57 protein-coding genes (1 of these 57 running past the window's edge) are annotated in these 56572 nt (G+C 74.5%); 45 read left to right on the forward strand and 12 right to left on the reverse strand.

Translation table 11 applies throughout. The annotated features are described in order from the left end of the window. Window positions 1-3: 3 nt before the first annotated feature. From ACI793_RS06840 to nusB, 14 genes are all read left to right on the forward strand, one after another. Window positions 4-429, forward strand: a complete 426-nt coding sequence (locus tag ACI793_RS06840; RefSeq protein WP_456605619.1) for a DUF948 domain-containing protein — start codon at window positions 4-6, stop codon at window positions 427-429. Further along, entirely contained in the window at window positions 429-716 is a 288-nt protein-coding gene (locus ACI793_RS06845; protein ID WP_456605620.1) for a hypothetical protein, read from the forward strand. The genes ACI793_RS06840 and ACI793_RS06845 overlap by 1 nt, the downstream gene beginning before the upstream one ends. Window positions 717-777: 61 nt before the next feature. Continuing rightward, complete coding sequence (gene alaS, locus ACI793_RS06850) at window positions 778-3462, forward strand: alanine--tRNA ligase (RefSeq protein WP_456605621.1); 2685 nt, start codon at window positions 778-780, stop codon at window positions 3460-3462. 5 nt (window positions 3463-3467) lie between these two features. Further along, window positions 3468-4154: a Holliday junction resolvase RuvX gene (gene ruvX / locus ACI793_RS06855; RefSeq protein WP_456605622.1), complete on the forward strand. Its 687-nt coding sequence runs from the start codon at window positions 3468-3470 to the stop codon at window positions 4152-4154. 233 nt (window positions 4155-4387) lie between these two features. Further along, window positions 4388-6106 (forward strand): endolytic transglycosylase MltG, encoded by a 1719-nt coding sequence (gene mltG, locus ACI793_RS06860; RefSeq protein WP_456605623.1) that lies wholly within the window; start codon window positions 4388-4390, stop codon window positions 6104-6106. Continuing rightward, window positions 6099-6917 carry a shikimate dehydrogenase gene (locus ACI793_RS06865; RefSeq protein WP_456605624.1) on the forward strand — a complete coding sequence of 273 codons (819 nt, stop codon included), beginning with the start codon at window positions 6099-6101 and terminating at the stop codon, window positions 6915-6917. The genes mltG and ACI793_RS06865 overlap by 8 nt, the downstream gene beginning before the upstream one ends. A 12-nt stretch (window positions 6918-6929) precedes the next feature. Beyond that, window positions 6930-7592, forward strand: a complete 663-nt coding sequence (locus ACI793_RS06870) for a prepilin peptidase (RefSeq protein WP_456605625.1) — start codon at window positions 6930-6932, stop codon at window positions 7590-7592. A gap of 49 nt (window positions 7593-7641) precedes the next feature. After that, window positions 7642-8820 carry a chorismate synthase gene (aroC, locus tag ACI793_RS06875; RefSeq protein WP_456605626.1) on the forward strand — a complete coding sequence of 393 codons (1179 nt, stop codon included), beginning with the start codon at window positions 7642-7644 and terminating at the stop codon, window positions 8818-8820. A gap of 20 nt (window positions 8821-8840) precedes the next feature. Next, window positions 8841-9362, forward strand: coding sequence for a shikimate kinase (locus ACI793_RS06880; protein ID WP_456605627.1), 522 nt, complete (start codon window positions 8841-8843; stop codon window positions 9360-9362). Then, window positions 9359-10447: a 3-dehydroquinate synthase gene (gene aroB, locus ACI793_RS06885; RefSeq protein ID WP_456605628.1), complete on the forward strand. Its 1089-nt coding sequence runs from the start codon at window positions 9359-9361 to the stop codon at window positions 10445-10447. Before ACI793_RS06880 ends, aroB begins: the two co-directional genes overlap by 4 nt. Continuing rightward, window positions 10444-10878 (forward strand): type II 3-dehydroquinate dehydratase, encoded by a 435-nt coding sequence (gene aroQ / locus ACI793_RS06890; protein WP_456605629.1) that lies wholly within the window; start codon window positions 10444-10446, stop codon window positions 10876-10878. Before aroB ends, aroQ begins: the two co-directional genes overlap by 4 nt. Then, a complete protein-coding gene (locus tag ACI793_RS06895; protein ID WP_456605630.1) occupies window positions 10875-11996 on the forward strand; it encodes a M24 family metallopeptidase in 1122 nt (373 codons plus the stop codon). Before aroQ ends, ACI793_RS06895 begins: the two co-directional genes overlap by 4 nt. Continuing rightward, window positions 11997-12557: an elongation factor P gene (gene efp, locus ACI793_RS06900; protein ID WP_456605631.1), complete on the forward strand. Its 561-nt coding sequence runs from the start codon at window positions 11997-11999 to the stop codon at window positions 12555-12557. It begins immediately after the preceding gene. A gap of 28 nt (window positions 12558-12585) precedes the next feature. Then, window positions 12586-12993 carry a transcription antitermination factor NusB gene (gene nusB, locus ACI793_RS06905; protein WP_456605632.1) on the forward strand — a complete coding sequence of 136 codons (408 nt, stop codon included), beginning with the start codon at window positions 12586-12588 and terminating at the stop codon, window positions 12991-12993. Between the two features lie 73 nt (window positions 12994-13066). Here nusB and ACI793_RS06910 read toward each other — a convergent pair whose 3' ends face one another. Continuing rightward, window positions 13067-14113, reverse strand: coding sequence for an ABC transporter permease subunit (locus tag ACI793_RS06910; protein ID WP_456605633.1), 1047 nt, complete (start codon window positions 14111-14113; stop codon window positions 13067-13069). Continuing rightward, window positions 14110-15063, reverse strand: coding sequence for an ABC transporter ATP-binding protein (locus ACI793_RS06915; protein WP_456605634.1), 954 nt, complete (start codon window positions 15061-15063; stop codon window positions 14110-14112). The genes ACI793_RS06910 and ACI793_RS06915 overlap by 4 nt, the downstream gene beginning before the upstream one ends. 166 nt (window positions 15064-15229) lie before the next feature. Here ACI793_RS06915 and ACI793_RS06920 point away from each other — a divergent pair, with 166 nt between their 5' ends. After that, window positions 15230-15751 carry a GNAT family N-acetyltransferase gene (locus ACI793_RS06920; RefSeq protein WP_456605635.1) on the forward strand — a complete coding sequence of 174 codons (522 nt, stop codon included), beginning with the start codon at window positions 15230-15232 and terminating at the stop codon, window positions 15749-15751. 139 nt (window positions 15752-15890) lie between these two features. Here the strand turns inward: ACI793_RS06920 and bldD are convergent, their stop codons facing one another. Further along, window positions 15891-16445 (reverse strand): transcriptional regulator BldD, encoded by a 555-nt coding sequence (gene bldD, locus ACI793_RS06925; protein WP_456605636.1) that lies wholly within the window; start codon window positions 16443-16445, stop codon window positions 15891-15893. 249 nt (window positions 16446-16694) lie between these two features. On the opposite strand from bldD, the gene pyrR reads away from it, so the two are divergent. From pyrR to ACI793_RS07010, 17 genes are all read left to right on the forward strand, one after another. Then, on the forward strand, window positions 16695-17312 hold the full coding sequence (gene pyrR / locus ACI793_RS06930) for a bifunctional pyr operon transcriptional regulator/uracil phosphoribosyltransferase PyrR (RefSeq protein WP_456605637.1): 618 nt from the start codon (window positions 16695-16697) through the stop codon (window positions 17310-17312). Next, window positions 17309-18229: an aspartate carbamoyltransferase catalytic subunit gene (locus ACI793_RS06935; RefSeq protein WP_456605638.1), complete on the forward strand. Its 921-nt coding sequence runs from the start codon at window positions 17309-17311 to the stop codon at window positions 18227-18229. The genes pyrR and ACI793_RS06935 overlap by 4 nt, the downstream gene beginning before the upstream one ends. Next, window positions 18226-19530, forward strand: coding sequence for a dihydroorotase (locus tag ACI793_RS06940; protein ID WP_456605639.1), 1305 nt, complete (start codon window positions 18226-18228; stop codon window positions 19528-19530). The genes ACI793_RS06935 and ACI793_RS06940 overlap by 4 nt, the downstream gene beginning before the upstream one ends. Continuing rightward, window positions 19527-20693 (forward strand): glutamine-hydrolyzing carbamoyl-phosphate synthase small subunit, encoded by a 1167-nt coding sequence (carA, locus tag ACI793_RS06945; protein ID WP_456605640.1) that lies wholly within the window; start codon window positions 19527-19529, stop codon window positions 20691-20693. Before ACI793_RS06940 ends, carA begins: the two co-directional genes overlap by 4 nt. After that, complete coding sequence (gene carB, locus ACI793_RS06950; protein ID WP_456605641.1) at window positions 20693-24022, forward strand: carbamoyl-phosphate synthase large subunit; 3330 nt, start codon at window positions 20693-20695, stop codon at window positions 24020-24022. The genes carA and carB overlap by 1 nt, the downstream gene beginning before the upstream one ends. Beyond that, window positions 24019-25404, forward strand: a complete 1386-nt coding sequence (locus ACI793_RS06955; protein ID WP_456605642.1) for a dihydroorotate oxidase — start codon at window positions 24019-24021, stop codon at window positions 25402-25404. The genes carB and ACI793_RS06955 overlap by 4 nt, the downstream gene beginning before the upstream one ends. Beyond that, window positions 25401-26213, forward strand: a complete 813-nt coding sequence (pyrF, locus tag ACI793_RS06960) for an orotidine-5'-phosphate decarboxylase (protein ID WP_456605643.1) — start codon at window positions 25401-25403, stop codon at window positions 26211-26213. Before ACI793_RS06955 ends, pyrF begins: the two co-directional genes overlap by 4 nt. 427 nt (window positions 26214-26640) lie before the next feature. Then, entirely contained in the window at window positions 26641-26967 is a 327-nt protein-coding gene (mihF, locus tag ACI793_RS06965) for an integration host factor, actinobacterial type (protein WP_456605644.1), read from the forward strand. Between the two features lie 43 nt (window positions 26968-27010). After that, complete coding sequence (gmk, locus tag ACI793_RS06970; RefSeq protein ID WP_456605645.1) at window positions 27011-27598, forward strand: guanylate kinase; 588 nt, start codon at window positions 27011-27013, stop codon at window positions 27596-27598. A gap of 77 nt (window positions 27599-27675) precedes the next feature. Further along, complete coding sequence (gene rpoZ / locus ACI793_RS06975; protein WP_012949163.1) at window positions 27676-27939, forward strand: DNA-directed RNA polymerase subunit omega; 264 nt, start codon at window positions 27676-27678, stop codon at window positions 27937-27939. A gap of 95 nt (window positions 27940-28034) precedes the next feature. Further along, window positions 28035-29252, forward strand: coding sequence for a bifunctional phosphopantothenoylcysteine decarboxylase/phosphopantothenate--cysteine ligase CoaBC (gene coaBC / locus ACI793_RS06980; RefSeq protein WP_456605646.1), 1218 nt, complete (start codon window positions 28035-28037; stop codon window positions 29250-29252). Window positions 29253-29375: 123 nt separating this feature from the next. Further along, a complete protein-coding gene (gene metK, locus ACI793_RS06985) occupies window positions 29376-30587 on the forward strand; it encodes a methionine adenosyltransferase (protein ID WP_456605647.1) in 1212 nt (403 codons plus the stop codon). 47 nt (window positions 30588-30634) lie between these two features. Beyond that, the gene (locus tag ACI793_RS06990) at window positions 30635-32599 is read left to right on the forward strand and encodes a primosomal protein N' (protein WP_456605648.1); all 1965 of its coding nucleotides are present in this window, start codon (window positions 30635-30637) and stop codon (window positions 32597-32599) included. Window positions 32600-32626: 27 nt separating this feature from the next. Then, entirely contained in the window at window positions 32627-33352 is a 726-nt protein-coding gene (locus tag ACI793_RS06995; protein ID WP_456605649.1) for an aspartate/glutamate racemase family protein, read from the forward strand. Then, window positions 33349-33882, forward strand: a complete 534-nt coding sequence (gene def / locus ACI793_RS07000; protein ID WP_456605650.1) for a peptide deformylase — start codon at window positions 33349-33351, stop codon at window positions 33880-33882. The genes ACI793_RS06995 and def overlap by 4 nt, the downstream gene beginning before the upstream one ends. Then, complete coding sequence (fmt, locus tag ACI793_RS07005; protein WP_456605651.1) at window positions 33831-34808, forward strand: methionyl-tRNA formyltransferase; 978 nt, start codon at window positions 33831-33833, stop codon at window positions 34806-34808. The genes def and fmt overlap by 52 nt, the downstream gene beginning before the upstream one ends. Then, the gene (locus tag ACI793_RS07010; protein WP_456605652.1) at window positions 34805-36202 is read left to right on the forward strand and encodes an RsmB/NOP family class I SAM-dependent RNA methyltransferase; all 1398 of its coding nucleotides are present in this window, start codon (window positions 34805-34807) and stop codon (window positions 36200-36202) included. Before fmt ends, ACI793_RS07010 begins: the two co-directional genes overlap by 4 nt. A 12-nt stretch (window positions 36203-36214) precedes the next feature. Here ACI793_RS07010 and ACI793_RS07015 read toward each other — a convergent pair whose 3' ends face one another. From ACI793_RS07015 to ACI793_RS07030, 4 genes are all read right to left on the reverse strand, one after another. Continuing rightward, on the reverse strand, window positions 36215-36871 hold the full coding sequence (locus ACI793_RS07015) for a cyclase family protein (protein WP_456605653.1): 657 nt from the start codon (window positions 36869-36871) through the stop codon (window positions 36215-36217). A gap of 155 nt (window positions 36872-37026) precedes the next feature. Then, complete coding sequence (locus ACI793_RS07020) at window positions 37027-38505, reverse strand: aldehyde dehydrogenase family protein (protein ID WP_456605654.1); 1479 nt, start codon at window positions 38503-38505, stop codon at window positions 37027-37029. A gap of 62 nt (window positions 38506-38567) precedes the next feature. Further along, a complete protein-coding gene (locus ACI793_RS07025; protein ID WP_456605655.1) occupies window positions 38568-39116 on the reverse strand; it encodes a hypothetical protein in 549 nt (182 codons plus the stop codon). A gap of 74 nt (window positions 39117-39190) precedes the next feature. After that, on the reverse strand, window positions 39191-39820 hold the full coding sequence (locus ACI793_RS07030; protein WP_456605656.1) for a universal stress protein: 630 nt from the start codon (window positions 39818-39820) through the stop codon (window positions 39191-39193). A gap of 120 nt (window positions 39821-39940) precedes the next feature. Here ACI793_RS07030 and rpe point away from each other — a divergent pair, with 120 nt between their 5' ends. From rpe to ACI793_RS07070, 8 genes are read left to right on the forward strand one after another with little or no spacing between them, the layout of a single operon-like run. After that, window positions 39941-40612, forward strand: a complete 672-nt coding sequence (rpe, locus tag ACI793_RS07035) for a ribulose-phosphate 3-epimerase (RefSeq protein ID WP_456605657.1) — start codon at window positions 39941-39943, stop codon at window positions 40610-40612. Beyond that, a complete protein-coding gene (gene ribD, locus ACI793_RS07040) occupies window positions 40609-41664 on the forward strand; it encodes a bifunctional diaminohydroxyphosphoribosylaminopyrimidine deaminase/5-amino-6-(5-phosphoribosylamino)uracil reductase RibD (RefSeq protein ID WP_456605658.1) in 1056 nt (351 codons plus the stop codon). The genes rpe and ribD overlap by 4 nt, the downstream gene beginning before the upstream one ends. 1 nt (window position 41665) lies before the next feature. After that, window positions 41666-42274 (forward strand): riboflavin synthase, encoded by a 609-nt coding sequence (locus tag ACI793_RS07045; protein WP_456605659.1) that lies wholly within the window; start codon window positions 41666-41668, stop codon window positions 42272-42274. Next, complete coding sequence (locus ACI793_RS07050; RefSeq protein WP_456605660.1) at window positions 42271-43581, forward strand: bifunctional 3,4-dihydroxy-2-butanone-4-phosphate synthase/GTP cyclohydrolase II; 1311 nt, start codon at window positions 42271-42273, stop codon at window positions 43579-43581. The genes ACI793_RS07045 and ACI793_RS07050 overlap by 4 nt, the downstream gene beginning before the upstream one ends. Further along, window positions 43578-44099 (forward strand): 6,7-dimethyl-8-ribityllumazine synthase, encoded by a 522-nt coding sequence (gene ribH, locus ACI793_RS07055; RefSeq protein WP_456605661.1) that lies wholly within the window; start codon window positions 43578-43580, stop codon window positions 44097-44099. Before ACI793_RS07050 ends, ribH begins: the two co-directional genes overlap by 4 nt. Then, window positions 44096-44359 (forward strand): phosphoribosyl-ATP diphosphatase, encoded by a 264-nt coding sequence (locus ACI793_RS07060; RefSeq protein WP_456555259.1) that lies wholly within the window; start codon window positions 44096-44098, stop codon window positions 44357-44359. The genes ribH and ACI793_RS07060 overlap by 4 nt, the downstream gene beginning before the upstream one ends. A gap of 37 nt (window positions 44360-44396) precedes the next feature. Further along, window positions 44397-45263 (forward strand): ATP phosphoribosyltransferase, encoded by an 867-nt coding sequence (gene hisG / locus ACI793_RS07065; protein WP_456605662.1) that lies wholly within the window; start codon window positions 44397-44399, stop codon window positions 45261-45263. 38 nt (window positions 45264-45301) lie between these two features. Further along, window positions 45302-45793 carry an SSI family serine proteinase inhibitor gene (locus ACI793_RS07070; RefSeq protein WP_456605663.1) on the forward strand — a complete coding sequence of 164 codons (492 nt, stop codon included), beginning with the start codon at window positions 45302-45304 and terminating at the stop codon, window positions 45791-45793. A 6-nt stretch (window positions 45794-45799) separates the two neighbouring features. On the opposite strand, the gene ACI793_RS07075 is transcribed toward ACI793_RS07070, so the two are convergent. Then, window positions 45800-46798: a DUF2877 domain-containing protein gene (locus ACI793_RS07075; protein WP_456605664.1), complete on the reverse strand. Its 999-nt coding sequence runs from the start codon at window positions 46796-46798 to the stop codon at window positions 45800-45802. 401 nt (window positions 46799-47199) lie between these two features. Between ACI793_RS07075 and ACI793_RS07080 the strand changes: the two genes are divergently transcribed. Then, window positions 47200-49014 carry a PucR family transcriptional regulator gene (locus ACI793_RS07080; RefSeq protein ID WP_456605665.1) on the forward strand — a complete coding sequence of 605 codons (1815 nt, stop codon included), beginning with the start codon at window positions 47200-47202 and terminating at the stop codon, window positions 49012-49014. Here ACI793_RS07080 and add read toward each other — a convergent pair. Then, window positions 49011-49994: an adenosine deaminase gene (gene add / locus ACI793_RS07085; protein ID WP_456605666.1), complete on the reverse strand. Its 984-nt coding sequence runs from the start codon at window positions 49992-49994 to the stop codon at window positions 49011-49013. The two genes, ACI793_RS07080 and add, sit on opposite strands and share 4 nt — an antisense overlap. Window positions 49995-50090: 96 nt before the next feature. Here add and ACI793_RS07090 point away from each other — a divergent pair, with 96 nt between their 5' ends. Further along, window positions 50091-50849 carry an SDR family NAD(P)-dependent oxidoreductase gene (locus ACI793_RS07090; RefSeq protein WP_456605667.1) on the forward strand — a complete coding sequence of 253 codons (759 nt, stop codon included), beginning with the start codon at window positions 50091-50093 and terminating at the stop codon, window positions 50847-50849. Window positions 50850-50955: 106 nt separating this feature from the next. On the opposite strand, the gene ACI793_RS07095 is transcribed toward ACI793_RS07090, so the two are convergent. Further along, window positions 50956-52500 (reverse strand): helix-turn-helix domain-containing protein, encoded by a 1545-nt coding sequence (locus tag ACI793_RS07095; protein WP_456605668.1) that lies wholly within the window; start codon window positions 52498-52500, stop codon window positions 50956-50958. Between the two features lie 84 nt (window positions 52501-52584). On the opposite strand from ACI793_RS07095, the gene ACI793_RS07100 reads away from it, so the two are divergent. The 3 genes from ACI793_RS07100 (at window position 52585) to ACI793_RS07110 (ending at window position 55455) form a co-directional block, all read left to right on the forward strand. After that, window positions 52585-53331: an SDR family oxidoreductase gene (locus ACI793_RS07100; RefSeq protein WP_456605669.1), complete on the forward strand. Its 747-nt coding sequence runs from the start codon at window positions 52585-52587 to the stop codon at window positions 53329-53331. A 100-nt stretch (window positions 53332-53431) separates the two neighbouring features. Further along, entirely contained in the window at window positions 53432-54352 is a 921-nt protein-coding gene (locus tag ACI793_RS07105; protein WP_456605670.1) for a DMT family transporter, read from the forward strand. A 95-nt stretch (window positions 54353-54447) separates the two neighbouring features. Continuing rightward, a complete protein-coding gene (locus ACI793_RS07110) occupies window positions 54448-55455 on the forward strand; it encodes an Acg family FMN-binding oxidoreductase (protein ID WP_456605671.1) in 1008 nt (335 codons plus the stop codon). A gap of 12 nt (window positions 55456-55467) precedes the next feature. Here ACI793_RS07110 and ACI793_RS07115 read toward each other — a convergent pair whose 3' ends face one another. Then, the gene (locus tag ACI793_RS07115) at window positions 55468-56256 is read right to left on the reverse strand and encodes a DUF998 domain-containing protein (protein WP_456605672.1); all 789 of its coding nucleotides are present in this window, start codon (window positions 56254-56256) and stop codon (window positions 55468-55470) included. Beyond that, a protein-coding gene (locus tag ACI793_RS07120) for a hypothetical protein (RefSeq protein ID WP_456605673.1) crosses the window boundary here: on the reverse strand, window positions 56244-56572 show its 3' portion. 121 nt of this gene lie beyond the right edge of the window; the window shows 329 of its 450 coding nt (coding positions 122-450); its start codon lies off the right edge, out of view — the gene reads right to left on this strand; its stop codon occupies window positions 56244-56246. The genes ACI793_RS07115 and ACI793_RS07120 overlap by 13 nt, the downstream gene beginning before the upstream one ends.

Genomic DNA, 56572 nt, shown 5'->3' on the forward strand with positions numbered 1-56572 from the left:
CGTGTGTCCGCAGGAGAGATCGCCGGGCTGGTCGCAGCCGGTGCGTTGGTGCTGCTGGTGGTGCTGGTCGCCGTCCCGCTGCTCAAGCTCGGCCGCACGCTCGACGAGACGACGCTGACGATCCGGCAGGTCCGCGAGCAGAGCGCGCCGATCCTGACCCAGGCCAGCACCACGGTGACCCACGTGAACAGCAACCTCGAGCGGGTCGACGACATCACGGGCAACGCCGCCAACGTCTCCAGCAACGTCGCCGCCCTGACCAGCGTCGTCGCCGCCACCCTCGGCAGCCCGCTGATCAAGGTCGCCGCGTTCTCCTACGGCGTCCGCAGCGCCACGCGGAAGAAGCGCGAGGGCGAGGCGATCGCCGACGCCGCGCGCCGTGACAAGGAGGCGCGCCGCGCCCGTCGTGCCGCCCGGCGGGCCCTCTGATGCGCCGGCTGTTCTGGCTCGCCATGGGCATCACCATCGGCGCGCTCGTCGTCCGCAAGCTGAGCCGCGCCGCCGAGAAGCTGACGCCCGCGGGCGTCGGTGCGTCGATCGCCGAGGGGCTGCGCGACCTGGCCGACGCCATCGGCGACTTCGGCGCCGACGTCCGCGAGGCGATGTCCGAGCGCGAGCAGGAGCTGCGCACGGGCACGGGCCTGGACGCCCCGCTGCCGGCCGGCGACCAGGTGCAGCTGCCCGGTCGTGGCGGGTCGCACGCCTCCCGATCCTGAACCGCCCGCCGGGACCCCGTCCCTCCCGCCCGGCCCAGTCCGCCGAGACCGAGAAGAACTGATGCAGACCGCCGAGATCCGCCGCCGCTTCCTGGAGCACTTCGCCACGCGCGGCCACACCGTCGTCCCCAGCGCGTCGCTGGTGTCGCCGGACCCCTCGCTGCTGTTCACCGTGGCCGGCATGGTGCCGTTCATCCCGTACCTGACCGGCCGCGAGCCCGCGCCGTTCCCGCGGGCCACGAGCGTGCAGAAGTGCGTGCGCACCCTCGACATCGAGGAGGTGGGCAAGACCACCCGCCACGGCACGTTCTTCCAGATGAACGGCAACTTCTCCTTCGGCGACTACTTCAAGGAAGGCGCGATCCAGCACGCCTGGGAGCTGCTCACCGGGCCGGTCGCCGACGGCGGCCTGGGCTTCGACCCCGAGCGGCTCTGGGTGACCGTCTACCTGGACGACGACGAGGCCGCCGAGGCCTGGGGGCGCATTGCGGGTCTGCCGGTCGAGCGCATCCAGCGGCTGGGCAAGAAGGACAACTACTGGCACACCGGGGCGGCCGGCCCCGGCGGCCCGTGCTCGGAGATCTACTTCGACCGGGGTCCGCAGTTCGGCCCCGACGGCGGCCCGCTGGTCGACACGGCCGGTGACCGGTTCCTGGAGATCTGGAACCTGGTCTTCATGCAGTACGAGCTCACCGACGTGCGCAGCAAGGAGGAGTTCACGGTCGTCGGCGAGCTCCCCAACAAGAACATCGACACCGGCATGGGCCTGGAGCGGGTGGCCTTCCTGCTCCAGGGCGTCGACAACATGTACGAGATCGACGAGGTCGCCCCGGTCCTGCGCCGCGCCGCCGAGCTGGCCGGCGTCACGTACGGCAAGGACCGGGACGCCGACGTGCGGCTGCGCGTGGTCGCCGACCACGTGCGCAGCGGGCTCATGCTCATCGGCGACGGCGTCACGCCCGGCAACGAGGGGCGCGGCTACATCCTGCGCCGGCTGCTGCGCCGCGCCGTCCGATCGATGAAGCTGCTGGGGGTCGAGGACGCCTCGCTGCCGGAGCTGCTGCCGGTCTCCCGCGACGCCATGAGCGCCAGCTACCCGGAGCTCGCCGCCGACTTCGCCCGCATCTCCTCGGTCGCCTACGCCGAGGAAGAGGCGTTCCGCCGCACGCTGACCTCCGGGACGGCGCTGTTCGACACCGCCGTCGCGAAGGCCAAGGAGGGGGGCGCGCCGAAGCTCTCCGGCGACCAGGCGTTCTCCCTGCACGACACCTACGGCTTCCCGATCGACGTCACCCTCGAGATGGCCGCCGAGCAGGGCGTGACCGTCGACGAGGAGGGCTTCCGCGCGCTCATGACCGAGCAGCGCGACCGCGCCCGCGCCGACGCCCGCGCCAAGCGCACCGGCTCGGTCGACGTCCTGGCCTACCGCCGGCTGCTGGCCGAGCACGGCCCCACCGACTGGCAGGCCTACGAGACGCTGCGCACCGACTCCCGGGTCCTCGGCGTCGTCGCCGAGGGGGACGACGACGTCGCGCCGCGGCCGGTCGGCCCGGGCGAGATCACCCGCGTGGTGCTCGACCGGACGCCCTTCTACGCCGAGTCCGGTGGGCAGGTGGCCGACGCCGGCATCCTGATTTGGGACGGCGGCCGCGCCGAGGTCATCGACGTGCAGCGCCCGGTGAAGGGGCTGGTGGCCCACCAGGTGCGGGTGCTGGAGGGCGAACTGCGCGAGGGTGCCGAGCTCATCGCCGAGGTCGACCGCGAGTGGCGGCTGTCCGCCTGCCAGGCCCACTCGGGCACGCACGTGGTGCACGCCGCCCTGCGGCAGGTGCTCGGCCCGCAGGCGCTGCAGTCGGGGTCGTACAACCGCCCGGGCTACCTGCGGCTGGACTTCGCCTGGCAGGGGGCGCTGACCGCGCAGCAGCGGACCGACATCGAGGACGTCGCCAACGTCGCCGTCCGGGCGGACCACGCCGTGTCGGCCTCGTGGATGACGCTGCCGGAGGCCCGGGCCTTCGGCGCGCTGGCGCTGTTCGGCGAGACCTACGGCGAGCAGGTGCGCGTCGTGGAGATCGGCGGCCCCTGGTCGCGCGAGCTCTGCGGTGGCACGCACGTGCGGGGCAGCGCGCAGATCGGCACGCTGGCCCTGACCGGTGAGTCCTCGGTCGGGTCCGGCTCGCGCCGCGTCGAGGCGGTGGTGGGCCTGGAGGGCTTCCGCTACCTCGCCCGCGAGCGGGACCTGGTCCGCCAGCTGGCCGAGCTGCTCAAGACCCCGCAGGACGGGCTGGTCGAGCGGGTCGGCGGCATGCTCTCGCGCCTGCGCGACGTCGACCGGGAGCTGGCGGAGCTGCGCAGCCAGCAGACACTGGCGGCCGCCGGCCAGCTCGCCGGCGCCGCGCGCGACGTGGGCGGTGTCGCGGTGGTCACCGGCGCGCCTGCGGGGCTCGGCGGGGGCGACCTGCGCACCCTGGCGCTCGACGTCCGCGGCCGGCTGGGCGAGCGCCCCGCGGTCGTGCTGCTGGCCTCGGAGTCAGGTGGCAAGGTGGCCCTCGTGGCGGCGCTCAACCCGGCCGCCCTGGCGCAGGGGCTGTCGGCCAACGACGTGTTGAAGGCCGCGGCGGGTCCCGTCGGCGGTCGAGGTGGCGGAAAGGCCGACGTCGCCCAGGGGGGCGGCACCGACGCGGCGGGCATCCCCGCTGCGCTGCAGGCCGGCGAACAGGCGGTTGCGACCGCCACTGGGAGGTGAGCACCGTGCCCACGACCGAGGACAACGGTTCCGACTACAACCCCGACGACACCGGTCCGGTCGGCAGCCGGCGGCGCGAGCTGCCCGCCGTCCCGCCCGCCCGGCCACGGCAGGCACCGGGTCAGCCGACCCACCACCCGACGACGGAGATCGACCTCAGCCAGGGGTTCCCGCCGGTGTCGAACGAGACCAGCGAGATCGACCTGTCCGGGGGCTGGCCGGCGCACCTCAAGGTGCCGCCGAGGCCGGCTGCCGGCGGCGGCGCCACCGGCCGCGTGCTCGGCGTCGACGTGGGCACCGTGCGGGTGGGGTTGGCGCTGTCCGACCCCACCGGCACGCTGGCCAGCCCGCTGGAGACGCTCCGTCGGGCCAAGGACGGAGCCGACCTGGATCGCCTCGCCGCGCTCGTGGCGGAACACGAGGTGACCGAGGTGGTGGTGGGGGAGCCGAGGCATCTGTCAGGTGCGTCGGGCGCCTCCGCCGACGATGCGTCCGCCTACTCTCAGGCGCTGGCTGACCGGATCTCGGACGTGCCGGTGTACCTGATCGACGAAAGGCTCTCGACCGTGACCGCAGCAGCGCACCTGCGCCAGGGCGGCATCGACAGCCGCAATCAGCGCTCCGTCATCGACCAGGCCGCTGCCGTGGTCATCCTGCAGCAGTACCTGGACAGCCGGCGGGCACGGTCGTGACCGACCCCGGTGGCCCGGGCCGGCGGGGACGACACTCCGCCGGCGACGGCACCGGCGGATTCCCGTCCTCCCCCTGGAACGCCGGCGGTCCGCCGCCCGTCCCGGGTGTTCCCGGCGTGCCACCCGTCGGCTTCGGTCCGGGGCCCGGTGCCGGCGGGCCCGCGCGGCCCCGGTTCGAGCCGTGGGCCGGCACCGGCCCCCCGACCGGCGGGTTCCCTCCCGTGCCGGGTGCGGTGGACCGACGCCACGACCACACCGGGCCGCTGCCCGAGCCCGCGTGGTGGTCCTACGGCCACCCCGACCACCCCGATCACCCGAGCGCCCGGCAGGGGGGCGGCGACGTCCCCGCCGCCTCCGGCGACGCCCAGCGCCCCGACCCCCAGCGCCCCGAGCGCCCCGAGGGGCAGCACCCGTCCGGTCCGCTCCCGCCGATGCCCTCGGGGGTGTGGGACCGGCTCCAGCCGCGCACGGACGGCCCGGCCGACGACGACGCGACGGTCGCCGCCCACCCCGTCGGTCCGGCGGCGGACGCGTACGACGACGCCCACGACGACGAGCACCACCCGGCCGAGGGCGACACGGAGTCCTGGGACCGCACCGGCGGCCTGGACGTCATCGGCGCGCACGTCGAGGACGACGCCCCCCGCCGGCGCCGGTGGGGCCGCCGGTCCCGCGGGGCGGACACCGGTGGCGGCACGCCCGACGCGGGTGGCACCTCCGGCCTCGACGACGAGCACGTCCACGACGAGCACATCGACGACGAACGCCTCGACGCCGGGCACGCCGACGACGAGCTGGGGCTGGACGACACCGGCCGCCTCGAGGAGATGGGGCACCCGGACGACCACGGGGACGACCGCGGTGGCGCTATTCCGCTGGCGCCCTACGACCGGCGCGGTGGGCGCCGTCGGAGTCGCCGTCCCTGGGCCGTGCTGCTCAGCCTGCTCGTGCTCGGCGGGCTGGTCGTGGGCATCGTCCTCGGGGTGCAGGCGCTGCTGGGCCTGACCGCGGCCGAGGACTACACGGGTCAGGGCAGCGGCACCGTCGAGGTCCGCGTCCAGGAGGGCGACACCCTCAGCGACATCGCCCGCACGCTGGTAGACGAGGACGTCATCGCCTCGACCCGCCCCTTCGTGGAGGCCGCCGAGGGCCGCCCCGAGGCGACCGGCATCCAGCCCGGCGTCTACGCCCTGCGCTCGCAGATGAGTGGTGCGGCCGCGCTGGACCTGATCCTCGACGACGGGTCCAGGGTGGTGTCCCGGGTGACCATCCCCGAGGGCCTCACCGTCGCGCAGATCCTGGAGCGCGTCGCCGCGGAGACCGGGCGGCCGATCGAGGAGCTGGAGGCCGCCGCGGCGGACGTCGACGCTCTCGGGCTGCCGCCCTACGCGAACGGCCAGCTGGAGGGGTACCTCTTCCCGGCCACCTACGACCTCGACCCCGACGACACACCGGCCGACATCCTGCGCCGGATGGTGCAGCAGTTCACCACGGTCGCGGGCACCCTCCGGCTCGAGGAGCGCGCCGCCGCACTCGGCCGGACGCCGGCCGAGATCGTGACGATCGCGTCGATGATCCAGTCCGAGACCCGGCTGGACGAGGAGCGCCCCGACGTGGCGCAGGTGATCTACAACCGGCTCGAGCAGGGCATCCGGCTGGGCATCGACGCCACGCTGGCCTACGGGCTGGACAAGAGCGGGAACGAGCTCACCGTCGCGGACCTGCAGTCGGACAACCCGTACAACACGAGGACCCAGGACGGGCTGCCGCCGACGCCGATCAGCTCGCCGGGCGAGGCCAGCCTCGAGGCGGCGCTCGAGCCGAGCTCGGGGGATCTCCTGTACTACGTGCTGGAGAGCTCCGACGGGCAGCACTTCTTCACCTCCGACTACGCCGAGTTCCAGGCCGCGCGGCAGCGGTGCGCCGAGGCCGGCCTCGGCTGCGGTGGCTGACGGGCCCGGGCGCGCGGCGGTGCTCGGGCGGCCGGTCGCGCACTCGCTGTCCCCGTTGCTGCACCGTGCGGCCTACGCGGCGCTCGGGCTCGACGGCTGGCGCTACGACGCCCTGGACGTCGGGCCCGAGGACCTGCCCGAGCTGCTCGCCGGGCTGGACGAGGAGTGGCGGGGCTTCTCGGTCACCATGCCGTGCAAGCAGGCGGCGGTGGACGTCGCCGACCGCGTGGAGCCGCTTCCGCGGTTGCTGCACGCGGCCAACACCCTCGTCCGCGAGCCGGACGGCTGGCGGGCGGAGAACACCGACGTCGCGGGCATCGGCACCGCACTGCAGGTGGCCGGCGTCGAGTCGGTCGAGCGCGCAGCCGTCCTCGGAGCCGGCGGGACCGCCGCGGCCGCCGCCGTCGCGCTGGCCTCCCTGGGGGCCCGGCACGTCGACGTCGTCGTCCGGGAGCCGGCGCGGGCCGCCGACCTCGTCCGCGTGCTCGACGTCCTCCAGGTCCCGGTGACCGTCTCGCGGCTCGGTGAGACGGCGGTCGAGGCGCCGGTGGTGGTCAGCACCGTGCCGGTGGCCGGCCAGCCCGCGGTCAGCGCCCTGCCCTGGCGCCCGGGGCAGACCGTGCTCGACGTGCTCTACGCCCCCTGGCCGACGCCGCTGGCCGAGCGGGTCACCGCGGCCGGCGGGACGGTGATCGGCGGCGCCGAGGTGCTGTTCTGGCAGGCCACCGTGCAGGTCGAGCTGATGACCGGCTTCCCGGCGCCCATCGCGGAGATGCGCCGCGCCCTGGACGCCGCGCTCGCCGTGCGCTGAGCGGGCCGCCCGGTGGAGCCGTCCCGGCCGGTGCTGGCCGTCGGGGTGCTGGTGGTCGCCGTGGTGCTGGGGCCGTGGCTGGCGCGGGTCGCCGTCCGGCTGGCCACCCGGGACGACGCGGTGCTGCCCACCCCGCTGCGCACCGGCGTCATGGCCGCCGCCCTCGCCGCGCTGCTCGCCGGCGCGGCGGAGCTGACCGGCCTGCGGCCGGCCACCGGAGCACTGGCCTGGGCGGCCGGGGCCGCGGTGGTGCTGGGAGCGACCGACCTGCTGAGCCACCGGCTGCCGGACCGGGTCACCTACCCCGCCTACCTCGTGTGCTCCACCGCGTTGCTGGCCGACGCCGTGGTGCACGGCACCTGGGGCGCGCTGCTCACCGCCGGTGCGGCCGGCGCGGCCGCGTTGCTCGCCGGAGGGCTGGGCTGGCTCGTCTCGCCGCAGGGTCTCGGCCTGGGCGACGTCAAGCTGCTCGGGCTCCTGGGTCTCCTGCTCGGCTGGTTCGGCTGGGGCGTGCTGATGGCCGGGGTCTTCCTCGGTCTGCTCACCGGGGCTCTCGTCTCGGTCCTGCTGCTGGTCACCCGCCGGGCCGGCTGGCGGACCGCGATCCCGTTCGGCCCGCCGCTGCTGGCCGGCGCCGTGCTGGCCCTCGCGCTGGGCGCGGTCCCGCCCGGCTGACCGGATGGCGCGCGGGGGAGGCGGCGCCCGTACTGGCAGAATCGCGCGCATGTTGCGCTGGTTGACCGCAGGGGAATCGCACGGTCAGCAGCTCACCGCGATCCTGGAGGGCCTGCCCGCCGGCGTCGAGGTGCAGACGGCCGATCTCGACCGCGAGCTGGCCCGCCGCCGGCTGGGGCACGGGCGGGGCGCCCGGATGTCCTTCGAGCAGGACGAGGTCACCCTCACCGGCGGGATCCGGCACGGCCGCACCCAGGGCGGGCCGATCGCCGTGCAGGTGGGCAACACCGAGTGGCCCAAGTGGTCGACGGTCATGTCGGCCGACCCGGTGGACGCCGAGGTGCTCGAGGGCCAGGCCCGCAATGCGCCGCTGACCCGCCCACGGCCGGGTCACGCGGACCTGGCGGGCATGCAGAAGTACGGCTTCGACGACGCCCGTCCGGTGCTCGAGCGGGCCAGCGCCCGCGAGACCGCGGCCCGCGTGGCGCTGGGCGCGATCGCGCAGGCGTTCCTGCACCAGGCGCTCGGCGTCTCCGTTGTGAGCCACGTCGTCGCCATCGGCCCGGTCACCGCGCCCGACGGCCTCGTGCCGGGCCCCGACGCCAACCCGGCTCTCGACGAGGACCCGGTGCGCTGCGCCGACCCCGCCACGAGTGCGGCGATGGTCGCCGAGATCGACGACGTCCGGAAGAACGGTGACACCCTCGGCGGCGTCATCGAGGTCGTCGTCCACGGCCTGCCGCCGGGGCTGGGCAGCCACGTGCACTGGGACCGGCGGCTGGACTCCCGCCTGGCCGGCGCCCTCATGGGCGTGCAGTCGGTGAAGGCGGTCGAGGTCGGTGACGGGCTGGAGACCGCCCGGCGCCGCGGTTCGGTCGCCCACGACGAGATCGACCTGACCGAGGGCCGGGTGCAGCGGCGCACCGATCGCGCCGGCGGCATCGAGGGCGGCATGACCAACGGAGAGGTGCTGCGGGTGCGGGCGGCGATGAAGCCGATCTCCACGGTGCCCCGGGCGCTGGCCACCATCGACACCGCGACGCTGGAGCCCGCGGTCGCCATCAACCAGCGCAGCGACGCCTGCGCGGTGCCCCGCGGCTCGGTGGTCATGGAGGCGATGGTGGCGCTGGTGCTCGCGGACGCCGTCCTGGAGAAGTTCGGCGGCGACTCGGTGGCCGAGACCCGGCGCAACGCCCAGGCCTACCTCGACGCCCTCCCGCTCCGGTGACACCTCCGGGAACCGGTCCGGTGCTGGTGCTGGTCGGCCCCCCGGCGTCGGGCAAGACGACGGTGGGGACGGCGGTCGCCACCGCTCTGGGCGCCGGGTTCCGGGACACCGACCGGGACGTCGAGGAGCAGACCGGCACCACCGTGGCCGATCTGTTCGTCCAGCACGGGGAGCCGCACTTCCGCGCGCTGGAGCGGGCGGCGGTGGCCCGCGGGCTCGACGAGCACGACGGCGTGCTGGCGCTCGGCGGCGGGGCGGTCATCGACCCGGCCACCCGGGAGCTGCTCGTCGCCCACGGCCGGGCCGGCGGGCTGGTGGTGTGGCTGGACGTCGACCTGCACTCCGCGGCCAAGCGCGTCGGCCTCTCCCGGGACCGGCCGCTGCTGGCGATCAACCCCCGGGCCATGCTGCGCACCATGCTCGAGGACCGCGCCCCGCTGTACCGCGAGGTCGCCACCGGCACGGTGTCGACCAGCGACCGGACCACCGACGACGTCGTCGCCGACGTGCTCGCGCTGATCCAGGGGAGGGACGCCCGATGAGGCAGGTCCAGGTGCCCGGTGAGCGGCCCTACGAGGTGCTGATCGGCCCGGGCGCGCAGGCGCGCCTGGGGCTGGTCCTCGACGGCACCGCCCGGGCCGTCGTGGTGCACGCGCCGCCGCTGACGGCTGCGGCCGGGGCGGCCGTCGAGACGCTGCAGACCGCCGGGGTGGCCGCCGAGGCCATGGTCGTGCCGGACGGCGAGGCGGCCAAGACCGCCGAGGTGGCCGCCGGCGCGTGGGAGCAGTTCGGCCGGCTCGGGCTCACCCGCACCGACGCCGTCGTCGGGCTGGGCGGGGGAGCGGTGACCGACCTGGCCGGCTTCCTCGCCGCCACCTGGGCGCGGGGCGTGCGCGTCGTGCAGGTGCCCACCAGCCTGCTCGGCATGGTCGACGCCGCCGTCGGCGGGAAGACCGGCATCAACACCTCGGCGGGGAAGAACCTGGTCGGGGCGTTCCACCCGCCGGCCGCCGTGCTCGCCGACACCGACGCCCTGGCCGGGCTGCCCGAGGCCGAGTTCCGCTCGGGCCTGGCCGAGGTGGTCAAGTGCGGCTTCATCGCCGACGGCGAGATCCTGCGGCTGCTGACCGAGGACCCCACCGGCCGGCGCGACACCGAGGAGCTCATCGCCCGCGCCGTCCAGGTGAAGGCCGACGCCGTGGGTGCGGACCTGCGCGACACCGGCGTCCGCGAGTTCCTCAACTACGGGCACACGCTGGGCCACGCGATCGAGCGGACCGAGGACTTCGGCTGGCGCCACGGCGAGGCCGTCGCGGTTGGCATGGTGTTCGCGGCCGAGCTGGCCGGGCAGGCCGGGCTGCTGACGCCCGCGGAGGTCGACCTGCACCGCAGCCTGATCGCGGAGATGGGGCTGCCGGTTCGCTACGACGGCGACTGGGCCGCCCTGCAGGCCGTCATGCGCGTGGACAAGAAGGCACGCGGCGCCACGCTGCGCTTCGTCGTCCTCGACGGCATCGGCAACCCGCGGATCCTGACCGACCCCGACCAGGCGTGGCTCGACGCCGCCTGGGCCGCAGTGTCGGCCACCCACCCCACCGCCCCACCGAGTGGAGGAGCAACCCGATGACGATCCAGGTGCTCAACGGCGCCAACCTCGGCCGGCTGGGAACCCGCGAGCCCGAGATCTACGGCTCGACGACCTACGCCCAGCTGGTGGACGTCCTGGAGACGACGGCGCGCGAGCTGGAGCTGGACGTGCGGGTGCGCCAGACCGACGACGAGGCCGAGCTGCTCCGGTGGATCCACGAGGCCACCGACGCCGGCGACCCCGTCGTCCTCAACCCGGCGTCCTGGTCGCACACGTCGATCGCGCTGCACGACGCGCTCGCCGCCCTGAACGCTCCGCTGGTGGAGGTGCACATCAGCAACATCCACAAGCGCGAGGCGTTCCGGCACCACTCCTACGTCTCCGCCGTGGCCGACGGCGTCATCGCCGGGCTCGGCGTCGAGGGCTACGTGCTCGCCCTGCAGTGGATGTCGCTGCGGGGTCACCGGTGAGCGTGGCGGGGCGGGTGGCCAGCACGGCGCAACGCCGCGACGCGCTGCGGGCGACTGCCGCCGAGCGGGGCCTGGACGCCGTCCTGGTCACCAACCTGCTCAACGTCCGGTACCTCACCGGGTTCACCGGGTCCAACGGCGCGCTGCTGGTGCGGACCGACGGTGCGGACCTCTTCGGCACCGATGGCCGGTACACCACCCAGGCGGCGGCCCAGGTGCCCGACGTGGAGGTCCTGGTCGACCGCGGCACCGTGCCCGCACTGGCCCGTGCCGCCGTGCGCGCCGGCACCGGCCGGCTGGGCTTCGAGTCCCACGAGCTGACCGTCGACGGGCTCGAGCAGCTGGGCCGCGTGCTCGACGACGCCGCGGCCGGGGGCACGGTGCCGGAGCTGGAGTCGATCCGCCGGGCGGTCGAGGCGCAGCGGGCGATCAAGGACGACGGCGAGATCGAGGCGCTGCGGCGGGCCTGCGCGGTCGCCGACCAGGCGCTGGCCGAGCTCGCCGCGGAGGGCGCCCTCCGCGCGGGACGGACCGAGCTGGAGGTCGGCCGGGAGCTGGACGCCCGGATGCTCGCCCTCGGCGCCGAGGCGCCCTCGTTCGAGACGATCGTCGCCGCCGGCGCGAACTCGGCCATCCCGCACCACCGGCCCGATGCGACGGTGCTGCGCGACGGCGACTTCCTGAAGCTGGACTTCGGCGCCACCGTCGAGGGCTACCACTCCGACATGACCCGCACGGTGGTGCTGCGGCAGGCCGCGGACTGGCAGCGGGAGATCTACGGCCTGGTCGCGGAGTCGCAGGCGGCCGGACGGGCGGCGCTGGCGGTCGGTGCCGACGTCGTCGCCGTCGACGCCGCCTCCCGCGACGTCATCACCGCGGCCGGCCACGGGGAGCACTTCACCCACGGGCTGGGCCACGGCGTGGGACTGGAGATCCACGAGGCGCCCAGCATCGGCCCGCTGGGCGCGGGTACGCTGGCCGCCGGTATGGCCGTCACCGTGGAGCCGGGCGTCTACCTGCCCGGCCACGGCGGTGTCCGGATCGAGGACACCCTGATCGTCACGGACGACGCGCCCGAGTTGTTGACCCTCACGAGCAAGGAACTGCTGGTTCTCTAGATGGCTACCACCAACGACCTGAAGAACGGCATCGTCCTCAAGCTGGACGGCCAGCTCTGGACCGTCACCGACTTCCAGCACGTGAAGCCCGGCAAGGGCGGCGCGTTCGTGCGCACCACGCTGAAGAACGTGCTCTCGGGCAAGGTCGTCGACAAGACGTTCAACGCCGGTCTGAAGGTCGAGACCGCGACCGTCGACAAGCGGAACATGACCTACCTGTACAAGGACGGCGACGACTTCGTCTTCATGGACGGCGACACCTTCGACCAGATCACGGTCCCCGCCGCCACCGTCGGCAGCGCCGCGGACTACATGCTGGAGAACACCGAGGCCATGGTCGCGGTGAACGAGGGCGTCCCGCTGTACGTGGAGCTCCCGGTGACCCTGGAGCTCGTGGTCCAGCACACCGACCCGGGCCTGCAGGGCGACCGCTCCACCGGCGGCACCAAGCCCGCCACCCTGGAGACGGGCGCGGAGATCCAGGTCCCGCTGTTCATCACCACCGGCGAGAAGCTCAAGGTCGACACGCGGGACGGCCGGTACCTCGGCCGCGCCAACTGAGCTCCCTCCGCGGAACCCGCACCCGCTGATGGCTGCCCGCACCAAGGCGCGCAAGCGCGCCGTCGACGTCCTCTACGAGGCCGACGTCCGCAGCCGCGACCGGCGGGCGCTGCTCGCCGAGCGCGTCGCCGACGGCAACCCGCCGGTGCCCGAGCACACGATCCGGCTGGTCGAGGGCTTCGACGAGCACGCCCGCCGCATCGACGACCTGATCGACACCCACGCCTCGGGCTGGTCGATCGACCGGTTGCCCGACGTCGACCGCGCAATCCTGCGCATGGCGGTCTACGAGCTGCTCTGGGCCGACGACGTGCCCGACGCCGTCGTGATCGACGAGGCGGTGGAGCTGGCCAAGACGCTGTCCACCGACGACTCGCCGGGCTACGTCAACGGCGTCCTGGGCGCGATCCTGGCCGCCGAGGTCCCCACCGCCTGACGCGCCGAATGCCGTCCGACTCCTCCACTCCTGCGACCGCGAAGCGCCCCTAGCCTGCGTGCGCTCCGCCTGCTCAGTGCAGGTCGCGCTTGGCGAACAGGACGGCTCCGACGGCCACCACGACGAGGGTGACCACGCCCAGGTAGACGCCGGCCTGCAGATGGCCGAGGTAGTACACGGTCTCCTCCACCATCCCGTTCGCGTCCGGCTGGTCGCCCCAGACGGTGATCGTCGATCCGTCGTTCTGCACCAGCGCCAGCGCGTTCTGGCTGAGCAGCCAGGGCTGCCACAGCGGGCGGAAGCCCCGCACCAGGTTCTCCACGATGACCAGGTAGACGAACGCGATACCCAGGGCCGCGCCGGTGTTGCGCACCAGGTGGGTGAGCCCGAAGGCCAGCAGCGCGGCGATGACGGTGAGCAGCACCCCGCGGGCCTGGGTCTGCAGCAGGTCGCTCCAGAACGCCTCGGGCAGGTCGACGTCCCGGCCGACGAAGGCACGGAGGATGCCCGACATCGCCAGCCAGCCCGCCTGCGCCACCACCCCGATGAGGGTGGCCGCCCCGATGAGGACCAGGAGCTTGGCGGCCATGACCTGCATCCGGCGGGGCACCCAGAACAGCAGCGCGACCAGCGAGCGGGTCGACCACTCCGCGCCGATCCAGGTGGCGCCCACGAGCGCGGCGATCACCGCGGCCATCCCGGCGAAGACCAGCGCGCCGTCGAAGCCGCTGGCGGCGAAGTCGAACGGTGCCGTGTCCAGGTACCAGGCGAGCTCGAAGTCCTCGCGGGTCATCTCCGGACCGCAGAACTGCTCGGGAGAGGTGTCCGCGGCCGCGCCGGCGTCCTCCAGGCACTGCTGGCGGTACTGCTCGTTGTTCGCGATGTCGGCGTCGATCTGCTGCTCGGCGCGGGCGATCTCGTCGGCGCCGGGGTTGCCGTACTGGGTCAGGGCGATCCCGGTGGCGACGATCCAGCCGACCACGGCCAGCGCCAGGATCAGCCGGATGAACCGGCGCGAGCGGAAGCGGTGCAGCTCCGAGCGCAGCAGGCTCCCGAAGCTGGATCGGGGCGGGACCGACCCGGTCGACGGGGACGCCGGCTGCTCGACGACGGCGCTCATGCCGGCGTCCCGGCCGCGGTGGGCCCGTCGTGCGGCTGGTCGCCGGTGATGGCCAGGAAGGCGCTCTCCAGGTCGGGGGTCACCCGTCTCAGCTCCTCGAGGTAGAGGCCGGATCCGGCCAGGACGCGGGTGATGTCGCTGGGGGTGGCCACCGAGTGGACCATCAGGGCGCCGTCGGCGGGGGAGACCGAGAAGCCGGCACGCTGCAGCACCCCGGCGGCCGTCGTCGGGTCGGCGATCTGCACGAGGACGTCGCCGGAGCCGCGGCTGGCGAGCACCTCGCCGACCGGACCGGAGGCCACGCATCGCCCCCGGGCCAGGATCGAGACCGAGTCGCAGACCTGCTGGATCTCGGCCAGCAGGTGCGAGGAGAGCAGGACGGTGGTGTGCCCGTCGCGGCCCAGGCGGCGGATCAGCTCGCGGACGTCGCGGATACCGGCGGGGTCCAGTCCGTTGCTCGGCTCGTCGAGGATCAGCAGGCGAGGCGCCTTGAGCAGCGCGGCGGCGATGCCGAGCCGCTGCTTCATGCCGAGGGAGTAGCCCTTGAAGCGGTCGGCGGCCCGGTCGGTGAGGTCGACGAGCTCCAGGCACTCCTCCACGCGGTTGCGGGACAGCCCGGCCGCCTCGGCGAGGAGCTGCAGGTTGAGCCGGCCGGAGAAACCGGGGACGAACAGGGGCGTCTCGACCAGCGCCCCGACCGAGCCGATGACGTCGGGAAGGCCCTGCGGCACCGGCTGGTCGAGCAGGCGGATCTCACCACCTCCGGGGTCGGCCGAGACCAGGCCGAGGAGCACCCGGATGGTGGTGGTCTTGCCCGACCCGTTGGGGCCCAGGAACCCGTGGACCCCGCCGGACTCGACGAGCAGGTCCAGGTTGTCCAGGGCCTTGTGCGGCGGGCGCCCGCGACGCCGGTAGCTCTTGGACACCGCGGTCAGCTGCACGGCCGGCATGGGATCTCCCTGCTCCGCAGGCCCTGCGCCGCGGGTGGCTGCACCCTGGCACAGTGCGAGGCGGCGGGGGCCGTTCCGACACACCGCAGGTTCGCGACCCGTGGTCCGGAGGCAGCTGGCATGCACCCTCCGGCATGCCAGAGTTGCCGTCATGGCAGGTGGAGCGATGCCGGACCGCGAAGTCGTGCTCGAGACGGGTCGCCTGCTGCTCAGGCCGTGGCGGGTGGCCGAGGCTTTCGTCCAGCGTCAGCTGTGGATCGAACGCGATCCACGAGTGCCGCCGCACCGCCGGATCGACGCGGACGGACGACCCACGGTCGCAGACCTCGAGGAGTGGATCCGCGACAGCCAGCCATCGTCGACCGGGTTGTTGGCGGTCGAGCGGAAGACGGCTCGTGACGTCATCGGCTACTGCGGGTTGGTCGACAGCGGACGAGGGGCGGCGGGAGAACCGGAACTGGCGTTCGAGTTGCTACAGCGGGTCTGGCGTCAGGGATACGCGACCGAAGCGTCTCTCGCAGTTCTGGACTGGGCGAGATCGTCCGGGTACGAACGCCTGTGGGCCACGGTCTGGGAGTGGAACACCGCCTCGCGCCGGGTGCTGGCCACAGTCGGATTCACCGAGTCCGAGCGGAGGGAGGTGGACCCGCTCCACGGGACCACCCTGTTCGCCACGAGACGGCTCTGAGGGCCGGCGCCCCGCCCGTGGACGGCCCCGGGCGCGTGCTGCGGCCAGTCGCCGGGTCAGCCAGCGGGAGCGCTGAACGCGACAGGCCCAGGACGTCTGCCGTTCTGGGCCCCTCACGCTCACTGCTCGCAGCTGCGGGTCAGCGCGGGGAGCGGCGGCGCTCCCAGTTCGGGTCGAGCTCTTCGTCCTCGTCGTCGGAGCCGCCGAAGCCCACGACGCTGTCCATGCCGGCGGAGATGACCCCCCACTCGATCAGCCGCGAGGTGAGCTCGTCGGGGCTCATGTCGTAGATGATCGCCAGCGACTTGAGGTCCTCGGCGCGGATGGAGAGGACCTTGCCGTTGTAGTCGTGCCGCTGCGCCTGGATGGTCGAGGCGTACCGCGCCAGGGGGCCGGCCTCGTCGGCGGGCAGCGAGCCCAGCGACTCCAGGTTGAGCACGATCTTGCTGCTGGAGGTCACCGCGGAGCTCGGCCGCGGGTCCGGCAGCAGCTCGGAGACCGGCACGCCGTAGAAGACGGCCAGCTCGGAGAGCCGCTGCACGGTGACGGCGCGGTCCCCGCGCTCGTAGGAGCCGACGACGACTGCCTTCCAGCGGCCGTGCGACTTGTCCTCCACGCCCTGCAGGGACAGGCCCTGCTGGTTGCGGATGGCGCGGAGCCGGGCGCCGAGGGCCCGTGAGTAGTCGGTGCTCATCGCGTTCCTGCTCACTGTCCGTCGTCTGTGGATGCTGCTGTTCGTCACTGAGCGTACTGGTCGACGGCCGCCCGCGACACCCGGATCGGGCAGGGATCCCGGAACCGATCGAGGCCCCCGCCGGATCCGCCGGGCCGCCCACCTGCGGTTCCGCACCGGAGTCGGTACGGATCGGGGCGTGCAGTACCGTCGGGTCAGGTCCACCCACTCCTTTAACGACCCGTCCAGTGAGGCGGGGAAGGAGGCCTGATGGCCAGCTCTGCCCAGCCTGCCCGGAACGCGGCGCCCTCCAGCGGCGACCCGTCGGCAGGACCTCTCCTCTCGGCCGCCGACGTCGCCCGCATGGTCGACCGGATGGCCCACCAGCTCATCGAGCGCGCAGCCGGCCTCGACGCCGGCGACGGCACGGCCGGGCTCTCCGCCCTGGTCCTGGTCGGCATCCCCACCCGGGGTGCTCCGCTCGCCCGCCGCCTGGCCGCCCGGATCGAGGCGTTCTCCGGCGTCGCCGTCGACGTCGGCACGGTGGACATCACGCTCTACCGGGACGACCTGCGGCGCCACGGCGTCCGGGCGCTGGAGCCCACGGAGCTGCCGGCCGGCGGGATCGACGACCGGCTGGTCGTCCTCGTCGACGACGTCCTCTACTCCGGGCGCTCGGTGCGCGCCGCGCTCGACGCGCTGCGCGACCTGGGCCGGCCCCGGGCCGTGCAGCTCGCGGTCCTGGTCGACCGCGGGCACCGCGAGCTGCCGATCCGCGCCGACCTGGTGGGCAAGAACCTGCCCACCTCGCGCACCCAGAAGGTGTCCGTGCGGCTGATCGAGACCGACGGCGTGGACGAGGTCCGCGTCACCGAGGAGGCCTCGTGAAGCGGCATCTGCTGGAGGCCGCGGACCTCGACCGGGACGACGCGACGCTGGTGCTGGACACCGCGGCGCAGATCGACCAGGCGCTGGCCGGCCGCGAGGTCAAGAAGCTCCCGACGCTGCGTGGCCGGACGGTGGTGAACCTCTTCTACGAGGACTCCACCCGCACCCGGATCTCCTTCGAGCTGGCCGCCAAGCGCCTCTCCGCCGACGTCATCAACTTCTCCGCCAAGGGCAGCAGCGTCTCCAAGGGCGAGAGCCTCAAGGACACCGCGCTGACCCTGGAGGCCATGGGCGCCGACGCCGTCGTCGTCCGGCACTCCGCGTCGGGGGCGCCGCACCGGCTGGCGAACTGGGTCCGCGGCAGCGTGGTGAATGCCGGCGACGGCACCCACGAGCACCCGACGCAGGCGCTGCTGGACGCCTACACGATCCGGCAGCGGCTGGGCCGGCTCGAGGGCGTGCGGGTGGCGATCGTCGGCGACGTGCTGCACAGCCGGGTCGCCCGCTCCAACGTCGGCCTGCTGCACACCCTGGGCGCCGAGGTCACCCTGATCGCGCCGCCGACCCTGCTGCCGGTGGGCGTGGGGAGCTGGCCGGCCGAGATCTCCTACGACCTCGACGCCGTGCTCCCGAAGTCCGACGTGGTGATGATGCTGCGGGTGCAGGCGGAGCGGATGAACGCCTCGTTCTTCCCCAGCGCCCGCGAGTACAGCCGACGCTACGGCCTGGACGCCCGCCGGATGGCGGCGCTGCCCGACGACGCCGTCGTCATGCACCCCGGCCCGATGAACCGCGGGATGGAGATCGCCGCCGAGGTCGCCGACTCCACCCGCTCCACGATCGTCGAGCAGGTCGCCAACGGCGTCTCGACCCGTATGGCCGTGCTCTACCTGCTGCTCGGAGGCTCGCCCGCATGACGGACTACCTGATCAAGGGCGCCAAGCCCTACGGCGGCGACGCCACGGACATCCTGATCGCTGACGGCCGGATCGCCGCTCTCGGCGACTCGCTCGACGCGACCGGCGCCGAGGTGGTTCGGGCGGCGGGGCTCATCGCGCTGCCCGGCCTGGTCGACCTGCACACCCACCTGCGCGAGCCCGGCCGCGAGGACGCCGAGACCGTCGAGACCGGCAGCCGTGCCGCCGCGCTGGGTGGCTTCACCGCGGTGCACGCGATGGCCAACACCGACCCGGTCGCCGACACCGCCGGCGTCGTCGAGCAGGTCTGGCGGCTGGGCCAGGAGGCCGGCCTGGTCGACGTCGTCCCCGTGGGCGCGGTGACCGTGGGCCTCGCGGGCACGCGGCTGGCCGAGCTCGGCGCGATGGCCGACTCCGCCGCCCGGGTGCGGGTCTTCTCCGACGACGGGCACTGCGTCGCCGATCCCGCGCTCATGCGCCGCGCGCTGGAGTACGTGAAGGCCTTCGACGGCGTCGTCGCCCAGCACGCCGAGGAGCCGCGGCTCACCGTCGGCGCGCAGATGCACGAGGGCGACCGCTCCGCCCGGCTGGGCCTGACCGGCTGGCCGGCCGCCGCGGAGGAGGCGATCATCGCCCGCGACGTGCTGCTCGCCGAGCACGTCGGCGCCCGGCTGCACGTCTGCCACGTCTCGACGGCGGGCTCGGTGGAGATCCTGCGCTGGGCGAAGTCCCGCGGCGTCCAGGTGACCGCCGAGGTGACCCCGCACCACCTTCTCCTGACCGACGCCTGCGCGGAGTCCTACGACCCGGTGTTCAAGGTCAACCCGCCGCTGCGGACCGATGCCGACGTCGAGGCGCTCCGGGCGGGCCTGGCCGACGGCACGATCGACGCCGTCGGCACCGACCACGCGCCGCACGCGGTGGAGGACAAGGAGAGCGAGTGGGCGCAGGCCCGGCCCGGCATGCTCGGGCTGGAGCAGGCGCTCTCGGTGGTCATCGAGACGATGGTCGAGCCGGGCCGCCTGGACTGGGCCGGTGTCGCCGACCGCATGTCGGTGCGCCCGGCAGCCATCGGCCGGCTGGACGGGCTGGGCATCCGGTCGCAGGGCCGCCCGCTGGCCGTCGGCGAGCCCGCGAACCTGGTCCTGGTGGACCCGGCGGCCCGCGCGACGGTCGACCCCGCCGCGCTGGCCAGCCGCAGCCGCAACAGCCCCTATGCCGGCCGGGAGCTCCCCGGCCGGGTGGTCGCGACGTTCCTGCGGGGACTCCCGACCGTGCTCGACGGAAAGGCACAGAAGTGAGTGACGCGATCCTCGTGCTCGAGGACGGCAGGACGTTCCGGGGCGAGGCCTACGGCGCGATCGGCACCACGGTCGGCGAGGCGGTGTTCGCCACCGGCATGACCGGCTACCAGGAGACGCTGACCGACCCCAGCTACGCCGGTCAGATCGTCGCCATGACGGCCCCCCACATCGGCAACACCGGCGTGAACGACGAGGACGACGAGAGCCGCCGCATGTGGCCGGCCGGCTTCGTCGTCCGCGACCCCGCCCGCCGCACGTCGAACTGGCGCGCGACCGGCGGTCTCGACGACGAGCTGGCCGCCCAGGGGATCGTCGGCATCAGCGGCATCGACACCCGAGCGCTGACCCGGCACCTGCGCGACAGGGGCGCGATGCGCGCCGGCATCAGCACCGAGCTCTCCGTCGACGAGCTCCTCGGGCGGGTCACGGACGCAGCAGGCATGACCGGCGCCGACCTCGCACCCACCGTGAGCACCGGCGAGGCCTACGTCGTCCCGGCTGTGGGGGAGAAGCGGTTCACCATCGCCGCGCTCGACCTCGGCATCAAGACCGCCACCCCGCGGCACCTGGCCGCGCTGGGGGTGGAGACGCACGTGCTCCCCTCCACGGCCACCGCCGAGGAGCTGCTCGCGGCCGGACCGGACGGGGTGTTCCTCTCCAACGGCCCCGGCGACCCGGCCGCGGCCGACTACGCCGTCGCGGCGGTCCGGGGGGTCCTGGACGCCCGCCGGCCGCTGTTCGGCATCTGCTTCGGCAACCAGATCCTCGGCCGCGCGCTGGGCCTGGGCACCTACAAGCTGCGCTTCGGTCACCGCGGCCTCAACCAGCCGGTGCTCGACCGGGTCAGCGGCACGGTGCGCGTGACCAGCCACAACCACGGCTTCGCCGTCGACGCCCCGCTCGACCGGCCCACCGACACCCCCTACGGGCCGGTCGAGGTCAGCCACGTCGGCCTGAACGACGACGTCGTCGAGGGCCTGCGGCTGCTCGAGACGCCGGCCTTCAGCGTCCAGTTCCACCCCGAGTCGGCGGCCGGGCCGCACGACGCCGCGCCGCTGTTCCAGCGCTTCGTCGACCTCATGGAGGCCGCCCGCGACGGCGCGGCCCACGCCGGCGGACCGGCCCCCGTCGTCGAGCACACCACCGGGGAGAACGCCTGATGCCCAAGCGCACCGATCTGAAGCACGTCCTGGTCATCGGCTCCGGGCCGATCCTCATCGGCCAGGCCGCCGAGTTCGACTACTCCGGCACCCAGGCCTGCCGCGTGCTGCGCGCCGAGGGCCTGCGGGTCAGCCTGGTGAACAGCAACCCGGCGACGATCATGACCGACCCCGAGGTCGCCGACGCCACCTACATCGAGCCGCTGACGCCGGAGTTCGTCGAGAAGGTCATCGCCAAGGAGCGCCCGGACGCGCTGCTGGCCACCCTCGGCGGGCAGACCGCGCTGAACATCGCGATCGGCCTGTACGAGAACGGCGTCCTGGAGAAGTACGGCGTCCAGCTCATCGGCGCCGACGTCGACGCGATCAACCGCGGCGAGGACCGGCAGCTGTTCAAGGACATCGTCCGGTCGATCGGCGCCGACGCCCCCCGCTCGACGGTCTGCTCGACCGTCGAGGAGGCGATCGCCACCGCCGAGGAGGTCGGCTACCCGGTCGTCATCCGGCCCAGCTTCACCATGGGGGGACTCGGCTCCGGCTTCGCCACCGACGAGGCGATGCTCCGCCGCATGGCCTCCCACGGGCTGGCCGACTCCCCGGTGCACACCGTCCTCATCGAGGAGTCGGTGCTGGGCTGGAAGGAGTACGAGCTCGAGCTGATGCGCGACCGCAGCGACAACGTGGTGGTCATCTGCTCGATCGAGAACATCGACGCGATGGGCGTGCACACCGGCGACTCGGTGACCGTCGCGCCGGCGATGACCCTGACCGACGTCGAGTACCAGAAGATGCGCGACGTCGGCATCGCCGTGCTGCGCGAGGTCGGCGTGGACACCGGTGGCTGCAACATCCAGTTCGCGGTCAACCCCGCCGACGGCCGGCTGGTCGTCATCGAGATGAACCCGCGCGTCTCGCGGTCGTCGGCCCTGGCGTCGAAGGCCACCGGCTTCCCGATCGCGAAGATCGCCGCCAAGCTCGCCATCGGCTACACCCTCGACGAGATCACCAACGACATCACCGGGGTCACGCCCGCGGCGTTCGAGCCGACGCTGGACTACGTCGTCGTGAAGATCCCCCGCTTCGCGTTCGAGAAGTTCCCCGGCGCGGACCCCCGGCTCACGACGACGATGAAGAGCGTCGGCGAGGTCATGTCGATGGGCCGCAACTTCACCGAGGCGCTCGGCAAGGCGATGCGCTCCACGGAGACGAAGGTCGCGGGCTTCTGGACCGGCCCGGCGGAGGACCGCTCGGCCGAGGAGCTGCTGGAGGTGCTGCGGACGCCGGTCGACGGCCGGCTCTACGTCGCCGAGCAGGCGCTGGCCGCCGGCGCCACGGTGGAGCAGGTCGCCGAGGCCAGCGGCTTCGATCCGTGGTTCGTCGACCAGATCGCGCTCGTGCGCGAGGTCGCCACCGAGGTGCGCGACGCCCCGGCGGTCACCGCCGAGCTGCTCCGCCGGGCCAAGCGGCACGGCCTGTCCGACCGGCAGATCGCCGCACTCCGGCCGGAGCTGGCCGGGGAGGACGGCGTCCGGGCGTTGCGCTGGCGGCAGGGCATCCGGCCGGTCTACAAGACCGTCGACACCTGCGCCGGCGAGTTCGCCGCCCGCACGCCGTACCACTACTCCTCCTACGACGAGGAGACCGAGGTCGAGCCGCGGGAGAAGCCGGCGGTGCTGATCCTGGGCTCCGGGCCCAACCGCATCGGGCAGGGGATCGAGTTCGACTACTCCTGCGTGCACGCGGTCATGGCGCTGCAGGACGCCGGCTACGAGGCGGTGATGGTCAACTGCAACCCCGAGACCGTCTCCACCGACTACGACACCGCCGACCGGCTCTACTTCGAGCCGCTGACCTTCGAGGACGTCCTCGAGGTCGTGGAGGCCGAGCGCGCGGCCGGTCCGGTCGCGGGGGTCATCTGCACGCTCGGCGGGCAGACCCCGCTGGGCCTGGCGCAGCGGCTCAAGGACGCCGGCGTCCCGGTGCTGGGCACCTCGCCCGAGGCCATCGACGACGCCGAGGACCGCGGGGCGTTCAGCCGCGTCCTCGCCGACACCGGCCTGCTCGCACCGAAGCACGGGATGGCCACCACCTTCCCGGAGGCCCGCGCGATCGCCTCCGCCATCGGGTACCCGGTGCTCGTCCGGCCCTCCTACGTGCTCGGCGGCCGCGGTATGGAGATCGTCTACGACGACGCCACGCTCGAGGCCTACATCGCGAAGGCGACCGACGTCAGCGTCGACCACCCGGTGCTGGTGGACCGGTTCCTGGAGGACGCCGTCGAGATCGACGTGGACGCGCTCTACGACGGCACCGACCTCTACCTGGGCGGCGTCATGGAGCACATCGAGGAGGCCGGCATCCACTCCGGCGACTCGGCGTGCGCCCTGCCGCCCATCACGCTGGGGACGGCGGACCTGCTGAAGATCCGGGCGGCCACCGAGAAGCTGGCGGAGCGGATCGGCGTCCGCGGGCTGATGAACGTCCAGTACGCGATCAAGGACGACATCCTCTACGTCATCGAGGCCAACCCGCGGGCCAGCCGCACGGTGCCCTTCGTCTCGAAGGCCACCGCCGTCCAGCTGGCGAAGGCCGCCGCCCGGATCGCGGTGGGGGAGACCGTCGCCGACCTGCGTGCCTCGGGTGTCCTGCCGGCCAGCGGCGACGGCACCGACCTCCCCGAGGGCGCGCCGATCGCGGTCAAGGAGGCGGTCCTGCCCTTCAACCGCTTCCGGACCGTCGAGGGTCACGGCGTCGACACCCTGCTCTCGCCGGAGATGAAGTCCACCGGCGAGGTCATGGGCCTGGACACCGAGTTCGGCACCGCGTTCGCGAAGTCCCAGGCGGCCGCCTACGGCTCGCTGCCGACCGACGGCACGGTCTTCGTCTCGCTGGCCAACCGGGACAAGCGCGGCGCGATCTTCCCGGTCAAGCGGCTCGCCGACCTGGGCTTCCGCATCCTGGCCACCGCCGGCACCGCGCAGGTGCTGCGGCGCAACGGCGTGGCCGCGGAGGTCGTCGGCAAGTTCAGCGAGGGCCCGGGCAACGTCGTGGAGGCGATCCTGGCCGGCGACGTCGACATGGTCGTGAACACGCCGTTCGGGGCGCCGGGCAACAGCGGCCCCCGGCTGGACGGCTACGAGATCCGCACCGCGGCGGTGAGCGCCGGCATCCCGTGCATCACCACCGTGCAGGGGATGGCCGCCGCGGTCCAGGGCATCGAGGCGCTGCGCCAGGGCGGTATCGGGGTGCGCAGCCTGCAGGAGGTGCACGCGGCGCTGGCCGGAGGCACGCACGGCGGTCCCAGCACCTTCTCGGGGACCGGGCAGTGACCTCGTCGTCGCCGGACGCCGTCCGGCGCCTGCGCGACGACGTGGTGGGCCGCGGGCTGGTCGAGGGGTTGCCCGCGGCGTTCCTCGCGGGGATCACCCGGTTCGGGCAGCCACCCCGGGCGGAGCTGGACGCGCTCGCGGCCGAGGTCGACGGACTGGCCGGGCGGCTCGCGTCCGGGGCGGTCGACGACGGCGACCTGCCGCTGCTGACCCGGGTGCTGTACCTCGCCGGGCAGGCCGACCTGCTCGCGGTGCACGGCGTGCTCAGCCCCATGTACGACGTGCTCGGCGGCTTCCGGGACAACCTCGCCCGCCCGCTGGGTCCCCGGCTGACCGAGCGGCCGACGGCGGGGAGCCGGCGCTGGTCGCTGCTGGGGCGCCGGATCGGTTTTCCGATCGGCGTGCCGGCCTGCGTCCTCAACGGCAGCGAGGCCTGGGTGCGGCACAACGTCGCCAACGGCTGGAACGTGCTGACCTACAAGACGGTCCGCGGCCGGGCCCATCCCGCCAACGAGCAGCCGAACTGGGTGTTCGCCGCGCGGGAGACCGCGAGCCTGCCCCCGGGGGCGGACGCCGACGTCGTCGCCGATCCGTGGGACTGGGTGCCCCCGGGCACCCCGGCGGTCAGCAGCGTCAACTCCTTCGGCGTCCCCTCCCCGGAGCCGGAGGAGTGGATGGCCGATCTGGAGCGGGCCCTGCACGCCGTCGGGAACGAGCAGCTGCTGCTGGTGAGCGTGATGGGGGAGGACGCCGACGGCACCGGACGGGTCGCCGACCTCGCCGCCGACTTCGCCCGCACGGCGCGCATGGCCCAGGAGGCCGGGGCGCCGGTGGTGGAGCTCAACCTCTCCTGCCCGAACACGCTCGACCGGTCGTCGTCCGGGGTCAAGCCGCCGCTGTGCCTGGACCCCGACGCGACCGTCACCGTGGTGGACACCGTGCGCCGGGCGCTGGACGACCGCACCGGGCTGGTGGCCAAGCTGTCCTGGCTCGACGAGCCGCGGCTGCGCGCCCTCGTCCCCGAGCTGGCTCCGCTCGTCGACGGCATCGCGGGGATCAACACCGTGCAGAGCCGGGTGCGCCGCAGCGACGGCACACCGACCTTCCCCGGGCGCGAGCTCGCCGGGCTGTCCGGCATCGCGGTCCGGGAACCGGCCCTGGACTTCACCCGCCGGCTGGTCGCGCTGCGCGACGGGGGCGGGGTGCCCTTCGACGTCCTCGCGATGGGCGGGGTCACCGATCCGGCGTCCTTCGAGGCGCTGTTCGCGGCCGGCGCCGACGCGGTGCAGTCAGCCGCCGGCGCCTTCGCCGACCCGTTCCTCGCCCAGCGGTGCACCGCCGCGCTGGCCGGCACCCTGCCCCGAGCCGTGGAGGCCCCGTGACCGATCCCTTCGGCAAGCGGCTGGCGGTGGCCGTCGCCGAGCGCGGCCCGCTGTGCGTCGGCGTCGACCCGCATCGGGAGCTCCTCCTGGCCTGGGGGGCCGGCGACGACGCCGACGGGCTGCGCCGGTTCACCGACACGGTGGTCGAGGCGCTCGCCGGGTCGGTCGCGGTGCTCAAGCCGCAGATGGCGTTCTACGAACGCTTCGGTGCGCGTGGCGTCGCGGTCCTGGAGGACGCCGTCCGCGACATGCGTGCCGCCGGTGCGCTCGTCCTGCTCGACGCGAAGCGCGGCGACATCGGCTCGACCATGGCCGCCTACGCCGACTACCTCTCCGCCGACCACCCGATGCAGGTCGACGCCATGACGGTCAGCCCCTACCTCGGGCCGGACTCGTTGCAGCCGGCCGTCGACACCGCCCGCGCGCACGGTGGCGGGCTGTTCGTGCTGGCCCGCACCTCCAACCCCGACGCCGGCACGCTGCAGCACGCGCGGGTGGGCGACCGGAGCGTCGCGCAGTCCGTCGTGGACACCGTGGGCGGCTGGAACGCGGAGACCCCGACCGGCTCCTTCGGCATCGTCGTGGGGGCCACGCTGCGTGAGCTCGACGTCGACCTCACGGCCCTCGGCGGTCCGGTGCTCGCGCCGGGGTTGGGGGCACAGGGCGGGTCCCCGGCGGACCTGCGGCGGCTCTTCGCCGAGGGCACCGTCGTGATCCCGACCGTCTCCCGCGACGTGCTCGCCGCCGGGCCGGATCCCGCCGCACTGCGGGCGGCGGCCGAGCGGTGGGCCGGGGGGCTGACGGCGTGAGAGGGCAGGCGCCGGCACTCCTGGCGCCTGGGCAGCGCGCTGCTGGTCGTGGCCGGGCTGCTGCTGCTCACCGCTGTCGGCGGCTGGTGGCTCGGCCGGCGGACGGCTCCGCGGACCTGAGCCTCGGCGTGTCGGCATCCGGGCGTGTCGGTGGACGGACCCCCCGACGGCCCTCCGGAATGCTTCGAAACTGGAACGTCCGTAACCCTGGTTGACCTGCGGAGATGACGGTGGGTGAGCGACGCCGTGGACGGGGGGTGAACGTCGGTCCGGCTCGGCGGCGGCGTTCCGCGTACGGTCGTGTGACCTGCGGATTTGCCGGTCGGCGTATGGGTCGCGAGGCTCGGCACCGCACGACGTCCTTCCTCAGAATCCGCGAACAGCACCGCCGGCGACGATGCCGGCGACGACACGATTGGGTTGCACCATGCCCCTTCCCGACCTGTCCCCGGAGCAGCGCGCCGCCGCACTCGAGAAGGCCGCCGCGGCCCGCAAGACGCGCGCCGAGCTGCGTGAACGGCTCAAGAGCAAGGGTGCGACCGTCAGCGACGTCCTCAAGCAGGGCGAGACCGACGAGGTCATCGGCAAGATGCGCGTCTCGGCGGTCCTGGAGTCCCTCCCCGGAGTCGGCAAGGCCCGGGCTGCGAAGATCATGGAGCGCCTGGAGATCTCCCCCACGCGCCGCGTGCGGGGGCTGGGCGCCAACCAGCGGCGTGCGCTGGAGACGGAGTTCGGCGGCGACCAGGTCGGCTGACCCGTCTCGGCTCGCGCGCGCACGACCCGGACGAGGACGACGAGTGGGATCGAACGCACCGGCACGGCTCACCGTGCTCTCCGGACCCTCCGGGGTCGGAAAGGGCACCGTGGTCGCCGAGGTCCGGCGGAGGCACCCCGACGTGTGGGTGTCGGTGTCCGCGACCACCCGTCGCCCCCGCCCGGGCGAGGTCCACGGCACCCACTACCACTTCGTGGACGACGCCGAGTTCGACCGGCTGATCGCCACCGACGGGCTGCTGGAGTGGGCCGAGTACGCCGGGAACCGCTACGGCACCCCCGTGGCCCCGGTGCGCGAGCGGCTGGCCGCCGGGGCGCCCGCGCTGCTGGAGATCGAGCTCCAGGGCGCCCGCCAGGTGCGGGCCCGGGCCCCGGAGGCCCAGCTGGTCTTCCTGGCACCGCCGTCCTGGGCCGAGCTGGAGAGCCGGCTGGCCGGCCGGGGGTCGGAGCCGGCGGCGGTCCAGGAGGCGCGGCTGCGCATCGCGCAGGCGGAGCTGGACGCCGCCGGCGAGTTCGACGTGGTCGTCGTGAACGACGATGTCGCCCGGGCCGCGGACGAGTTGGTAGGCTTGCTGACTGCGCCCTCGCCCGGACTCGTGCCGGGGGAGTAGCGCCCACGAGGAAGAGCACCTGCCGGCGGCCCCGCCGGACGCTTCCTCCCGCTATCGAATGAGGAGCACGCCCGCCCGTGTCCGGAGTCGCACCTGCCCCCGAGGGCATCACCAACCCGCCGATCGACGAGCTGCTCGAGCGCACCAGCAGCAAGTACGGCCTGGTCATCTTCGCCGCCAAGCGCGCGCGCCAGATCAACGCCTACTACAGCCAGCTCTCCGAGGGTCTGCTGGAGTACGTCGGGCCGCTGGTGGACACCGCTCCGCAGGAGAAGCCCCTGTCGATCGCGCTCCGCGAGATCAACGAGGGCCTGCTGACCCACACCGCCGGCGAGAACTGACCCGGCCGCCCGCCGGCCGGCGGGCACCCCAGAACTGATGACGACGCCCCCGGCTCCGGCCGGGGGCATCGTCATGTCTGCGGCAGGATGAACCCATGAGTCGGATCGTGCTGGGCGTCAGCGGCGGCGTGGCCGCCTACAAGGCGGCACTCCTGCTGCGCGCGCTCACCGAGGCCGGGCACGACGTCCGCGTCGTCCCCACGCCGTCGGCGCTGCACTTCGTCGGTGCCGCGACCTTCGAGGCCCTGTCCGGGAACCCGGTCACCACCGATGTTTGGTCCGACGTCGACGAGGTGGCCCACGTGCGGATCGGCCAGGAGGCCGACCTCGTCGTCATCGCCCCAGCCACCGCGGACCTGCTGGCCCGAGCCGCGGCCGGGCGGGCCGACGACCTGCTCACCGCCACGCTGCTCACCGCGCACTGCCCGGTGGTGTTCGTGCCGGCCATGCACACCGAGATGTGGCTGCACCCCGCCACCCAGGACAACGTCGCCACCCTGCGCCGCCGCGGGTCCGTCGTGCTGCCGCCCGCGGTCGGCCGGCTCACCGGGCCGGACTCCGGGCCCGGCCGGCTGCCCGAACCCGCCGACATCGCCGCCCTGGCCACCGTGGTGCTGGCGGCCGGAGCTCCCGCGCTGGCACACGACCTGACCGGCCGCCGGGTGGTCATCAGCGCCGGCGGGACGCGCGAGCCCCTGGACCCGGTCCGCTACCTGGGCAACCGCTCCTCGGGCAAGCAGGGCTGGGCGCTGGCGCGCGTGGCCGCGGCCCGGGGTGCCGAGGTCGTGCTGGTCGCCGCCAACGTCGACCTGCCGGCGCCGTTCGGGGTGCGTGTCGTGCCCGTGGGCACCGCCGAGGAGCTGCGGGCGGCGGTGCACGCCGAGGCCACGGACGCCGACGTCGTGGTCATGAGCGCCGCGGTCGCCGACTTCCGCCCGGCGAGCGTCGCCGAGGCGAAGATGAAGAAGGACTCCGCTGCCGAGCCGGACTCCGTGCCGCTGGTCCGCAACCCCGACATCCTGGCCGAGCTGGTGGGGAAGCGGTCGCCGGGGCAGCTGGTCGTCGGCTTCGCGGCGGAGACCGGCGACGCCGAGGCCGACGTGCTCACCCACGCCCGCGCCAAGCTGGCCCGCAAGGGCTGCGACCTCCTGGTGGTCAACGACGTCTCCGGCGACCTGGTCTTCGGGCAGGCGGACAACGCGGTCGTGGTGCTGGCCGCCGACGGGGAGAGCACCGAGATCCCGCGCGGCCCCAAGGACGGCGTGGCCGCCGGCATCTGGACCGTGGTGGCGTCCCGGCTGCCCACTCCCTGACCCTGGCCGTCCCCAGGCCACCCCGCGCCGACGTTCGGCGCGTCTCGTCCGGGTAACGTGCCCCCCGAGTCGTGCCTTGCGAGCGGCTCGCCGTCTCGTGTCCAGCGACCCAGGAGTACCGACATGCCACGCCGTCTCTTCACGTCCGAGTCGGTCACCGAGGGGCACCCGGACAAGATCGCCGACCAGATCAGCGACTCGATCCTGGATGCCATGCTCGCCCAGGACCCCAAGAGCCGGGTCGCCGTCGAGACGCTGATCATGACCGGCCAGGTGCACATCGCCGGTGAGGTCACCACCGCCGGCTACGTCGACATCGCCGAGATCGTCCGCGAGACCATCCTGCGGATCGGCTACGACTCCTCCCGCAAGGGCTTCGACGGCGCGTCCTGCGGTGTCAGCGTCTCCATCGGCGCGCAGTCGCCCGACATCGCGCAGGGCGTCGACACCGGCTACGAGGCCCGCACCACGGGCTCGGCCGATGACGAGATCGAGCGCCAGGGCGCCGGCGACCAGGGCCTCATGTTCGGGTACGCCACCGACGAGACCCCCGAGCTGATGCCGCTGCCCATCGCGCTGGCCCACCGCCTGTCCCGCCGGCTCTCGGCCGTGCGCAAGGACGGCTCGGTGCCCTACCTGCGCCCCGACGGCAAGACCCAGGTCACCGTCGTCTACGAGGACGACAAGCCGGTCGCCGTCGACACCGTGGTGGTGTCCTCGCAGCACGCCGAGGACATCTCCATCGAGCAGCTGCTCGCCCCCGACATCAAGGAGCTCGTCGTCGAGCCGGAGCTGGCCGCGCTCGGCCTGCCCACCGACGGCTACCGGCTGCTGGTGAACCCGACCGGCAAGTTCGTCATCGGCGGCCCCATGGGCGACGCCGGGCTGACCGGCCGCAAGATCATCGTCGACACCTACGGCGGCATGGCCCGGCACGGCGGCGGCGCCTTCTCGGGCAAGGACCCGTCGAAGGTCGACCGCTCCGCGGCCTACGCGATGCGCTGGGTGGCCAAGAACGTCGTCGCCGCCGGCCTGGCCAAGCGCTGCGAGGTTCAGGTGGCCTACGCCATCGGCGCCGCGCACCCGGTCGGCCTGTTCGTCGAGACCTTCGGCACCGGCACCGTGGCCGACGACGTGCTGGAGAAGGCGATCACCACCGTGTTCGACCTGCGCCCCGGCGCGATCGTGCGCGACCTCGACCTGCTCCGCCCGATCTACGCCCCGACGGCGGCCTACGGCCACTTCGGCCGCACCGACGTCGACCTTCCGTGGGAGCGCACCGACCGGGTCGACGCCTTGCGGTCAGCCGTGGGCATCTCCACCGCGGGCCAGTAACCGCGCTGGACGCACCCGCTCCACCCGACGACCCGGGTCACCCGCGCATGCCGCTGGTGGCCCGGGTCGTCGTCGACGTGCCCCTGGCGCACCTGGACCGGCCGTTCGACTACGCCGTCCCGGACAAGCTCGCCGACACCGTGCGGGCCGGGTGCCGGGTGCGCGTGCGGTTCCACGGCCGACTGGTCGACGGCGTCGTCTGGGAGCTCGGCGACACCACGGAGTTCTCCGGATCGCTGCAGCCGCTGTCGCACGTGCCCTCCGGCGAGCCGGTGCTCACCCCGCAGGTGGCCCGGCTGGTGCGCACGGTCGCCGACCGGTACGCGGGGACGGCCAGCGACGTGCTGCGGCTGGCGCTGCCGCCCCGCCGGTCCGCCGCCGAGAAGCGCGAGACACCCACACCCGACGAGCTGCCGGAGCCACCCGACCCCGCCGGGTTCGCGCGGTACCAGGCCGGGCCCGCGCTGCTGGACGCACTGGCCGACGGCCGCCCGGCCCGGGCGGTCTGGACGGCGCTGCCCGGCGAGGACTGGCCGGCGCGGCTGGTCGAGCTGTGCCGGGCGTCGCTGTCGGGACGCCGTGGTGCGCTGGTCGTCGTCCCCGACGGCCGGGACCTGGACCGGCTCGCGGCGGCAGCGGCCGCGCTGCTGCCGGCGCACTCGTACACGGTGCTGCGCGCCGACGACTCGCCGGAGAAGCGCTACCGCTCCTTCCTGGCCGCCTCGCGCGGCGCGGCGCAGGTGGTGCTGGGCACGCGGGCGGCGATGTTCGCGCCGGTCCGCGACCTGGGCCTGGTGGTGATCTGGGACGACGGCGATGACCTGCACGCCGACGAACGGGCGCCTTATCCGCACGCGCGGGACGTGCTGGTGCAGCGCGCATGGCTGGACGACTGCGCCGCCGTGGTCGCCGGGACCACCCGCACCGCCGAGGGTGCGCTGCTGGTGGAGTCGGGGTGGGCGCACGAACTGGTCGCCGACCGTGCGGTGCTGCGGTCGGCCGCCCCGCGGGTGCAGGCGCTGGGGGAGGACTTCGAGCTGGCCCGGGACGCCGCGGCCCGGTCGGCGCGACTGCCGTCGCTGGCCCACGAGGCGGCCCGCAAGGCGCTGGCCGCGGACGCCCCCGTGCTGGTCCAGGTGCCGCGGCGGGGCTACGTGCCCTCGCTGGCCTGCGCGCGCTGCCGGGCGCCGGCCCGCTGCGCCCACTGCGCCGGGCCGCTGGGCATCTCGCCGCGGCCGGGTCCGGGTGGTCAGCGGATCCCCGCCTGTCGCTGGTGCGCGCGACCGGCGGCCACCTTCGACTGCCCGCACTGCCACGGGACGAAGCTGCGCGCCTCGGTGATCGGGGAGTCCCGGACCGCCGAGGAGCTGGCCCGGGCCTTCCCGGGGGCTGCGGTGCGCACCTCGGGCAGCACGTCCGGGGTCCTGGCGACCGTCCCGGGCGGGGCGTCGCTCGTGGTGGCGACCCCGGGGGCCGAGCCCGTGGCCGAGGGGGGCTACGGCGCCGCGCTGCTCCTCGACTCCTGGGCGCTGCTGGGCCGGGCCGACCTGCGCGCGGGCGAGGAGACGCTGCGGCGCTGGATGAACGCGGCCGCCCTGGTCCGGCCGGCCGCCGCCGGCGGGCACGTCGTCGTCGCGGCCGACGCCGGGCACCCCGTGGTGCAGGCGCTGGTGCGCTGGGACCCGGCCTGGCTGGCCGCACGGGAGCTGGCAGACCGCCGGGAGCTCGGCTTCCCGCCGGTCACCCGGATGGCCTCGGTCGCCGGTTCGCCGGCGGCGCTGGCCGAGTTCCTCGAGGCGCTGCGGCTGCCGGAGGACGCCGACCTGCTCGGACCGGTGCCCGAGCGGCCGCGCCCGGGCCAGGAGGGGGAGCGCGAGCGCTACCTGGTGCGGGTGCCGCGTGCCTCCGGGGCCGCGCTGGCGCACGCGCTGGCCGAGGTGCAGGGCGTCCGCAGCGCGAAGAAGGTGCCCGAGCACGTCCGCGTGCAGCTGGACCCGCTCGACCTCGTCTGAGCAGCCGCCGCCTGCCAGGATGCCGCCGTGCGGACGATCGGCCTGCTGGGCGGGATGAGCTGGGAGAGCAGCGCGCTGTACTACCGGCTGCTCAACGAATCGGTGCGCGAGGAGCTGGGCGGGCTGCACTCGGCCCGGTGCGTGCTGCTGTCGGTGGACTTCGCGGAGATCGCGCGGCTGCAGGAGGCCGGGGACTGGGCCCGGGCCGGCGAGCTGCTGGCGGCCGACGCCCGGTCCCTCCAGGCGGCAGGCGCCGACGTCATCCTGCTGTGCACCAACACCATGCACACCGTCGCGGACGCCGTGACCGCCGACCTGGGGGTGCCGTTCCTGCACATCGGCGACAGCACCGCCGAGGCGATCACGGCCGCCGGGCTCACGCGGATCGGCCTGCTGGGCACCCGCTACACGATGGAGCAGCCGTTCCTGGCCGACCGGCTCACCGCGGCCGGGCTCGACGTCGTCGTCCCCGACCAAGCCGACCGCGACCTGGTGCACCGCGTCATCTACGAGGAACTCGTGCTCGGGGTCGTCCGCGAGGAGTCCCGCCAGGCCTACCGCGAGGTGGTCGACCGGCTGGTCGCCCGCGGTGCGCAGGGCGTGGTCCTCGGCTGCACCGAGATCGAGCTGCTGATCGGGCCCGGCGACGTCGACGTCCCGACCTTCCCGACGACGGCGCTGCACGTGGCGGCGGCCGTCCGCGCCGCGCTGGGGGACGACGCCCCTGCGGCCCCGCCTAGGATCGACGGGTGAGCGTCACCCCGATCCGGCTGTACGGCGATCCCGTGCTCCGCACCCCCGCGGCCCCGGTGGTCGACTTCGACGCCGAGCTGCGGCAACTGGTCGCCGACCTCACCGAGACGATGCACGCCGCCGGTGGCGCCGGACTGGCCGCTCCGCAGCTCGGCGTCGGCCTGCGGGTGTTCACCTGGTTCGTCGACGGCGAGGTGGGCCACCTGGTCAACCCCGACGTCACCGCCGTCGGCGAGGAGATCCAGGACGGCCCCGAGGGGTGCCTGTCCATCCCGGGCCTGCGCTACGACTGCCGACGTCACCTGCACGTCGTCGCCTCCGGCTGGAACATGCACGGCGATCCGGTACGCGTCGACGGCTCGGAGCTGCTGGCCCGCGCCATCCAGCACGAGACCGACCACCTCGACGGCGTGCTGTTCGTCGACCGCCTGGACGAGGTCGCCCGCACCGCCGCTCTCGCCGAGCTGGAGGCCGCAGAGTGGGCCGGGGTCCCCGCGTACCTGCCCGTCGTGAAAGTGAGCCCGCACTGAAGGTCCTGTTCGCCGGCACCCCGGCCCCCGCCGTCCCGTCGCTCGAGGCGCTGCTGGCCTCCGACCACGAGGTGGTGGCCGTCCTCACCCGACCCGACGCCCGCGCAGGGCGCGGCCGCACGTCCAGCCGGTCCCCGGTCGCCGAGCGCGCCGACGCCGCCGGGATCCCGGTCCTGCAGCCGCGCACGCCGCGGGAGCCGGAGTTCCTGGCGCAGCTGGCCGACCTCGCCGTGGACTGCGCACCGGTCGTCGCCTACGGGGCACTGATCCCGCAGGCGGCCCTCGACGTGCCCGTGCACGGCTGGGTGAACCTGCACTTCTCGCTGCTGCCCGCCTGGCGCGGGGCGGCGCCCGTGCAGCACGCGATCATGGCCGGTGACGAGATCACCGGCGCGGCGACCTTCCGCCTGGAGGCCGGCCTGGACACCGGCCCCGTCTACGGCACCGTCACGGAGGCCATCGGGCCGCGGGACACCGCCGGCGACCTGCTGGGGCGGCTGGCCGTCAGCGGCGCCGGGCTGCTCGTGGCCACGCTCGACGGCATCGCGGCCGGAGCGCTGGAACCGCAGCCCCAGCCGGCCGACGGCATCAGCCTGGCGCCGAAGGTGGAGCCGGCGGATGCCCGGGTCGACTGGTCGCTGCCCGCCCACGTGGTGGACCGGCGCATCCGCGGGGTCACGCCGGCCCCCGGCGCCTGGACGACGTGGCGTGGCGACCGGCTGCGGCTGGGCCCCGTCATCCCGGTCGCGGACGCCCCGCAGCTGGCGCCGGGCGAGCTGGGCACGGAGGGTCGCGAGGTGCTCGTCGGCACCGGCAACGGCGCCGTCGTCCTCGGCGAGGTGCAGCCCGCCGGCAAGCGGATGACCCCGGCTGCCGACTGGGCGCGCGGCGCCCGTCCGGTCCCGGGCGAGAGGCTGGGCGAGTGACCCGGCCGCCGAAGCGCCCGGCGGGCGGCCCGCAGCGCGGCAAGCGCCCGCACCCGGCGACGAAGCGCCGCGTGCTGGACGGTGCCCGCTTGACCGCCTACGACGTGCTCGACGGCGTGACGTCGCGCGACGCCTACGCCAACCTGCTGCTGCCCCAGCTGCTGCGCGAGCGTGGCCTGGACACCCGCGATGCCGCGTTCGCCACCCAGCTGGCCTACGGGACCCTGCGGGCGACCGGGACTCTCGACGCGATCCTGGCCGGGCTGGTGAGCCGTCCCCTGGCCGAGCTCGATCCGCGGGTGCTCGACCTGCTGCGGCTGGGCGCCTACCAGCTCGTCGACCTGCGGGTGCCCTCGCACGCCGCCGTCGACACCACCGTCGACCTGACCCGGGCCATCGTGGGCACGGGTGCCTCCGGGCTGGTCAACGCGGTGCTCCGCAAGGTGGCCGCCGGCGGTGACCGCGAGGCCTGGCTGACCGTGCTCGGCGGCGACCGGGAGCAGCAGCTCGCCCTGTCCACCGACCATCCGCGGTGGATCGTCGACGCCTGGCGCGACGCCCTGGGCGGCGAGGAAGAGCTCGAGCCGGCGCTGCTGGCCGACGACGCCGCCCCCGAGGTGCACCTCGTCGCCCGGCGGATCCCGCGGGACGAGCTGGCCGCCGAGGCGCAGGCGGAGCCCGGGCCGTGGTCGCCCTTCGCCGTCCGGCTGGCCGGCGGTGACCCGGGGCGGCTGCCGTCGGTCCGCTCGGGCCGGGCCGCCGTCCAGGACGAGGGCAGCCAGCTGGCGGCGCTGCTGCTCTCCCGGGCCCCGCTCGAGGGACCGGACGCGGCCTGGCTGGACATGTGCGCGGGCCCCGGGGGCAAGGCCGGGCTGCTGGCGGCCGTCCGGCCCGAGGGCGTGCGGCTCACCGCGGCCGACCGTGCCCCGCACCGGGCCGACCTGGTCCGTTCGGCGCTGCGGGACGAGGCCGACGTCGAGGTGCTCGCTGCCGACGGCCGCGAGGCGCCGTGGCAGCCGGGTTCCTTCGACCGGGTGCTGCTCGACGCACCGTGCACCGGGCTGGGGGCGCTGCGCCGTCGTCCCGAGGTGCGCTGGCGCCGGACGCCCGAGGACGTCGCCCCGCTGGTGGAGCTGCAGGTCGAGCTGCTGGCCGCCGCGCTGGCGTCGGTGCGGCCCGGGGGAGTGGTCGCCTACGTGACCTGCTCGCCGCACACCGAGGAGACGGTCGGCGTGGTCGAGGTGGCGGCGGCTCGCGAGGACGTCGAGGTGCTGCCGGTGGCGCCGCTGTTCCCGGAGGTGCCAGGCATCGCGCGCGGGGACTACGGGCAGCTGTGGCCGCACCGCCACGGCACCGACGCCATGTTCATGGCGCTGCTCCGCCGCACCCGCTGAGCGGCGGCGGGCTCAGCCGACGGTGGCGAACGCCCGCACGGGGAAGGTTGCCAGCCCCTCCACGGCGACGGGCACCGCGGTGAAGACCGCGCCGGTGTCGGGGAGCCCGGCCAGCCCGGTCAGGTGCTCGACCACCGGCACACCAGCACCCAGCAGCACGCTGTGCGCGGGGCGGGCGGTGCCGACGGTGTCGTCGATGTTGACCGAGTCGATGCCCACCAGTGCGGCACCGCCGTCGACGAGCACACGGCAGGCGTCCTCGGTGAGGTGCGGGTGGTCGGCGTCGAGGTAGCGCTCGGTGCCCCAGTGCGCGTCCCAGCCGGTGTGCACCAGGACGGCTCGTCCGGTCACGTCCAGGTCGGCGAACACCCCGGCGTCGAGCGCGTGGGAGAGGTCGGTCGCGCGCACGACGAGCGCCGGCAGTCCGGCGCAACGCTCCAGCGGCAGGCCGGCCAGGTCGTGCCCGTCGCGGTAGCGGTGGGCCGGGGTGTCCAGGTAGGTGCCGGTGTTGCCCACCATCGCGATGCGGCCGATCTGGAACTCCGTGCCGGCCGCGTACACGCCGTGCGACTCGTCGAAGGTCAGGTGCACCCCGACCTCGGGAACGGGCAGGCCGGGGTAGGTCACCATCCCGGATCGGACGACGTGGCTCAGGTCGATGTAACGCACCCGGTGATCATGGAGCATCCCGAATTGACTCCGTACCGCTGCGTCATGTCCGCGCTCCACGCCGTTGGTCCCCCCAACCCGTAGCGAGCACGGCCACCCCGCCCCCATCCGGTCAGCGACCTGCTCGGCGAGGAACTGGGGAACTCGGCGTCCGGTCAGAAGGGGAACTTCCGCTTGGTGTGCTGGACGCTCACCCAGTGGTCGGTGGTGAACTCGTCGATCGCCCACTCGCCGCCGAACCGGCCCAGCCCCGAGTCCTTCTCGCCACCGAAGGCGGTGTTGTTCTCGTCGTTGAGCGGTGAGTCGTTGACGTGCGTCATGCCGGCCTCGACGCGCAGCGCGAACTGCACCCCGCGGAGGGCGTCCTCGGTGAACACCGCGCTGGAGAGGCCGTACTCGGTGTCGTTGGCGATCTCCAGGGCGTCGTCCTCGTCGCGTGCCCGGATGATCGTCACGACCGGGCCGAACATCTCCTGGCGGGCGCTGGCCACCGAGTTGTCGCCGAGCAGCACGTGCGGCGGCAGCACCGAGCCGATCGGGCCGGTCGGGTCGCCGCCGAGCAGCTGCTCCGCGCCGTCCGAGCGCGCGTCCGCGATCTTCTCCTGGATGCCCTCGAGCTGGCTGCTGTTGATGATCGGCCCGATCACCGTGTCCGACTCCCGCGGGTCACCGGCCTTCAGCCCGCGGGCGCGCTCGACGAAGCGCTCGACGAACTCGTCGTGCACGGAGGAGTCCACGACGATCCGGTTGGTGATCATGCAGACCTGGCCCTGGTGGAAGAACTTGCCGAAGATCGCCGCGTCCACGGCGTAACCGAGATCGGCGTCGTCCAGCACCACGAGCGGCCCGTTGCCGCCGAGCTCCAGGGAGAGCTTCTTCAGCCCGGCCTTCTCGGCGATGCCCTTGCCCACCGGCGTCGAGCCGGTGAAGGAGACGACCCGGGGGGTGGGGTGGCTGACGATCGCGTCCCCGATGTCGCGGCCCGCGCCGATCACCACCGAGAGCAGCCCCTCGGGCAGCCCCGCCTCCTCGTAGACCTTGGCCAGCAGCAGGCCGCCGGTCACCGGGGTGTCACCGGCCGGCTTGAGGACGACGGCGTTGCCCAGCGCCAGGGCGGGCGCGACGGAGCGGTTGGACAGGTGCATGGGCACGTTCCACGGGCTGATCACCGCGACCACACCGACGGGACGGCGGTAGACGCGGCTCTCCTTGCCCTCGATGTCGGCGGGCAGGATGCGGCCCTCCACGCGGTACGGGTAGGAGGACGCCTCGTGGAAGTCCCGAAGGGTGATCGCGTACTCGAACTCGGCGGCCGGGGCGGCGGCGCCGGACTCCCGGATGTGCCAGTCGACGATCTCGTCCTTGCGCGCCTCCATGATCCGGGCCGCGCGGCGCATCACCTCGGCGCGCTCGCTCGGCAGCCGCGCCGCCCAGTCCCGCTGCGCCTTCTTCGCCGTGGCGTAGGCCTCGTCGAGGTCCTCGGCGTTCGCGAGCGGGATCTCGGTCAGCGTCTCGCCGGTATAGGGGTCGGTGTCGGTCGCGGTCTTCCCCGCCCGGCCGGCGCGCCACGTGCCGGCGATGGGCATCCGGTCGAAGCCGTCGTAGCGGGCGGGTGCGGAGGTCTCGGAAGCCATGGGTCGAGCCCTACCCGGTAGCCCACGACGGACACGCGCCGATCGGCCCTGAGGCGACGTCGTCAGTCGCGCGGCGGGCCGGGCGGGTCGGCCAGCCAGCGCCGCCCGGCGCGGGCCTCGCGCTCGCGGGCGGCCAGCTGGATCGCCGCGGCGATCGCCAGCAGCACGGCCCCCGGGACCGCCCACGCCGGCCGGTCCCACTGCCCGAGGGCCAGCGGCCACGCGACCATGCCCAGGATCAGCAACCAGCTGAAGAAGCGCCCGCGGACGAAGCCCTTCGCGACCTCGTCCGCCGGCGCGCGGCGGCCGATCCCGGGGTCGACGAAGCGCAGGACGGCGTACTCGGCCAGCAACCGGTCGGCCCGCCGGCGTCTGCCGCTCTCGGTACCGTGCTGCCACCACAGCTCGGCACTGAGCGCGAGCAGGAACGCTGCTGCGCCGAACCAGGCCGCCGTCGGCCACGAGTGAGGCCGCAGGAAGATCATGGCCCCGCCCACGGCGTAGACGAGCAGGGTCGCCCACGTGGTGCGCAGCTCCTCACGGGCGCGCTCGGCCACCTCGGCCGTCGCGTCGTCGCCGATCTCCTCGGGAGCCCCGGTGGCGTCGGTCACGCGCGCAGGCTAGGGCACGCGGAAGCCGGCGCGGGTCGGAACCGGTCGCGCCACCCGGCACTGGTCGCGGCGGATCAGTCGCCGGCCGGTGGCCCGGCCAGGAGCACGGGGACGGGGGAGTGGCGGGTGACGTGCTCGGCGACGCTGCCGAGCAGGCGGTGGCTCAGGCCCCTGCCCCGCCGGCCGACGGCGATGACGTCTGCCCCCTCCTGTCGGGCCACGTCCAGCAGGGCCCGGCCGGGCTGACCGGCAACCACCTCGACCGCCGGCGACGTGCCGTCGAACCAGCCGGCCCGCTCCGCCAGCAGGCCGCGGCAGCGGTCCCGCTCGGTGTGGTCGGCGAACTCGACGGCGTCCGGGTCGACCGCCGTCACCAGGACCACGCGGGCGGCCTCGCCGGGGAAGACCCGCGCGGCGTCGCGCACGCACCGGTCGGACTCCGCGGACCCGTCCACGCCGACGACGACCGTGACGCCGCCACCACGGGCGGTAGCCGTCGGATCGGCGGCCGGGGTGCGCTCGACGACCCGTTCCTGTCGCCGGCCCCGCTCCATCGCGATGGGCACGAACAGCGGACCCAGCACGGCCCCGAGCAGGTACCAGAGGGTCGACCGGTAGCCCTGGCGGCCGAGGTACAGCGCGGCCGCCGTCCCGACGGCGATCCAGAGCAGGACGACCAGGGCGACGTACACGGGTGTCGGCACAGCGGCTCCCTTCGTCGACGGATGCCGCGGACGCCGCGGCCCTACGAGGTCCACGTCCGGCGAGCGGGTCCGGTTCCGGCCGCGCCCTAGCCCGTCCCGCCCGGCACCTAGACTCCCCGCGTGTCCCGGCAGCCGAAGATCGCGCCCAGCCTGCTCTCCGCCGACTTCGCGCACCTGGCCGACGAGGTCGCCCGGGTCGCGGACGCCGACTGGCTGCACGTCGACGTGATGGACGCGCACTTCGTCCCGAACCTCACCCTGGGCCTGCCGGTGGCGCAGGCGATCCAGGCCGTCAGCACCGTGCCGCTGGACTGCCACCTGATGATCGAGAACCCCGAGCGCTGGGCGCCGGGTTACGCCGAGATGGGCGCGCGCAACGTCACCGTGCACGCCGAGGCCTGCACCGACCCGCGCGCCGTCGCCCGTGACCTGCGTGCCGTCGGCGCCCTGGCCGGCCTGGCGATCAAGCCCGGCACGCCGCTCGAGGACTACCTGGACGTGCTGCCCGACTTCGACACCCTCCTGGTCATGAGCGTCGAGCCCGGCTTCGGCGGCCAGTCGTTCATCGCCGACGTGCTGCCCAAGGCGCGGCAGGCGCGCGAGCTGGTGGACGCCGGCCACCTGACGCTGATCGTCGAGATCGACGGCGGTATCAACGCCGACACCATCGAGCAGGCCGCCGAGGCCGGCGTCGACATGTTCGTCGCCGGTTCGGCCGTGTACGGCGCCGACGACCCCGCCAAGGCGATCGCCGCGCTGCGCGCGCAGGCCGCTGCGGCGATGCGCGGGTGACCGACGTCGAGCGCCGCGCCATGGCGCGGGCCCGAGAACTCGGCGCGGCCGTGCTGGGCACCACGACGCCCAACCCCGCCGTCGGGGCCGTCGTCCTCGCCGCCGACGGCACGGTCGCGGGCGAGGGTGCGACCCAGCCGCCCGGCGGCCCGCATGCGGAGGTGCAGGCGCTGGCCGCAGCGGGGGAGCACGCTCGCGGCGGCACCGCCGTCGTCACCCTGGAGCCGTGCGCGCACACCGGCCGCACCGGCCCGTGCGCCGACGCCCTGATCGCCGCCGGCGTGGCCCGCGTGGTCGTCGCCGTCCCCGAGCCGACCGACCTGGCCGGCGGGGGAGCCGACCGCCTGCGCGCCGCCGGGATCGACGTCGAGCTGGGTGTGGAGCAGGACGCGGCCGAGCTCGGTGCTCTGGCACCGTGGCTGACCGGGGTGCGCGAGCACCGGCCCCAGGTGGTCTGGAAGGCCGCCGCCACCCTCGACGGCCGCGTGGCCGCCGCCGACGGGAGCAGCCGCTGGATCACCGGCGAGCAGGCCCGCGCTGCCGTGCACCGGCTGCGGGCCACCTGCGACGCCGTCGTCGTCGGCTCCGGGACGGCGGTGGCCGACGACCCCCAGCTGACCGTGCGCGACGCCGACGGCCGGGACGCCGAGCGCCAGCCGCTCCGGGTCGTCGTCGACCGGCGGGGCCGGCTGCCCGGCACGGCCCGCGTGCTGGACGACGCGGCACCCACGCTGGTGACCCGCGCGCCCGATCCGGCCGCGCTCCTGGCCGAGCTCTTCGACCGCGACGTCCGCCGGGTGCTGCTGGAGGGCGGCCCCACCCTGGCCGCCGCGTTCCTCCGCGCCGGCCTGGTGGACGAGGCCGTGGTGCACCTGGCGCCGAAGCTCCTGGGTGCCGGCCCCTCCCTGGTGGGCGACCTGGGAATCACTTCGATCACCGGCGCGCTCTCCTGGGAGACGGTGGACGTCCTCCTCCTGGGTGGGGACGTGCAGGTCCGCCTGCGGCCCACCCGGCACACTGGGGGACGACAGTCCGTCCGGAGAGGGAGCTGAGATGTTCACCGGCATCGTCGAAGAGGTGGGCACGCTCGTCGTCCGCGAGGACCAGACGGACGCCGCACGGCTCGAGATCCGCGCGACCCGGGTGCTCCAGGACGTCGCCCTCGGCGATTCCATCGCGGTCGACGGCGTGTGCCTGACCGTCACCTCCGTGCAGGACGGCGTCTGGAGCACCGACGTCATGGCCGAGACGCTGCGCCGCAGCAGCCTGGGCAAGGCGGAGAAGGGCAGCCGGGTCAACCTCGAGCGCGCCGTCACCCCGCACACCCGCCTCGGCGGTCACCTCATGCAGGGCCACGTCGACGGCGTCGGCACGGTGCTCGACCGCACGCCCAGCACCCACTGGGAGGTCGTGCGCATCGGCCTGCCCACCGGCCTGGCCCAGTACGTCGTCGAGAAGGGCTCCATCGCCGTCGACGGCGTCTCGCTGACCGTCAGCGCGGTCAGCGCCGCCACCGACCCCGGACCGTGGTTCGAGGTCAGCCTCATCCCCACCACCCTCCGCGAGACCACGCTGGGAACGCGCGCCCCGGGGGACCCCGTCAACCTGGAGGTCGACGTGATCGCCAAGTACGTCGAGCGCCTGCTGGAGGCACGCCGGTGACCGCACCTGTGACCCGTCTGGACAGCATCGAGACCGCGATCGCCGCCATCAAGGACGGCCGGCCGGTCGTCGTGATCGACGACGAGGACCGCGAGAACGAGGGCGACCTCATCTTCGCCTCGGAGCTGGCCACCCCCGAGCTCGTGGCCTTCATGGTCCGGTACACCTCGGGCTACATCTGCGTCGCCGTCACCGAGGGCGACGCCGACCGGCTGGACCTGCCGCCCATGCACCGGGTGAACCAGGACCGCCTCGGCACGGCCTACACCGTCACCGTCGACGCCCGCGAGGGCGTCACCACGGGCATCTCGGCCTCGGACCGGGCGACCACGATCCGGACGCTGGCCGGCGAGGACACGACCTCGCGCGACCTCTCCCGCCCGGGGCACATCGTGCCGCTGCGGGCCAAGGACGGCGGGGTGCTGCGCCGGCCCGGTCACACCGAGGCCGCCGTCGACCTCGCCGTGCTCGCCGGCCTGCGCCCGTCGGGCACGCTGTGCGAGATCGTCAGCGAGAAGGACCCGACCGGCATGGCCCGCGGCGAGGAGCTGCGCGTCTTCGCCGACGAGCACGACCTCGTCATGGTGTCCATCGCCGACCTGATCGCCTACCGCAAGCGCTTCGACAAGCTGGTGGAGCGGGTGGCCGAGGCGGTCGTCCCGCTGGCCCCCGGCACCTTCACCGCCGTCGGCTACTCGAGCTCCTACGACGAGCGCGAGCACGTCGCCTTCGTCTACGGCGACATCGGCGACGGCGAGGACGTGCTGGTGCGCGTCCACTCCGAGTGCCTCACCGGCGATGTCTTCGGCTCGCTGCGCTGCGACTGCGGACCGCAGCTGCAGGCCGCGCTGGCCGCCGTGGCCGAGGAGGGCCGCGGGGTCGTGCTCTACATCCGCGGGCACGAGGGCCGGGGGATCGGCCTGCTGCACAAGCTGCAGGCCTACCAGCTGCAGGACCTCGGCGCCGACACCGTGGACGCCAACCTCGACCTCGGCCTGCCCGCCGACGCCCGTGACTACGGCACCGGCGCGCAGATCCTGGTCGACCTCGGCATCCACACCATGCGGCTGCTGACCAACAACCCGGCCAAGCGCGCGGGGCTCGAGGGGTACGGGCTGAAGGTGCTCGGCCGGGTGTCGCTGCCCAGCCACGTCACCTCGCAGAACCTGGGCTACCTGCGCACCAAGCGCGACCGCATGGGCCACCTGCTGGAGATCATCGAACCCGAGATGGCCGCCGGCGAGCCCCCGCACGCCGACCCGATCCCGGAGAACGTCCCCCTGCGCGTCGACGAGCAGCCCTCATGAGCGGCTCCGGAGCGCCCCTGGTGCAGCCGGTGGACGCCGCCGGCCTGACGCTGGGCATCGTCGTCACCACGTGGCACGCCGAGCTCACCGACAGCCTGCTGGCCCGCGCCCTGGAGGCCGCCCGCGCCAGCGGGGTCCCCGAGCCGACCGTGGTGCGCGCGCCGGGTGCCGTCGAGCTGCCGGTGGTCGCCCAGGCGCTGGCCGAGCGGCACGACGCCGTCGTAGCGCTCGGGGTCGTCATCCGTGGCGGCACGCCGCACTTCGAGTACGTGTGCGACGCGGTGACCGCGGGCCTCACCCGGGTCGCGCTGGACGCCTCCCGGCCGGTCGGGAACGGCGTCCTCACCTGCGACACCGAGGAGCAGGCGCGCGACCGCGCGGGCCTGCCCGGCTCGGCCGAGGACAAGGGCTGGGAGGCCGCCATCGCCGCGCTGACCACCGCGCTGACCCTGCGCGACCTGCGCGGACCGCAGCGCACCACCGGGTTCAGCGCCATCCCCGCCGGAGGCCGGTCGTGAAGACGTTCGACGCGCTGTTCGCCGAGCTCTCGGCCAAGGTCGCCGAGGGCGACCCCGCCTCGGGCACCGTCACCGCCGTCCGGGACGGCGTGCACGCCGCGGGCAAGAAGGTCGTCGAGGAGGCGGCCGAGTCCTGGATGGCCGCCGAGCACGAGGGCGAGGAGCGGACGGCGGAGGAGATCAGCCAGCTCCTCTATCGGGTGCAGGTGCTCATGCTCGCCCGGGGTCTGACCCTGGACGACGTCTACGCTCACCTCTGATCCGCCCCGTTCCCGCCCCGCCCCGAGGAGTCGTCCCGTGCTGCGCATCGCCGTGCCCAACAAGGGCGTCCTGAGCGAGCCGGCCGCGGAGATGCTGACCGAGAGCGGTTACCGCCAGCGGCGCAGCACCAAGGACCTCGTCGTCTTCGACCCCGACAACGACACCGAGTTCTTCTACCTCCGGCCGCGCGACATCGCCGTCTACGTCGCCGCGGGCACCCTGGACGTCGGCATCACCGGCCGGGACATGCTGCTGGAGACCGCGCCGCGCGACGGGGAGGGCCCGGCCGCGGTCGAGGTCATGCCGCTGGGCTTCGGCCAGTCCTCCTTCCGCTTCGCCTCCCCGGTGGGCTCCGGCATCGAACGGGTCGACCAGCTGGCCGGCAAGAGGGTCGCCACCGCCTACCCGGTGCTCCTCCAGCGTCACCTCGAGGAGTCGGGCATCAAGGCCGACGTCGTGAAGCTGGACGGCGCCGTGGAGACGGCCTGCCGGCTGGGTGTCGCCGACGCAGTCTGCGACGTGGTCGAGACCGGGACGACGCTGCGGGCGGCCGGGCTGCACATCATCGGCGAGCCCGTGCTGGCCAGCGAGGCGATCCTGGTCGGCCGCGAGGGCGCCGAGGAGATCCCGGCGGTGGCCCAGCTGCGGCGCCGGCTCCAGGGGGTCCTGGTCGCCCGGCAGTACGTGATGCTCGACTACGACTGTCCGGACGAGATCCTGGCCCGGGCCACCGCGATCACGCCCGGCATGGAGGGCCCCACGGTCAGCCCTCTGCAGCGGGCCGGCTGGTCGGCGGTGCGCGCGATGGTCCGGCGCAGCCACACCAACCAGATCATGGACGAGCTCTACGAGCTCGGGGCCCGCGCCATCCTGGTCACCAGCATCCACGCCTCGCGGCTCTGAACCGGAAACTTCCGGGCGTCCCCGCGCGTCTGACAGGCATGCGCCGACTCCTGCCGCTGCTCCTGCTGGCCGCCGCCCTCACCCTCGCCGGCTGCGGCACGGCCGACGAGGAGGGGACCTCGGCCGCGCCGACCACCGGCGCGGCCCCGGACCGGGCGGAGGGGGTCGACGAGGCCGACGGAGCCGCGGCGGGGGGCGGGATCGCCCAAGCCGACAACGACCTGCAGGTGGAGGTCGACCTCGGCGACGGCGCCACCCCGCAGACCTGGACGCTGACCTGCGTCGGCTTCGTCGAGGGCAGCCACCCCGCGGCGGAGGCCGCGTGCGAGCACCTGCAGGGGATGCAGGACCCGTTCGCCCCGCTGCCGGACGACGCGGTCTGCACCCAGCAGTACGGCGGGCCCGAGACCGCCCGCGTGGTCGGTCGCTGGGACGGGGAACCGGTGGAGCTGGAGCTGTCCCGCGTGAACGGTTGCCGCATCGACCAGTGGAACTCGCTGGTCCCCCTGGTGCCCGCGCCCGCCAGCTGACCGGCGTCAGCGCGCCCGCGTGGTGCGCTCCACCAGGTCGATCGCCGTGCACAGCCCGAGCGCCGTGGCCCGGTTCCGGGTCGAGCCCGGCGCGAGCAGCGCGTCCACGGCCGGCGCCAGCGGCCGCTCCCCGACGAGGGCGTGCAGCACCGCGGCGTACTCGCCGCTGACCCGCCCGGCCGCGGCGTGCCGCAGCAGAGCGCGGGAGAGCCCGCTGGTGCGGCAGGCGGCCAGCGCGGTGACGCCGGCGGCGAACCGCGGGGCGGCGGGGTGGCCGAGCAGCACCAGCCCGGCGACGGTGCCGGCCATGACGTCGTCCCCGGCCGGGGTCAGGCCGGGGCCCAGCCCGATCAGCCGGCTCGCGGTGCGCAGTGCGGCGTCGAGGTCGGCGCGGCGGACGGCGCCGCGCAGCGCGGCCAGCGGACCACCGGGACCGGTGGGCAGCCCGGGCAGCTCGAAGGCGCTGTGCGGGACGCCCTCCCCGTAGAGCGTGCTGCGGAGCTGCCGCACGCCTTCGGGCAGGAGCGCGGGCCGGGCGCTGGGCAGCCGCGGACGGGGATCCCACCAGGCCGCGGCACTGACCGCCAGGTCCCCGACGACGACGCGGCCACCGCCCACCTCGGCCGTGGCGGTCGGGGGCACGAGCGGCCGTCCGGTGCTGGGCCGGAAGAGCACGCACCCGAGGGGCAGGCGTGCCGCGTCGCTGGTGAGGACACCGACGACGTCGCCGTCCCGCTCGCCGGGCACGTGCAGGTACACCCCGGTCGGTGTGCTCGCGACCACCCGGGCCCGGCGGACCGGTCCGCGCAGCAGCGCGGCCACGCCGGTGCTGGCCGCGGCCGGCACGGCGGTGACCTGGCGGGGGGCGCAGCCGGTGCGCGCGGCCGTCGCCGCGGAGCTCCGGGGGAGGGGGATCGTCGGGAGGGCGGCGCGCGCGGCACGGCCACGCCCCGTGGCCGCCCGCGAGCGGCCGTCCTGGTCCGTGGTCTGGTCGATCGTTCGCATGGCGGCCCTTCGCCGGTGGGCGACGGAGGGGCGATGAGCCCCCGTCCGGGTTCTGCTCGGGATCCGGACGCAGAGGGGCAGGTGCCGCCGGTCGGGCGGTGACGGCCTAGCATCGCTGCGAGCGGGTTGAGCGGGGTTCGAACCTATGCGGCGCGTCGCACGCCCTCTTATGGCGGAACTCGCCAAGAATGGATGTCGGCGTCCGGGGAGTCCTGACAGGCTCACCGGACGGGACGGTCTCGTTGGCCACAAGAAGGGGACGCGTCGTGACGCAGGGTGACACGTCGATGGCGCCGCCCACGCAGCGTGACGGAACGGGCTCGTTTCGTCGGAACTGGGCCATCGAGGAACCGCCGCGGAGCGACCCCGCCCGGGCCGACAGCGGGAGCTGGCAGGAGCGCATGGGACTCACCGTCGAGGACGCGCTGGACCTTCCCGGGCTGGCGGGTGCCACGGTCGCCGCGGGCGCGAGCGGGCTGAGTCGTCTGGTCCGGCACATGGTGATCGACCGGCCGGCCGACCCGCTCGCCGGCGCGGCGCCCGACGTGCTCGTCGTCCTGGGCGCGCGCCTCCCACCCGCCGATCCGGCCAACTGCCGCGCCCTGGTGGAGCGGCTGGACTCGATGGGGACGGCCGCGCTGGCGTTCCGGCGCACGGAGGGCCCCCCGCCGGTCCCGGCGGAGGTGCTGGCCGAGGCCGATCGCCGGGGGCTCCCCATCCTCGCGCTGCCGGCCACCGTCCGGCTGGACGAGGTCGTCTCCGAGGTGCTCGGCGCCGTCGTCGCCAAGCAGGGCCAGGCCCTGACCCTCTCGTCCCGCATGGACCACGAGTTCATCGGCGTCGCGCTCAGCGGCGGCGGGCTCGCCGAGGTGACCCAGCGGCTGGCCGTGATGCTCGAGGGCGCCGCGGTGGTCGGGCTGGGTCCCGACCGCGAGGTCGTCACCAGCGCCGGCCCACGCGACGACGTCGCCGAGATCAGCGACTGGCTCTGGTTGCTCGACGCTGCCGCCGACGACGCCCTGGCCGAGCTGACGCCGTCCCGCCGGCTGGCCGGTGTGCGCGCCGACCGCATGGTGGTGACGCCGGCGGACGTGCTGGCCGACGCCGACCTCTCACCGGCCGACGGCATCCTGCTGGTGCCCGGCCACCACCAGCTCCCCGGCGGCGTGGGCGAGTACGCCGTCGCGCCGATCATGGCCGGCGACCAGCGGCACGGCTGGCTCGTGGCGGTGCACCGGACCGGCGCGATGATGGTCGGCGCGGGTGGCGTCCTGGAGCGCGCGGCGGTGATCGCCGCGCTGTCGGTGATCCGCCTGCAGGCCGTGCACTCGGTGGAGCTGCGCTTCCAGGGTGACCTCGTCCGCCGGCTGGTGGGCGGCTCGGTCGGGCACACCGAGCGCACCCTGGCCTACACGCGGTCCTTCGGCTGGCGGCTGGACGGACCGGTCGCCGTGCTGGTCACCGCCACCGAGACGGTCGCCGACGCCGCCGGCGATCCCACGCGGGCGCTGGACGTCCTCGACCGGCTGGCCGACGGCTGGCGGTCGGCGCTGGAGGCCGAGGTGGCCGGCGCGGCCGTCGCGGGGCTGGCGACCGAGATCGTCACGCTCCTGCCGCTGGACGGCCGGACCCCCGAGGAGGTGTCCTCGCTCGTCGCCGCCGTCGGCTCGCGGGTCAACGGCCGCCTGCGCCGGCTCGGGCGGGTGCTGGGCACCGGCATCGGCCGGCCGGCCGCCTCGCTGTCCGAACTGGCCGAGGCGCACCGCCAGGCGCAGCGGGCACTCGGCGTCGGGCAGGAGATCCAGGGCGGCGCCTCGGTCACCCACTTCGACCAGCTCGGGGTGTTCCGGCTGCTCTCGCTGATCCCCGACAGCACCGAGCTGCGGTCCTACGTCGACGAGGTGCTCGGCCCGCTGGCCGATGCGACGGACGCCGACTCGGCCGACCTCCGCGAGACCCTGCTGGTGCTGCTGGAGACCAACCTCAACGTCGCGGAGTCGGCGCGCCGGCTGCACTTCCACTACAACACGATGCGCTACCGGATCGGCAAGCTCGAGCGCATGCTCGGCCCGTTCACCAGCGACCCCACGCTGCGCCTGAACCTGCTGCTGGCCCTGCACGCCGCCCGGATGAGCGGACTGGACCAGCCGCACCGCCCGCCGCTCGAGGTGGGCATGGCGCCGACGCCGGACGAGGGACTGGACTCGCTGCTCTAGGACGCCCCGGCCAGCCAGGTGTCGATGCCCGCGTGCAGCCGGCGCCGGACCCGGTCGGGGGCGAACGACGCGTCCACGGATGCCCGGGCCAGGTCGGCGAGCTCGTCGTCGTCCCAGCCGTGCACGTCCCCGACCGCGGCGTACTCGGCCGGCAGCGACCACCCGGTCTCCGCGGGGACGTCGGTGGACAGGGTGACGGCCAGCCCGGCGGCGCGGAGGGCGGGCAGCGGGTGCACCCGGAGCGACGGCACGAGCCCGAGCGCGACGTTCGACGAGGGGCACACCTCCAGCGGGATCTGCCGGTCGCGGAGTTCGGCGACGAGCCCCGGGTCCTCCAGCGCCCGGATGCCGTGCCCGATGCGCTCGGCGCGGCCGGCCGTGAGCGCCTCCCGGATGCTGCCGGGCCCCGCGGTCTCGCCGGCGTGGTGGACCAGGTGCAGTCCGGCGTCCGCGGCGCGGGCCGCGAGTTCCGCGAAGGGCGCCAGTGCGTGCTCCTCCGACCCGGCGAAGCCGACGCCGACGACGCCGCGGTCGCGGTACCGCCCGGCCAGCTCGACCGTCCGCGCGAAGCGCTCCACGGACCGGCGGCGCGGGTGGTCCAGGAGCACCCGCACCTCGAGCCCGGTGGCGGCGCACCCGGCCGCGAGCCCCTCGAGCACTGCCGCCAGCGGCATCTCCGGATCGCCCAGCCGCTCGCCGTGGCTCGCCGCGGTGAACGTGACCTCCGCGTAGCGGACGCCCTCGGCGTGCTGGTCGGCGCAGAACTCCCGGGCCACACGGAAGAAGTCCTCGGGCCGGCGCAGGCAGTCCCGCACCGCGGCGTTCACCTCGGCGAACGCGGCGAACCCGGCGTAGGACGCCGTCCGGGCAGGGAGGACGACGCCGTGGTCGTCGGCCAGCCCTCGGGCGGTACCCGGGCGCACGGTGCTCTCCAGGTGCACGTGCAGGTGCGCCGTGGGGAGGGCGGAGAGGTCACGCACCGGCGCAGCGTACGGGCGGGCGCGCGGGCGGGGCGGACCGCTCCGGGGCAGGCTGCGGGGGAGCGCCGCAGGGTGCGGCGCGGAGGAGGAACCCACATGAGCGACCCGGCCCGTCCGCTGCAGGGAAAGGTCGCCCTGGTCACCGGGGCCTCGTCGGGGATCGGGGCGGCGACGGCGGAGGCCCTCGCCGCGGCGGGCGCCGCGGTGGCGATCGGGGCCCGGCGCCGGGACCGCCTGGAGGAGCTGGCCGGCCGGCTGCGCGCCGACGGCGCCACGGTCCTGGAGCTCGACCTCGACGTCACCGACGAGCAGGCGTGCGCCGACGCGGTCGCCCGCACCCGGGCCGAGCTCGGGAGACTCGACGTCCTGGTGAACAACGCCGGCGTCATGCTGCTGGGGACGATCGTCGGCGCGGACCCAGAGGACTGGCGCCGGATGATGTCGACCAACGTCCTGGGTCTCATGTACATGACCCACGCCGCGATCGACGGCATGGTCGAGCAGGGCTCCGGCGACGTCGTCAACGTCTCCAGCGTCGCGGGGCGGGTGGCCCGCAAGGGTGCCGGCGTCTACAACGCGAGCAAGTGGGCGGTGAACGCCTTCAGCGAGTCGCTGCGCCAGGAGGTGACCGGTCGCGGGGTGCGGATCGGACTGGTGGAGCCCGGCGCCGTGACGACCGAGCTGACCGACCACATCACCCAGCCCGCGGCCAAGGAGGCGTCCCGGAAGGCCCACGCGTCCATGACGGCGCTGCGGGCGGACGACATCGCCCGCGCCGTGGTCTACATGGTCAGCCAGCCGGCGCACGTCGCGGTCAACGAGATGCTCGTCCGCCCGACCGACCAGGAACGCTGAGGCCGCTGCGCCGTCCTCCCTCACCGTGGCGCGTCCTCCCTCACGGTGTGCGGTGAGGGAGGACGCGCTGGGATCAGGTCACCTGATCCCAGCGCGGGACGCCGGCTCAGTCGTGGAAGACCTCGATGGCGGCGCCGATCTCGACCAGCCGCTCGTAGAGGTGCTCGTACCCGCGGGCGATGATGTCGACGTTGCGGAGCACCGAGGTGCCCTTGGCCGCGAGCATCGCCAGCAGGATGCACACCGCGGGGCGCAGCGCCGGCGGGCAGACCACCTCGGCGCTCGACCAGTGCGTCGGGCCGTCGACGAGCACCCGGTGCGGGTCGAGCAGCCGGACGTCGGCGCCCAGCCGGGTGAGGTCGGAGAGGTGGATCGCCCGGTTGTCGTAGACCCAGTCGTGGATCAGCGTGGACCCCTCCGCCTGGGCGGCGATGACCGCGAAGAACGGCAGGTTGTCGATGTTCAGGCCCGGGAACGGCATCGGGTGGATCTTGTCGATCGGCGCCCGCAGCACCGACGGGTGGATGGTGATGTCGGCCAGCCGGGTGTGCCCGTTGTCGGCCAGGTACTCCGGGGACAGCTCGTAGCGCAGCCCCATCTCGGCCAGCACCGCCAGCTCGATCTCCAGGAACTCCACCGGGGCCCGGCACACCGTGAGCTCGGAGCCGGTGACGATGCCGGCGGTCAGCAGGCTCATCGCCTCCACCGGGTCCTCGCTGATCGTGTAGTCGACGTCGGCGTCCAGCACCGGCTGCCCGTGGACGGTCAGCGTCGTCGTCCCGAGGCCCTCGACCTCCACCCCGAGCAGCTGGAGGTACAGGACCAGGTCCTGGACCATGTAGTTGGAGCTGGCGTTGCGGATGGTGGTCGTGCCCTCGGCGCGGGCCGCGGCCAGCAGGGCGTTCTCGGTGACGGTGTCGCCGCGCTCGGTCAGCACGATGGTGCGCTCGGTGGCACCGGTCGGCGTGACCGTGCCGTGGTACTCACCGGCCCGAGCCTCGATCTCCAGCCCGAAGGGGCGCAGGGCGATCATGTGCGGCTGCACCGTGCGGGTGCCCAGGTCGCACCCGCCGGCGTAGGGGAGCTCGAACACCGGCGCCCGGTGCAGCAGCGGACCCAGGAACATGATGATGCTGCGGGTGCGCCGGGCGGCGTCGGCGTCGATGCCGGCCAGGTCGAGGCTGTCGGGCACCACGAGCGTGAGGTCGTGCCCGGCCTCGTCCCAGGTCGCGGAGACGCCGATGGAGCGCAGCACGTTCAGGAGCCGCTCCACCTCGACGATGCGCGCCACGTTGCGCAGCGTCGTCCGGCCGCGGTTGAGCAGCGCGGCGCAGAGCAGCGCGACGGCGGCGTTCTTCGACGACTTCACCTCCACGCTGCCGCTCAGCAGCCGTCCGCCGGTGACGCGCAGGTGCGTGGGCCCCGCCGGTCCGACGCGGATCAGCTCGCTCTCCAGGGCCGCGGAGAGCCGGCCGAGGAGCTCGAGGGTGAGGTTCTGGTTGCCCTGCTCGATGCGGGCCACGGCGCTCTGGCTGGTGCCCAGACGCTCGGCGAGCTGCTGCTGGGTGAGGCCTCGGTGCCGCCGGGCATCGCGGACCAGCGCACCGATCCGGCGCATCGCGGTGTCAGGGGGGAGCTCGGTCAGCGTCACCCCCGCACGTTATCTCCTGTGTGAGATACCGGCGCCGCGCCGTGCCGGGGTTCCCCACAAAGGAGGGCGGTCCAGGATGGGCCCATGGACGTTCTGGTCACCGGCGGCACCGGCCGCCTCGGAGGGCACCTGGTCCCGCGGCTGCGGGACGCCGGTCATGCGGTCCGGCAGATGTCGCGGCGCGGAACCGGGCCGGGGGGTGTGCGGGGCGACCTCGCCACGGGGTTCGACCTCCGCACCGCGCTGGCCGGCGCCGAATTCGTGATCCACACCGCCAGCGACCCGCGCGGGGACCCGTGGCAGGTCGACGTCGCCGGTACCCGCCGGCTGGTCGAGGCGGTGGAGAGGGACCGGCTGCGGCACCTGGTGTACGTCTCGATCGTCGGCGTCGACCGCATCCCGTTCGGTTACTACCGGGCGAAGTTCGCCGCCGAGCAGGTGCTGCTCGCCTCCGGCCTCCCGGTCACCCTGCTGCGGGTCACGCAGTTCCACGACTTCGTCGACGAGCTCCTGAGCACGGCCCGGCGCGGTCCGGTCCTGCCGGTGCCGATGGGTTGGCGGGTGCAGCCGGTCGACGTCGGGGAGGTCGCCGGTCACCTCGTGGACGTCGTCGCCGGTCCGCCGGCCGGGGGAGTGGTGGAGTACGGCGGTCCGGAGGACCTGACCGTCGCCGAGCTGGCGCGCGCGTGGGCCGGCGCCCGAGCGCCCGGCGCCCACGTGGTGGCCACGCCGGTGCCCGGCCGGATGAGCTCCGCGGTCCGGGACGGCGCGGCGCTCCCGGGCGGCGGCGCCCGGGGCCGACGCAGCTACGCCGAGCACCTGCGGGGCTGAGCGCGGCGTTCCTGCCGGATATCGCGTCGCTCCGGCCGCACCCGGTGCGACGGCCGGAAACCGCCAGGATCCTGTCGGTCCTCCTGCCTAGGGTGCGGCCGTGAGTTCTCCGGCAGCCGCCCCCGCGGGGCGCACGGTCCTGGCCGTCGTCGTCACGGTGCTCGCCTGGGCGTCGGCGTTCGTCGCCATCCGGGGAGTGGGGGAGGACCTCTCGCCCGGTGCCCTGGCGCTGGGCCGCCTGCTGGTCGGCACGGCGGTGCTGGGGGCGCTGCTCGCCGGCCGCGGCTGGATCGCCCCCGACCGTCGCGAGTGGGCGCTGCTCGCAGTGTGCGGCGTCGGCTGGTTCGGCATCTACAACCTCGCGCTGAACGCCGCCGAGCAGCACCTGGACGCCGGGACCACCGCGATGCTGGTCAACATCGGGCCGATCCTCATCGCCGTCCTCGCCGGCTGGCTGCTCGGCGAGGGCTTTCCGCGCTGGCTCGTCGTGGGCGTGGCGGTGGCCTTCGCCGGCGTGCTGCTCATCGGCTCGGCGACCCGCGGACCCGACCTCGACCTGGTGGGGGTGCTGTTCTGCGTCGTCGCCGCCGTCACCTACGCCATCGGGGTGGTCGCCCAGAAGCCGCTGCTGGGCCGGCTGCCCGGACTCCAGGTCACCTTCACCGCCTGCGCCATCGGCGCGCTGTGCTGCCTGCCGTGGGCCGGTGCGCTCGTCGCGGACCTCCGCACCGCGCCGGCGGGATCGGTGGCCGGCATGGTCTACCTCGGTGTGGTGCCGACGGCGCTGGCCTTCAGCACGTGGGCCTACGCGCTGCGCAGGATGGACGCCGGCCGGCTGGGGGTCACCACGTACCTGGTGCCGCCGCTGGTGATCCTGCTGGGCTGGTTGCTCCTGGACGAGGTCCCGCCGGCCCTGGCCGTCGTCGGTGGCGCCGTCTGCCTGGCGGGTGTGGCGCTGTCCCGGCGGGGCGGACGGCGACGCGTCGCGGCTCCGGAACCCGAGCCGCTGGTCGCGGGCTGATCCTCCCCGGCGCAGCCCGCGGCTGCGGCGGTGTGCGGTGCCGGTCGAGGATGGGGTAGGCAGGGGGGCCAGGCACGCGACCCGGGAGGTACGCCGTGGAACAGCAGGAGTGGGCGCAGGTGGTGGGCGCCGCCACGCGGGCGCCCTCGATCCACAACACGCAGCCGTGGCGGTTCACCGCCACCACCGACCAGCTCGACGTCTTCCTCGACCCGGCACGAGCACTGCCGGTGCTCGACCCGACCGGCCGGCAGCAGGTGATCAGCTGCGGCATCGCGGTCGAGTTCGCCGTCGTGGCGCTCGCGGCCGCGGGCTGGCTCAGCGAGGTGGAGCTGCTGCCCGACGACGACGGCGACCACCTGGCCACCCTGCGACTCATCGGCCCGATCGAGGCCACCGAGGAGGACCGGGGGCTCGCCTCCGCCATCGACCACCGGCACACGGTGCGCGACCCGTTCCAGCCGCGGGACGTGCCCGCAGCGCTCCTGGACCGGCTCCAGGCCGAGGCCGGCGCGTTCGGCGTCTGGTTCAAGCCGGTGACCCGCTCGGAGGAGGAGGTGGCCACCGTCTTCCTCATCGACCGGGCCGAGGAGATGGAGCAGGAGGACCCCGCCTACCTCGCGGAGCTGCAGAGCTGGCTGCGCACCGACCCGGCGGCCGTCGACGGCGTGCCGGTCGAGGCGGTGCCCAGCGAGGACCCGCACCAGCGGCCGTCCAACTGGACGATCCGCGACTTCGTCGTCGGCACCCGCGAGCACGGCGGCGCCGGGCGCGCCGCCGACCCCGACGCGCCGCCGCCGGACGTCGAACGGCCCACCGTCGTGCTCATGGGGACCGACGGCGACGACCGGTACGCCTGGCTGCAGGCCGGCCGAGCGCTGGGGCGGATCCTGCTGCTGGCCACGTCGGCGGGTGTGGCGGCGTCGCCGCTGACCCAGGCGCTCGACTGGCCGGCGACACGGACCCGGATGCGGTCCCGGCTCTCGCTCGTCGGGCACCCGCAGATGGTGCTCCGGATGGGTTATCCGCAGGAGGGGGCGGTCATCGCGACCAGCGGCCGGCGTCCGGTGGCCGAGGTGCTGGTGCCCGCGTCGGCCGGCTGAGCACCCCGCACCTCACTGGTCCGTGCGGCGCGCCGGGGCCCACGGGTCCTCGGCGTCGAAGCCGTCTGCGGGGGTGTCGGCCGGGGCGTTCCGGCCCTCCGTTCCCCGGGCGGCTGCCTCCAGCGCCTCGTCCCGCCGACGGGCACTCTCGGCCGCCGCGGCGCGGGCCCGGTCCCGCTCCTCGCGGCGGGCCGGACCCGCGGTGCCGCCGGCCGCTCCGGCCCGCCACAGCGCGATGCCGGCCGCGGCCAGTCCGAGCGGCAGCACGTAGGCCGCTGCCCGCTCGGTCGCGCCCCGGGCGAGCACGTCGACCTCGGCGATGAAGAAGATCGTCGCCGCCGCGCCGACCAGGCCCAGCAGGACCAGCAGCGTCCCCAGCACCTCCGAGCGGGGACGCAGGGCGTACGCCAGGGCGATGAGCCCGAGGGCGCTGCCCACCAGGTAGAGCACCGCGCCGGTGCCGTGCCAGACGTCGGACCGGTCCGCGGGGAAGACGCCCACCAGCAGGGCGCCGAGCGCGGTGATGCCGAACAGGTAGGCGGCCGCCCGGCCGGCGGCGCTGCGCAGTGCGGGGAGGAGCAGGACGGCGCCGCCGGCGACGAGCGCGGCCTGCACCACGAACGAGGCGTTCATCGCCTGGGAGCCCGGCCAGCTCGTCTCGCCCAGGTCGCTGATGACGTCGTCGACGCGGGAGTGCCCCTGCCCCCGCAGCTGCACCACCGTCTCCACGACGAAGAACTGCAACGTCAGCACCCAGGCGAGTGCGCCCCAGCGGAGTCGGTCGAGAGTCACGGGGCCCATCGTCCCAGCCCGGACAGGCCGGACCGGGTCAGCACGGTGGCCAGCTGCGGCGCGGTGAGCCACGAGGGGTTGCTGCCGGCCGGCATCCGCAGCACCTCGGCGGACCCGAAGTGTGGGTCGGCAAGCAGTTCGCGACGTCCCACCGGAGCGGGCAGGTGCGTCAGCCGCACCGGGAGCACCGGGCCGTCGTCGTCCCCGTTCCCCTGGTGCACCTGCCCGGTGACGGTGCCGACGGCGTGCACGCCCGGGCACACCCGTCCGCTGACCCAGAGGAGGACCGGCTGGCCGGGGGAGACCAGCTCCAGCCGGTAGGAGC

The organism is Blastococcus sp. SYSU DS0617 (assembly GCF_054051075.1).

Excerpts from the sequence above, each read along its gene's own strand:
- ACI793_RS06845 (WP_456605620.1), top strand. The coding sequence starts at position 429 with ATGCGCCGGCTGTTCTGGCTCGCCATGGGCATCACCATCGGCGCGCTC.
- alaS (WP_456605621.1), top strand. The coding sequence starts at position 778 with ATGCAGACCGCCGAGATCCGCCGCCGCTTCCTGGAGCACTTCGCCACG.
- aroC (WP_456605626.1), top strand. The coding sequence starts at position 7,642 with ATGTTGCGCTGGTTGACCGCAGGGGAATCGCACGGTCAGCAGCTCACC.
- aroB (WP_456605628.1), top strand. The coding sequence starts at position 9,359 with ATGAGGCAGGTCCAGGTGCCCGGTGAGCGGCCCTACGAGGTGCTGATC.
- aroQ (WP_456605629.1), top strand. The coding sequence starts at position 10,444 with ATGACGATCCAGGTGCTCAACGGCGCCAACCTCGGCCGGCTGGGAACC.
- efp (WP_456605631.1), top strand. The coding sequence starts at position 11,997 with ATGGCTACCACCAACGACCTGAAGAACGGCATCGTCCTCAAGCTGGAC.
- nusB (WP_456605632.1), top strand. The coding sequence starts at position 12,586 with ATGGCTGCCCGCACCAAGGCGCGCAAGCGCGCCGTCGACGTCCTCTAC.
- ACI793_RS06910 (WP_456605633.1), bottom strand. The coding sequence starts at position 14,113 with ATGAGCGCCGTCGTCGAGCAGCCGGCGTCCCCGTCGACCGGGTCGGTC.
- ACI793_RS06915 (WP_456605634.1), bottom strand. The coding sequence starts at position 15,063 with ATGCCGGCCGTGCAGCTGACCGCGGTGTCCAAGAGCTACCGGCGTCGC.
- ACI793_RS06920 (WP_456605635.1), top strand. The coding sequence starts at position 15,230 with ATGCCGGACCGCGAAGTCGTGCTCGAGACGGGTCGCCTGCTGCTCAGG.
- bldD (WP_456605636.1), bottom strand. The coding sequence starts at position 16,445 with ATGAGCACCGACTACTCACGGGCCCTCGGCGCCCGGCTCCGCGCCATC.
- pyrR (WP_456605637.1), top strand. The coding sequence starts at position 16,695 with ATGGCCAGCTCTGCCCAGCCTGCCCGGAACGCGGCGCCCTCCAGCGGC.
- ACI793_RS06940 (WP_456605639.1), top strand. The coding sequence starts at position 18,226 with ATGACGGACTACCTGATCAAGGGCGCCAAGCCCTACGGCGGCGACGCC.
- carB (WP_456605641.1), top strand. The coding sequence starts at position 20,693 with ATGCCCAAGCGCACCGATCTGAAGCACGTCCTGGTCATCGGCTCCGGG.
- mihF (WP_456605644.1), top strand. The coding sequence starts at position 26,641 with ATGCCCCTTCCCGACCTGTCCCCGGAGCAGCGCGCCGCCGCACTCGAG.
- coaBC (WP_456605646.1), top strand. The coding sequence starts at position 28,035 with ATGAGTCGGATCGTGCTGGGCGTCAGCGGCGGCGTGGCCGCCTACAAG.
- metK (WP_456605647.1), top strand. The coding sequence starts at position 29,376 with ATGCCACGCCGTCTCTTCACGTCCGAGTCGGTCACCGAGGGGCACCCG.
- ACI793_RS06990 (WP_456605648.1), top strand. The coding sequence starts at position 30,635 with ATGCCGCTGGTGGCCCGGGTCGTCGTCGACGTGCCCCTGGCGCACCTG.
- ACI793_RS07020 (WP_456605654.1), bottom strand. The coding sequence starts at position 38,505 with ATGGCTTCCGAGACCTCCGCACCCGCCCGCTACGACGGCTTCGACCGG.
- ACI793_RS07045 (WP_456605659.1), top strand. The coding sequence starts at position 41,666 with ATGTTCACCGGCATCGTCGAAGAGGTGGGCACGCTCGTCGTCCGCGAG.
- ribH (WP_456605661.1), top strand. The coding sequence starts at position 43,578 with ATGAGCGGCTCCGGAGCGCCCCTGGTGCAGCCGGTGGACGCCGCCGGC.
- ACI793_RS07070 (WP_456605663.1), top strand. The coding sequence starts at position 45,302 with ATGCGCCGACTCCTGCCGCTGCTCCTGCTGGCCGCCGCCCTCACCCTC.
- ACI793_RS07075 (WP_456605664.1), bottom strand. The coding sequence starts at position 46,798 with ATGCGAACGATCGACCAGACCACGGACCAGGACGGCCGCTCGCGGGCG.
- ACI793_RS07080 (WP_456605665.1), top strand. The coding sequence starts at position 47,200 with ATGGGACTCACCGTCGAGGACGCGCTGGACCTTCCCGGGCTGGCGGGT.
- ACI793_RS07090 (WP_456605667.1), top strand. The coding sequence starts at position 50,091 with ATGAGCGACCCGGCCCGTCCGCTGCAGGGAAAGGTCGCCCTGGTCACC.
- ACI793_RS07100 (WP_456605669.1), top strand. The coding sequence starts at position 52,585 with ATGGACGTTCTGGTCACCGGCGGCACCGGCCGCCTCGGAGGGCACCTG.
- ACI793_RS07115 (WP_456605672.1), bottom strand. The coding sequence starts at position 56,256 with ATGGGCCCCGTGACTCTCGACCGACTCCGCTGGGGCGCACTCGCCTGG.